Annotated in this window: 45 protein-coding genes and 3 pseudogenes; 26 read left to right on the top strand and 22 right to left on the bottom strand. The window is 68.3% G+C overall.

All coding sequences use genetic code 11. From position 1 onward, the window contains the following. Positions 1 to 17: 17 nt before the first annotated feature. The 9 genes from Ari01nite_RS45305 to Ari01nite_RS45265 all read right to left on the bottom strand — a co-directional run bounded on the left by Ari01nite_RS45305 (position 18) and on the right by Ari01nite_RS45265 (position 8,111). A complete protein-coding gene (locus Ari01nite_RS45305) occupies positions 18 to 314 on the bottom strand; it encodes a hypothetical protein (protein WP_203790444.1) in 297 nt (98 codons plus the stop codon). Between the two features lie 258 nt (positions 315 to 572). Then, the gene (locus Ari01nite_RS45300; RefSeq protein WP_203790442.1) at positions 573 to 1,484 is read right to left on the bottom strand and encodes an endonuclease/exonuclease/phosphatase family protein; all 912 of its coding nucleotides are present in this window, start codon (positions 1,482 to 1,484) and stop codon (positions 573 to 575) included. Positions 1,485 to 1,568: 84 nt separating this feature from the next. Next, positions 1,569 to 2,426 (bottom strand): hypothetical protein, encoded by an 858-nt coding sequence (locus Ari01nite_RS45295; protein ID WP_203790440.1) that lies wholly within the window; start codon positions 2,424 to 2,426, stop codon positions 1,569 to 1,571. Further along, complete coding sequence (locus Ari01nite_RS45290) at positions 2,423 to 3,646, bottom strand: pyridoxal-dependent decarboxylase (protein ID WP_203790438.1); 1,224 nt, start codon at positions 3,644 to 3,646, stop codon at positions 2,423 to 2,425. The genes Ari01nite_RS45295 and Ari01nite_RS45290 overlap by 4 nt, the downstream gene beginning before the upstream one ends. Further along, positions 3,643 to 4,653, bottom strand: a complete 1,011-nt coding sequence (locus Ari01nite_RS45285; RefSeq protein WP_203790436.1) for a hypothetical protein — start codon at positions 4,651 to 4,653, stop codon at positions 3,643 to 3,645. Before Ari01nite_RS45285 ends, Ari01nite_RS45290 begins: the two co-directional genes overlap by 4 nt. After that, positions 4,650 to 6,098 carry an amino acid permease gene (locus Ari01nite_RS45280; RefSeq protein WP_203790434.1) on the bottom strand — a complete coding sequence of 483 codons (1,449 nt, stop codon included), beginning with the start codon at positions 6,096 to 6,098 and terminating at the stop codon, positions 4,650 to 4,652. The genes Ari01nite_RS45285 and Ari01nite_RS45280 overlap by 4 nt, the downstream gene beginning before the upstream one ends. Beyond that, positions 6,095 to 6,445, bottom strand: a complete 351-nt coding sequence (locus Ari01nite_RS45275) for a hypothetical protein (RefSeq protein ID WP_203790432.1) — start codon at positions 6,443 to 6,445, stop codon at positions 6,095 to 6,097. The genes Ari01nite_RS45280 and Ari01nite_RS45275 overlap by 4 nt, the downstream gene beginning before the upstream one ends. 271 nt (positions 6,446 to 6,716) lie before the next feature. Next, positions 6,717 to 7,553, bottom strand: a complete 837-nt coding sequence (locus Ari01nite_RS45270) for an SAM-dependent methyltransferase (RefSeq protein WP_203790430.1) — start codon at positions 7,551 to 7,553, stop codon at positions 6,717 to 6,719. Between the two features lie 354 nt (positions 7,554 to 7,907). Then, entirely contained in the window at positions 7,908 to 8,111 is a 204-nt protein-coding gene (locus tag Ari01nite_RS45265; protein ID WP_203790429.1) for a hypothetical protein, read from the bottom strand. A gap of 1,139 nt (positions 8,112 to 9,250) precedes the next feature. Between Ari01nite_RS45265 and Ari01nite_RS45260 the strand changes: the two are divergent. From Ari01nite_RS45260 to Ari01nite_RS51825, 5 genes and pseudogenes are all read left to right on the top strand, one after another. Further along, a pseudogene (locus tag Ari01nite_RS45260) lies at positions 9,251 to 9,658 on the top strand (Scr1 family TA system antitoxin-like transcriptional regulator); the annotation flags it as partial. 36 nt (positions 9,659 to 9,694) lie between these two features. Beyond that, on the top strand, positions 9,695 to 9,889 hold the full coding sequence (locus tag Ari01nite_RS51170; RefSeq protein ID WP_203790460.1) for a DUF397 domain-containing protein: 195 nt from the start codon (positions 9,695 to 9,697) through the stop codon (positions 9,887 to 9,889). Positions 9,890 to 10,106: 217 nt separating this feature from the next. Then, positions 10,107 to 11,420, top strand: a complete 1,314-nt coding sequence (locus Ari01nite_RS45250) for an NsdA family TPR-like regulatory protein (RefSeq protein WP_203790427.1) — start codon at positions 10,107 to 10,109, stop codon at positions 11,418 to 11,420. After that, positions 11,417 to 12,310, top strand: a complete 894-nt coding sequence (locus tag Ari01nite_RS45245; RefSeq protein ID WP_203790426.1) for an LLM class F420-dependent oxidoreductase — start codon at positions 11,417 to 11,419, stop codon at positions 12,308 to 12,310. Before Ari01nite_RS45250 ends, Ari01nite_RS45245 begins: the two co-directional genes overlap by 4 nt. A 617-nt stretch (positions 12,311 to 12,927) precedes the next feature. Beyond that, a complete protein-coding gene (locus tag Ari01nite_RS51825) occupies positions 12,928 to 14,418 on the top strand; it encodes an NsdA family TPR-like regulatory protein (RefSeq protein ID WP_498371183.1) in 1,491 nt (496 codons plus the stop codon). A 13-nt stretch (positions 14,419 to 14,431) separates the two neighbouring features. On the opposite strand, the gene Ari01nite_RS45235 is transcribed toward Ari01nite_RS51825, so the two are convergent. After that, entirely contained in the window at positions 14,432 to 16,213 is a 1,782-nt protein-coding gene (locus Ari01nite_RS45235) for an alpha/beta hydrolase family protein (protein WP_203790424.1), read from the bottom strand. 638 nt (positions 16,214 to 16,851) lie between these two features. On the opposite strand from Ari01nite_RS45235, the gene fxlM reads away from it, so the two are divergent. The 6 genes from fxlM (at position 16,852) to Ari01nite_RS45205 (ending at position 24,811) form a co-directional block, all read left to right on the top strand. Then, a complete protein-coding gene (gene fxlM / locus Ari01nite_RS45230) occupies positions 16,852 to 18,135 on the top strand; it encodes a methyltransferase, FxLD system (RefSeq protein WP_239163566.1) in 1,284 nt (427 codons plus the stop codon). A gap of 76 nt (positions 18,136 to 18,211) precedes the next feature. Next, entirely contained in the window at positions 18,212 to 18,409 is a 198-nt protein-coding gene (locus Ari01nite_RS45225) for an FxLD family lanthipeptide (RefSeq protein WP_239163565.1), read from the top strand. Positions 18,410 to 18,495: 86 nt separating this feature from the next. Continuing rightward, positions 18,496 to 21,561: a lantibiotic dehydratase gene (locus Ari01nite_RS45220; RefSeq protein WP_203790420.1), complete on the top strand. Its 3,066-nt coding sequence runs from the start codon at positions 18,496 to 18,498 to the stop codon at positions 21,559 to 21,561. Beyond that, positions 21,558 to 22,715, top strand: a complete 1,158-nt coding sequence (locus Ari01nite_RS45215; RefSeq protein WP_203790418.1) for a lanthionine synthetase C family protein — start codon at positions 21,558 to 21,560, stop codon at positions 22,713 to 22,715. The genes Ari01nite_RS45220 and Ari01nite_RS45215 overlap by 4 nt, the downstream gene beginning before the upstream one ends. Next, the gene (locus Ari01nite_RS45210) at positions 22,697 to 23,650 is read left to right on the top strand and encodes a thiopeptide-type bacteriocin biosynthesis protein (RefSeq protein WP_203790416.1); all 954 of its coding nucleotides are present in this window, start codon (positions 22,697 to 22,699) and stop codon (positions 23,648 to 23,650) included. Before Ari01nite_RS45215 ends, Ari01nite_RS45210 begins: the two co-directional genes overlap by 19 nt. 3 nt (positions 23,651 to 23,653) lie before the next feature. Further along, entirely contained in the window at positions 23,654 to 24,811 is a 1,158-nt protein-coding gene (locus Ari01nite_RS45205; RefSeq protein ID WP_203790415.1) for a hypothetical protein, read from the top strand. Between the two features lie 361 nt (positions 24,812 to 25,172). On the opposite strand, the gene Ari01nite_RS50545 is transcribed toward Ari01nite_RS45205, so the two are convergent. From Ari01nite_RS50545 to Ari01nite_RS45195, 3 genes and pseudogenes are all read right to left on the bottom strand, one after another. Continuing rightward, on the bottom strand, positions 25,173 to 25,793 hold the full coding sequence (locus tag Ari01nite_RS50545) for a methyl-accepting chemotaxis protein (RefSeq protein ID WP_239163564.1): 621 nt from the start codon (positions 25,791 to 25,793) through the stop codon (positions 25,173 to 25,175). Between the two features lie 250 nt (positions 25,794 to 26,043). Continuing rightward, positions 26,044 to 26,172 (bottom strand): annotated as a pseudogene (locus Ari01nite_RS50540) (HAMP domain-containing protein); the annotation flags it as partial. A 530-nt stretch (positions 26,173 to 26,702) separates the two neighbouring features. Continuing rightward, on the bottom strand, positions 26,703 to 27,047 hold the full coding sequence (locus Ari01nite_RS45195) for a hypothetical protein (protein ID WP_203790414.1): 345 nt from the start codon (positions 27,045 to 27,047) through the stop codon (positions 26,703 to 26,705). 76 nt (positions 27,048 to 27,123) lie between these two features. On the opposite strand from Ari01nite_RS45195, the gene Ari01nite_RS45190 reads away from it, so the two are divergent. Continuing rightward, positions 27,124 to 31,527: an NACHT domain-containing protein gene (locus Ari01nite_RS45190; RefSeq protein WP_203790413.1), complete on the top strand. Its 4,404-nt coding sequence runs from the start codon at positions 27,124 to 27,126 to the stop codon at positions 31,525 to 31,527. Positions 31,528 to 31,603: 76 nt separating this feature from the next. Continuing rightward, positions 31,604 to 32,812, top strand: coding sequence for a cysteine--tRNA ligase (locus tag Ari01nite_RS45185; RefSeq protein ID WP_203790412.1), 1,209 nt, complete (start codon positions 31,604 to 31,606; stop codon positions 32,810 to 32,812). Positions 32,813 to 32,853: 41 nt separating this feature from the next. Here the strand turns inward: Ari01nite_RS45185 and Ari01nite_RS45180 are convergent, their stop codons facing one another. The 3 genes and pseudogenes from Ari01nite_RS45180 to metE all read right to left on the bottom strand — a co-directional run bounded on the left by Ari01nite_RS45180 (position 32,854) and on the right by metE (position 36,031). Next, positions 32,854 to 33,189 carry a hypothetical protein gene (locus tag Ari01nite_RS45180; RefSeq protein WP_203790456.1) on the bottom strand — a complete coding sequence of 112 codons (336 nt, stop codon included), beginning with the start codon at positions 33,187 to 33,189 and terminating at the stop codon, positions 32,854 to 32,856. A gap of 23 nt (positions 33,190 to 33,212) precedes the next feature. After that, a pseudogene (locus tag Ari01nite_RS45175) lies at positions 33,213 to 33,660 on the bottom strand (acyl-CoA thioesterase). A 127-nt stretch (positions 33,661 to 33,787) separates the two neighbouring features. Then, a complete protein-coding gene (gene metE, locus Ari01nite_RS45170) occupies positions 33,788 to 36,031 on the bottom strand; it encodes a 5-methyltetrahydropteroyltriglutamate--homocysteine S-methyltransferase (protein ID WP_203790411.1) in 2,244 nt (747 codons plus the stop codon). 919 nt (positions 36,032 to 36,950) lie between these two features. Between metE and eccB the strand changes: the two genes are divergently transcribed. Both eccB and Ari01nite_RS45160 read left to right on the top strand, forming a co-directional pair. Further along, the gene (gene eccB, locus Ari01nite_RS45165; protein WP_203790410.1) at positions 36,951 to 38,321 is read left to right on the top strand and encodes a type VII secretion protein EccB; all 1,371 of its coding nucleotides are present in this window, start codon (positions 36,951 to 36,953) and stop codon (positions 38,319 to 38,321) included. Positions 38,322 to 38,549: 228 nt separating this feature from the next. Continuing rightward, on the top strand, positions 38,550 to 39,809 hold the full coding sequence (locus tag Ari01nite_RS45160; protein ID WP_307837828.1) for a MucR family transcriptional regulator: 1,260 nt from the start codon (positions 38,550 to 38,552) through the stop codon (positions 39,807 to 39,809). Between the two features lie 372 nt (positions 39,810 to 40,181). Here the strand turns inward: Ari01nite_RS45160 and Ari01nite_RS45155 are convergent, their stop codons facing one another. Next, the gene (locus Ari01nite_RS45155; RefSeq protein WP_203790407.1) at positions 40,182 to 40,676 is read right to left on the bottom strand and encodes a DNA-directed RNA polymerase subunit beta family protein; all 495 of its coding nucleotides are present in this window, start codon (positions 40,674 to 40,676) and stop codon (positions 40,182 to 40,184) included. A gap of 508 nt (positions 40,677 to 41,184) precedes the next feature. Between Ari01nite_RS45155 and Ari01nite_RS45150 the strand changes: the two genes are divergently transcribed. Then, positions 41,185 to 41,781: a hypothetical protein gene (locus Ari01nite_RS45150; RefSeq protein ID WP_203790406.1), complete on the top strand. Its 597-nt coding sequence runs from the start codon at positions 41,185 to 41,187 to the stop codon at positions 41,779 to 41,781. A gap of 160 nt (positions 41,782 to 41,941) precedes the next feature. Here Ari01nite_RS45150 and Ari01nite_RS45145 read toward each other — a convergent pair whose 3' ends face one another. Further along, positions 41,942 to 43,660 carry an AfsR/SARP family transcriptional regulator gene (locus tag Ari01nite_RS45145; RefSeq protein WP_203790405.1) on the bottom strand — a complete coding sequence of 573 codons (1,719 nt, stop codon included), beginning with the start codon at positions 43,658 to 43,660 and terminating at the stop codon, positions 41,942 to 41,944. Between the two features lie 37 nt (positions 43,661 to 43,697). Continuing rightward, the gene (locus tag Ari01nite_RS45140; protein ID WP_203790404.1) at positions 43,698 to 45,539 is read right to left on the bottom strand and encodes an Hsp70 family protein; all 1,842 of its coding nucleotides are present in this window, start codon (positions 45,537 to 45,539) and stop codon (positions 43,698 to 43,700) included. 253 nt (positions 45,540 to 45,792) lie between these two features. Between Ari01nite_RS45140 and Ari01nite_RS45135 the strand changes: the two genes are divergently transcribed. Both Ari01nite_RS45135 and Ari01nite_RS45130 read left to right on the top strand, forming a co-directional pair. Continuing rightward, a complete protein-coding gene (locus Ari01nite_RS45135) occupies positions 45,793 to 48,483 on the top strand; it encodes an AfsR/SARP family transcriptional regulator (protein ID WP_203790403.1) in 2,691 nt (896 codons plus the stop codon). Between the two features lie 67 nt (positions 48,484 to 48,550). Continuing rightward, a complete protein-coding gene (locus tag Ari01nite_RS45130; protein ID WP_203790402.1) occupies positions 48,551 to 49,459 on the top strand; it encodes a DUF2637 domain-containing protein in 909 nt (302 codons plus the stop codon). 9 nt (positions 49,460 to 49,468) lie between these two features. Here the strand turns inward: Ari01nite_RS45130 and Ari01nite_RS45125 are convergent. Together Ari01nite_RS45125 and Ari01nite_RS45120 are read right to left on the bottom strand one after the other, a co-directional pair. Further along, positions 49,469 to 50,307, bottom strand: a protein-coding gene (locus tag Ari01nite_RS45125; protein ID WP_203790400.1) for an IS5 family transposase whose coding sequence is annotated in 2 segments (ribosomal slippage) — positions 49,469 to 50,187 and positions 50,187 to 50,307 — 840 coding nt in all. Because the reading frame shifts where the segments join, the coding sequence is not laid out codon by codon here. Between the two features lie 689 nt (positions 50,308 to 50,996). Beyond that, positions 50,997 to 51,203: a helix-turn-helix transcriptional regulator gene (locus Ari01nite_RS45120; RefSeq protein ID WP_203790399.1), complete on the bottom strand. Its 207-nt coding sequence runs from the start codon at positions 51,201 to 51,203 to the stop codon at positions 50,997 to 50,999. A 78-nt stretch (positions 51,204 to 51,281) separates the two neighbouring features. On the opposite strand from Ari01nite_RS45120, the gene Ari01nite_RS45115 reads away from it, so the two are divergent. From Ari01nite_RS45115 to Ari01nite_RS45090, 7 genes are all read left to right on the top strand, one after another. Further along, positions 51,282 to 51,551, top strand: coding sequence for a hypothetical protein (locus Ari01nite_RS45115; protein ID WP_203790398.1), 270 nt, complete (start codon positions 51,282 to 51,284; stop codon positions 51,549 to 51,551). A gap of 25 nt (positions 51,552 to 51,576) precedes the next feature. Beyond that, positions 51,577 to 51,705 (top strand): hypothetical protein, encoded by a 129-nt coding sequence (locus tag Ari01nite_RS51165; RefSeq protein WP_275410938.1) that lies wholly within the window; start codon positions 51,577 to 51,579, stop codon positions 51,703 to 51,705. Between the two features lie 357 nt (positions 51,706 to 52,062). After that, entirely contained in the window at positions 52,063 to 52,851 is a 789-nt protein-coding gene (locus tag Ari01nite_RS45110) for a YbaB/EbfC family nucleoid-associated protein (protein ID WP_203790397.1), read from the top strand. Positions 52,852 to 52,896: 45 nt separating this feature from the next. Next, entirely contained in the window at positions 52,897 to 53,214 is a 318-nt protein-coding gene (locus Ari01nite_RS45105; protein ID WP_203790396.1) for a hypothetical protein, read from the top strand. Further along, positions 53,201 to 53,941, top strand: a complete 741-nt coding sequence (locus Ari01nite_RS45100) for a WXG100 family type VII secretion target (protein ID WP_203790395.1) — start codon at positions 53,201 to 53,203, stop codon at positions 53,939 to 53,941. Before Ari01nite_RS45105 ends, Ari01nite_RS45100 begins: the two co-directional genes overlap by 14 nt. 3 nt (positions 53,942 to 53,944) lie before the next feature. Beyond that, positions 53,945 to 54,373, top strand: a complete 429-nt coding sequence (locus Ari01nite_RS45095) for a hypothetical protein (protein WP_203790393.1) — start codon at positions 53,945 to 53,947, stop codon at positions 54,371 to 54,373. 458 nt (positions 54,374 to 54,831) lie between these two features. Next, complete coding sequence (locus tag Ari01nite_RS45090) at positions 54,832 to 55,221, top strand: hypothetical protein (protein ID WP_203790392.1); 390 nt, start codon at positions 54,832 to 54,834, stop codon at positions 55,219 to 55,221. A 108-nt stretch (positions 55,222 to 55,329) separates the two neighbouring features. On the opposite strand, the gene Ari01nite_RS45085 is transcribed toward Ari01nite_RS45090, so the two are convergent. Beyond that, positions 55,330 to 55,536 (bottom strand): helix-turn-helix transcriptional regulator, encoded by a 207-nt coding sequence (locus Ari01nite_RS45085; RefSeq protein ID WP_239163563.1) that lies wholly within the window; start codon positions 55,534 to 55,536, stop codon positions 55,330 to 55,332. Between the two features lie 455 nt (positions 55,537 to 55,991). Between Ari01nite_RS45085 and Ari01nite_RS45080 the strand changes: the two genes are divergently transcribed. Further along, a partial coding sequence (locus Ari01nite_RS45080) for a DUF4062 domain-containing protein (protein ID WP_239163562.1) occupies positions 55,992 to 57,671 on the top strand: 1,680 nt, incomplete at its 3' end.

The raw sequence follows: 57,671 nt of genomic DNA, 5'->3' as shown, positions 1-57,671 counted from the left end.
GGCGGTGACCTGGCGGCCTACGGCTGGCTGTCTGGGTCGGTGAGCGGCTGTGGATGTGGCACTTTGGCGACCTGCACGATGGCGATGGCGGCCAGCAGCAGCGTTTCGGATTTCTCCTGCTGCACGTGCAGGCTGAGCCACACGTCAGCGACCGCTTCGAAGTCGCTGGCTCCGGCCGCGAGCTCGGCGCGGATCTTCACCACCGTTTCGTCAAGCTTGGGCCGTACGCGCTCGTACTCGGCCTGGGCCAGGGCAGTGACCCCGGCGAGAGGGAGGGGCCGGCGGCCGGTGGGTGTGGTGGGTGAGTCGGTCACGGGTGCTCCCTGCGGGCGGTTCGGTGGTGGGCGTGAATGGCTGTGTGTCGCGGGTGAAGGCCCGCGTCGGCTTCGCCGCGGGTGGCGTGTCCGGCCTGGTTGAGCGTCAGCTGGGGCGCGCTCGGGTGACGGCCGGTGACCGTCTGTCGGCCTGCCGGCTGGCGGCGCGTGCTGGCGACGGTGGCCGCCTGCCGGGTGGCGCTTCGGGTGGCGTGGCGCGCGGGTCGGGTGGCCTTGGCAGTCAGCCGGTCGTCGCGTCTAGGGCGGTGAGCCGTCCGCGTCGGCAGCGGGGTGAGGGGGTCGGATGCGCAGGGTGCAGCTGACGCGCCGGTGGTCGTTGGGCCAGTCGGTTGGTCCGGCTCCGGGAGGTAGGTGAACCTGGTAGGAGCCTTGAACGATGTCGGCGGTGGCCCGGAACGCGTTGTTGATCAGGATGTGGTCGTCCTGGAGGCCGATCGCGCCGGTCGGGGGTAGCGGGTTCGGGGCGTCGGGGTCGAGTTCAGTGACATCGTGGAAGCCGCCGCGGTTGATGCGTTGTTCGCAGTGGTGGTCGTAGGTGCCGACGAGCCGGTCGAGGGCGCGGGTGTCGGGTCCCCAGACGCCGTTGATGAGGCGTCCTTTGTAGTCGCGGGTTTCGATCGGGATGCGCTGCCAGTTGATGGTCGGTTGGGTGGGTCCTGAGTAGCTGGAGTTGGTGTCGCCTGCGATGAGGGTGGGGATTTCGCTGCGGCCGTAGCGGGCGAGGAGTCTGGCTCGGGCGAGGCGCTGGTCGCCGTCGTGGCAGGACCAGTGCTCGGTGAAGGCCCAGAATCGGTAGGACGGGTGCTCGCGCAGGCAGAAGCGGGCGAGGTTGCGTTTGTCGGGGAAGTCGGGTTCTTCGCCGGCGTCGAGGTGCAGGACCGTCGGCTCGTAGATGACGGCGGTGCCGAGCGGTCCGGTGAACAGTTCACCGACGTAGGCGCGGCCGGTCAGCGTGCTCAGCTCGCGCAGCGCGGTGCGGAACGGTTTCTGACCGCGTGCCTGCCAGAATTTGGCCTCGCACAGGTTGATCAGGTGTGGACTCGGCCCTTCGGTGAAGGCTTGTAGGAGGTTGTCGAAGTTGTAGGAGCCGTCGGCTTCCAGCCCGCCTCCTTCGATGTTGTAGGCGGACAGCTGCAGGTCAACACTCATCGGCGGGGTCCTTCCGGTGCTGCGTGCGGCTTGCATGGTCCGGTCGGGTATCAGCGGCCCAGGCCGCCGGCTTGCCCGGTGTGGTCATGACGCGGTCTCCTGGGCGGGCGTTGCGTCGAGGCGCTCGCGGTAGGCGGCCGCGGTGAGGCCGTGCGCGGCGTGCAGGTGCACGCCGAGGGCCGGCTGCCAGGTGGTGCAGAGCCGGCATTGCAGCGTGCCGCCGGGCCGGCGGGGCTGGACGCGGGCCGGTAGCTGGTCGAGGCCGTCGTGACCCCCGGCTGGAGGACGGTGGGGATCGGCGGGGTGCGGGTTGGGTGTGGCGTAGACGTTGCGCCAGTGCCTGGCCCATTGGCCGGTGCGGCCCAGCAGTGCGCTGACCGCGGGGCAGGGCAGGTGGGTGGTGGCCCGGATCAGGGTTTCCAGGTCGCGGTAGCCGGCGTCGCGCGCTTTCGCGTCCAAGTGTGCGCGGGCGGCCGCGCGGGCTCCGCTGCCGATCTGGTGGACGGTCCGCCAGTGTTTGACCATGTCGGTGCTGATGCCGAGCAGGTCACCGACGACACGGGCGGTCAGATGCGCGGTGGCGGTGAGCAGGGCGGGCAGGTCGGCGTGACCGGCGTCGCGGGCACGCGCGTCGAGAGCGGCCCGGGCGGCTGCGGCGCGGGCCTGGTTGTAGCCGGTGAGCCCGGCCCTTCCGGTGAGCTCAGCGTTTCCGGTGTGTCTTGGCCGGTTGTCGGTCCTGGTGGTGGGCGGGGTGGGGCCGGGTGCGCGCTCGGGATTGCGGGGCGGCGCGCACCCGGCGGTCGGGTCCGGGCTGGCGGTCCCGGCCCTGCCCGCGCCCGTGCGGAGGTCACGGGCGGCGGGTTGGTGGGTGATGGCGGTCGGTGCGGCCCCGGGCCGGTGGGTCACGGCCGTCACCGTGGTGCTCTGGGTTGCCGGGGTCATGACGGTGTCCCCGGTCCGCCGCGGCGGCGGGACCGTTGCCGGGGGATGACGGTGGTGCGGGCCCAGTGGCTGGTGGCGAGGTCGATGAGGAATTCGTCGATCCAGGCTTGTTGGATGCCGGGCATGGTGATGATGCGGCCGGTGCGGCGGTCACCGCCGAGGACCCAGGGCTGCGGCAGGGGCCGGGTGGGCTGTGCGAGGGTGATGGTGAACGCGGGCCACGTCCAGTGGCTGTTCCAGCCGAGGTGTTGCAGCCGGTCATGGGTGTAGGCGGCGAGTTCGCGGGCGGCGTCGGCGCGGCGGCGGTGCCCGTCGAGGCCCTGCCCGGCCAGTGACCAGTGCAGGACCAGCGGGGTGTGCCCGGAGCGGGATCCGGCGACGGTGGTGTCCGCGGCGCCGATGTAGGAGATCGGCCCGGCTGGTTGGTGCGGCGGGTGGGGGTAGAGGATCACCGCGCAGGGCATCAGGGTCGAGGGGAATTTGTGGCCGGACACGACCATGCTGGTGGCGCCGGCGTCGAAACCGAACGCCGGCCGGTCGTGGGCGGGGAGCAGGGCGAGGGGGATGCCGGCGAGGGCGGCGTCGACGTGGATACGCCGGTCGGTGATGTTCAGGTCGTCGCAGAGGCCGGCGATGCCGGCGACGTCGTCGATGCCTTCGTGTTCGGTGGTGCCTACGGTCGCGACGATCATCGCGGGCCGGTCCCGGAACTCGAACAGCCGGTCGCGTAGCTCGTCGAGCAGCATCCGGCCGCGGTCGTCGACGCGGATCATCACGTGTGGGGCGCGGACGAGGACGGCGGCTTTGGTGACCGAGTAGTGCGCGGCGGTGGACGAGTACACGACGACGCTGGGGTAGGTGGTGGCGGCTTCGTGGACCGCGTGGATGGTGCCTTCGGTGGCGCCGGAGGTGACGTAACCCCAGACCCGGGCGGGGTCGGCGCCGAACAACGCCCCGAGCCGGCGGACGACGTCGATCTCGTACGGCTTGGTGTGGTTACGGCCGTGCCCGGGGTCGAAGGGGTCACCGACGTTGTTGAGTAGCTGTCCGGTCAGGATCGCGGCGAGGTCGGGGTAGACCAGGTCGGTGGCGCCGGGGAACGCGAGATGGAATTTGTGGTCGGCGGCCAGCGCGGCGGTCAGGCCCGCGGCGTGGGCGCTGAGTTTCGGCGGGGTGTTGTCGTCGGCGGGGCCGAGCAGGTTCGGCACGGTCAGGGTCATGACGGCCCGCTCCGGCGGCGGGTGCGCGGGCCGTCGGCGGCTTGGTGGCGCAGGTCGTCGGCGTGCCGCAGGGCCTGGTCCAGGTGCCACATCTGAGGCAGGACGTGCCGGTACGGAGACTGATCGAGCAGCACCTTGATCGACGTCGGCGCGTACGGGAAATCGGAGTCCAGCGGATGGGTGGCCAGCGCTTCGTAGGTGTGGATCGCGATCGTGCCCACGCCGTTGGCTGCACCCCGGTCGGCCGTCAGGACCCGCAGGTCGTCCTCGGTGCCGGACGGGTTGGACAGGTAACAGAACCCGCCGGGGATGTCGAGTTCGGAGTTCGCGGCCCGGCAATGCTGATCGAAGGTGCCGGCGGGCGTGTCGAGGGTGGAGTAGCCGAGACCGGCGTAGAAGGCGTCGTCGGCCATGGCCGGGTCGCAGCGGTCGGCCAGCTCGGTGCGCAGGTCCCACACCGGCGGGGCCTTGCGGGCGCCGTGCAGCCTCGCCCGGCCTGGTTCCGCCGCCCGGTTTGGTTCGGTTGCAGCGCCGTCGCCGTCCGCCGGGTCGGGGACGAGGGCGTGCTGCCGGGTGACGGTGATGAACCGGTCGAATAGCGGCAGCGGATGCTGCGATTCGGGGCCGGCCAGCCAGGTCCGGGTCGCCGCCGTTATTCGTACTCCGCCGGTTGTCGGGTCGGCCTGCTGGAACAGGAACGCCAGGGCGTGCGGGCTCAGCGGCATGTGGTAGCGGTTGCGCCAGGCCATGGTGGCGTGATTGATGTTGACTTTGCGGAGCCGGTGGAAGATCGCCCATTGCCCCCGCGCGGAGGTCAGCAGCTCCGCCCGGCGTCGCGCTTCGAAGACCCCGATCGGTACGTCGTCGGGGTCACCGAGGCCGGGATCTGCGGTCGGCTGGCCAGCCGGGCCGGGAGCCGGGTCGGTCGCGTCCGACTGGTCGAAGGGGTCGCCGGTGTTCGGGTACGCGGCGGTCGGGATGTCGGCATGCCAGGTTCGTCGGGTCACAGTTCGACTCCGGCGAGCCGGTCGTCGCGGACGAGGATCGGATCGGGCACGCCGTAGCTGATGCCGTTGTAGATGTCGCGGTGGGTTCGTCGCAGCACCGCGCCGGTAAGTAGCCCGGTGCCGGCGAACGCGACGATGGGCACGGCGATCAGCCACGGCTTGGCCGAGCCCGGTGGGGTGTCGAGCAGGGTGCCGAGGTTGGAGGCCATGAACACGACCGCGACCGCGCCGACGATGGCGCCGGCGAACGGGGTCCGGCGCAGCCACTCGGGTTCGGCGCCGCCGAGTCCTTTCTCGAAGAACCGCAGCGCGGACCAGCTGGCCAGGGTCAGCAGCAGCAGGATGCACAACGCGCCGGTCGTCGACAGCCAGGTGAACATGGTCATCGGGTCGGCCCCGCCGGCCATGAACCCGGCGACCACCACCACACTGGTAGCGGCCTGGACCGCGGAGCCGCCCAACGGTGCCCCGCCCTGCGCGCCGCGGCTGAACGCGCCCCACCGGGCCGGCAGGACCCGCTCGCGGGCGAGGGCGAACACGTAGCGGGCGACGATGGCGTGGAACGCGACCTGCGCGGCCAGCACGCTGGTGAGCAGCAATCCGATGGCCAGCTTGGTGATCCCCGTGCCGAACATGGCCGACAGCAGCACCAGCGGCTGGCTGGCGTCCTCGGCGGCCTTGCCCACGTTGTCCAGGCCCAGCCAGGTGATGTACGCCCAGGCGGCCACCGCGTACAGCACCCCGCAGAACAGCACCGCCCAGCGGGCGGCGCGGGCCACCGCCTGATCGGAGGTGGCCTCCTCGGCGTACGCGAGCACGGACTCGACCCCGGCGAACGACGCCACCGCGAACACCAGCACACCGGCCACCGCACCCGCGACCATCAACGCCGACGGCGCGAACACCCGGGTGCTGACCTGCCCGCCGGCGGGTTGGGAGAACCCGGCCGCGGTGAACAGCACCATCACGCCGATCTCCAGCGCGAGCAGCAACCCGACGACCCGGGCGACCTTGCGGCCCGGGTACTGGCCGACCGCCAACACCAGCAGCCCGGCCACCAGCGCCCACACCCACCACCGGCCGTCGAGCAACTCGACCGCCTTGGTACCGATCAGCCCGAACAGGCTGATCTGCAGCGCGTTATAGCCGACGAACGCCACACCCGCCCCGGCCAGGCCCACCGCCGGGTTCAGCCCGCGCGCCAGCTGCGCGTAGAACGGGGCACCGTGCCTGACGTGCTTACCGACCGCCACATACCCGACCATGAACAGCCGCATCACCGCCATGACCAGCCCGAACGCCAGCGGTACACCGACCACGCCGAGCACCCCGAACATGGTCGTGATACCACCGACCAGCACGGTGAGCGGTGAACTGGCCGCCACCCCGGCACCGAACAATGCAGCCGTGCCCATCGTCCGGCGCGACAACGTCACCCCGCTCACGACGCCACCACACCCGCGGCAACCGGGCAGTCCGGCGCCATGCACCCGCGCCGATGCCGGGCATGCAACCAGAAATCGTGGCCGCTGATCGCCACCACCGACATCCGCGGCCGGCACGGGCAACGCCGCCACCGCAGCACCTGCCCCGACCACACCACCGCCGCGGCCGCCTCATCGCGCTGCAGGCCGATGAACTCGTGGGTGCCGTCGGGCCAGTCCCACCGCACCGCCCACAACCCCGGCGACCCACCCGCCTGATGGTCCGGATCGGTCGCGCATGTCGGCGGCGGCGGGTACGGGGCGACGATGCCGTACCAGCCGGCACGCAGGCCAGACAGAAGATTCATGGCGAGATCTCCAGGGAGAATCGGCTAAGGCTCGGACAGAAGGTGACCGGCGAGGCGCACACCGTGACGGGCCGGCCAACGCAGCAGAGCTATCCAGACGGCACGACAACTGGCGTCGATGCAGCTCGTCAGCCGGACGACGTCCATGGCCGTGCTGGCCACCGCCGGTTGAGGCGAACCGCCCGCAGGCCCGATGCAGATGTGCGGCGTGCGGCCAGCCGGGCGGATCGGTTCGCAGACGGGCGCCGCGAGCCAAAGACGCGGTGGCAGGTCACTGACGCGCCCCTCCGCCGGCCGGGCTGATACGGCCTACGCCCGCGTACATCCACCGGGAGTCGTCTTTGGGGGCCACCGGTGTGTGGGGTCGCCATCGCGGCGGCGACACCAGGCCTGGTTCGAGCAGGTCGAACCCGTCGAAGAAACGCCGGATCTGATGGAACGTGCGAGGTACGAGCGGGGTGGTGACCTTAAGCCGTTCGAATTCGGCGGCGAGCGCGACGGCAGCTTCGGGCCGGTGTTCGCTGGTGGTGTGCGTCAGGACCAGGTAGCTGCCAGGCGGGAGCGCCTCGCGGATACGCGCGACGATGGCCTCGGCCTCTCCATCGTCGGGGATCAGGTGCAGCATCGCTACGAGCAGCACCGCGACCGGCCGTTGCAGATCGAGCAGACCGCGCAGTTCCTTGTTGTGCAAGATGGTCTCCGGTTCCCGGACGTCGCCGGTGATCACCGTGGTTCGACCATCGGCGAGCAAAGCTCTGCCGTAGGCAAGGACCAGCGGGTCGTAATCTACGTAGACCGTGCGTGCGTGCGGGTTGGCCTGCTGCGCGACCTCGTGCACGTTGTGCCGGGTCGGCAGCCCCGAGCCGAGGTCGAGGAACTGGTCGATGTGAGCCTGCGTGGCGAGGTGGTGCACGGCGCGTTGCAGGAACGCGCGGTTCTCCCCGGCGACCATCCGGCCGTCGGGGGCACCGACTTCCAGGCACATTTTGTTGAGCTGCTCGGCAGCGTCCCGGTCAGCTTGGTAGTTGTCCTTGCCGCCGAGCTGGTAGTCCCAGATCCGGGCCACATTGGGTATGTCAGGGTTGATGGGATCAGGTTGGTCAGTCACCGGTGGCCTCCGCCCGGGTGCTCAGGGAGGGCAGGCTGCGCCGACCCGGCGGTGCGTGCGCCCGGCGGTAGCTGCAGCGCGTCAAGAACGCCGTGTGTGCCGCCGCCCGCGCGGCACATCGGACACGTTGCGTCCGGATAGGTCACCGTGGACTCCTCATACGGATGCGCCGGGCAATCCACCGGCTCGACCACCCACACCGCGTGGTGGCGGAAGCGGAACGGTGGTGCCGCCTGCCGTTCGGGTACACCTGGGCGATCACAGGGGCGCTCAGCTGGGGCAACGACCGCGCCTGAACGTCGGGACGGTTTGACCGGTGCACGACCACGGCCAGCGGATAGGCCCGCTTGCCGATCATGACGCCGCAACCGTTCCGCCCGCCGTGGAGACGGCGCGGACGATGCGGCGTACGGCTTCCTCCTGGCCGAACCGGCCCAGGTGATCATCCGGCGCACCGACGCGCCGCCGGTAGGTGTTCCAGCGGTCGCCGAGGCTGGCGTGGATGTATCCGACGTAGTCGCCTCGGTAGATCACGCTGTAGCCATTCGAGGTGGACACCGTCAGAGTGGCTCCGGCGATCTCGCAGGTCCTTTGCAAGGTCTGACGCTCAATCATGAGTTGCCTCGATCGGGACCATGGCCGCCGGTAGTCGCGGCTTGCACCGCTGGGCTCGGATCGGCTGGCAGCGACTGAACCCGGCCGCGGCAACGACCGCTGCAGCTACCGCGACCGGGAATACCAATAGTCGGACGGCTAATGCTCCGCCCTGCGTGACAGCGAAGCGGGACGCATACGATCCTGTTCATCCTCAACTCCTTCGCCGCTTCGCTGTCAGATATGCGCGCGAGCTCGGTCCCGGCTGCACCGTCTCCGTCGCGTGGCGTGTCACATGGCTTCCGGCGTCGATCAGTAGCGAATTGTGTTGCTGAGGGAGTTCGGGTTGACACAGTGGTGTGCATCAATTTCGGCGATTACAGTGTTTCGTTGAACCAGCCGTCCCGGGTTTTGCTCGCTCGGATCACAATCGCGGACAGCGCCCCAGCGGGGAACTACACCGTCGTGTGTACCGGGGGTTGCGTCCACGGTGGTGCACACGACGGTGCACATGTCCCTCGCATCCCGTCGTAGCCGGTGAAATGCACCTGGGCGCGAATCTGACATCCGCATCTGACAACTAGCGGGTTACGATGCCGGTGCCCGGCCTCGCGATCGGGCCGTGATGGCATGGCACGCCGGAGGTTGCTTGATCAGCCCCTTCGCCAGCCGGCATTGGCTGGCCATCGAACTTGCCGCCCTTTCGAAGGAGGCGGGATATACCAACGGCAGGCTTGCGCAGACTTCTGGGGTGGACCCGCGAAGATCAGCTACGCGTTGAAAGCGCAGCGGGTGACGGCCGTTGATGACATCCGGCGGACCGTAAGAGTCTTGCCTGCATCGGCCGAGCGGGCAGCGGCAATTCTCCACGCTGCGCGGACGGCGACGCACAGGGGAGCGATATCGCAACGAGATGGGGCCGTGTCAGGCAACCTACGCCGATCTGGACCGGCGCCTCGATCTCGGAGTTCTCGCAGGTCCCGCTCCCGGGACTGCTGCAAGCCCCGCGGTTCGCCGAAGCGAGAGCCGCGGCGCTGGAGAGCACTACCTCGAAGCGCTACGTCGCTCACCGTGCGGTTTAGGCCCGGGGGTTACGCCAGAGGGCCGTCGCGGAGTCGACCTCGGTGCAGTACCGGGCGCTTCTCGACGAATCCATCTTCCTGCGCGAGGTAGTCGCTGGTGATGTCATGTTCGATCAGACCATCTACTTGATCGACATCGCGCTGCACTGGCGAGGGGTCGAGATACGCGTGCTCCCGTTCGCGCGACCGGCAGGCCAGGCATTGCCCTCTACGTCCTTCTCCATCTATCGCTATCGCGAGCCAACAGACTTCGTGGTTGTCGCAGTAGAGACCGACGACACCGATCTAATCATCACGGAACCCACGAATACACACCCATATATCAATCGGTTCGAGACCCTCTCAGGGCAGGCATGGCCGGCGGCAGCTACCCTGGAGTTTCTCTTCCGGCAGATCGAAAGACCCGGCGGCGTCAGGAGGTCGGCATAATGGTCGTCTACGGCAGCAACGGCCGGATCTACCAGAATTTTTCTAAGATCGCGTCGCAGCCAACCGGACGCCAACTTTGTCGAGGTTGCTTACGCGGCAGACGGCGGCGCCGCAATGCGTGACTCGAAGGATCCGCAGGGACCGATTCTGGAGTTCTCGGGGACGCATTCGCTGAATTTCTGGCCGCAGTCAAGAGGTGAATTCGATCAATATCAGACTGCCCGAAGATAATTTAATGGTCAGCGAGTCGCCCTGCCGCGAGATCCACCACCGGTCGATATGAACACCCGAACATCGCCGCGGTCAGACTCCCGTGCTCGGGGCTCCACCGCCTGTAGCTGTCGGGCACCGCGGTCCTAGGGGGTTGACTTGTTGCGGTGTCGCTGAAGGTGCTGGGATGATGACCGATCTGGTCCATCACGCATAGTCGGTCCGGGGGCGCGTGGCGGTGACGAAGAAGGACTTCGAGCCCAACAGGCTGTTCTGGGACGCGCGCATGGCCTTGGGACTGTCTCGGCCGGCGGTGGCGGATATCGCCAACGGCCAACCGGTGATGAGTACGTGCGAGCACGAACCGATGAACGAGAACTACATCGGCAGGATCGAGCAGGGACGCATCGGCGGTGGCATGTGCGTCGAACGCCGGTCTGCTCTGTGCCTAACGCTGGAAGTCGACGACCCGGCGAAGATAGGGTTGATCGCCGAGCGTAGACGACCGACCCGCTCAGCGCCTTCGCGGCAACTCGGTCGCCGGCCGCCGATCGACGACGGCCGAAACGAAGGCACAGCGGAGAACGATCTGGTCGACTTCGCTTCCGTATTGGAGCAGCGCGGAATGAGCAACGCGGAGCTGACAGCCGTCGAACTAGCCTGCGAGCGAATCGATCAGGGTTTCGCGCGGATGCCACCGGACGAGCTTATGTCGAAGCTCCGAATACTGACGCAGCTTGTCTCACAGCACTTGCGCCAGCCGCAAACCCTTCGCCATCACGAACGGCTCGTCCGACTCGCGGCTCGTGTTGCCGGCTTGCGGGCGTGGGCATGTTTCGACATCAATGACCATCACACGGCAGATCGATGGTTTGAAGCGGCAGTGACTGTCGCGCAGGATGCCCAGGCGTGGGCCCTCGGAGCGTGGCTGCTTGGCGCCCAAAGCCTCATCCCCTGGCATCGCCGCGACATCCGCCGTGCCGCCGAGCTGATCGAACGGGGCGTCTATTTCGCCAGCCAAGGCTCCGAGGCGACGACGCGGGCGTGGTTGCTCGCGTTGCAAGCCCGTGCCTACGCTGGCAGGGGTGACATTGACGGCTTCGAGTCGTCCTATGCGCTGGCGGAAGAAGCAGCTGAGGTCTCCAATGAGCGCGACCGGCGCCACGGTATGGACTTCGCCCACGGCACGCTTGACCTTCGGTACTACGGCGGAACTGGCTGGCTCCTGCTACGGCAGCAGGAGCATGCTCGCACCGAACTGACCGGATCGCTGAACGCGTTGCCAGAGAGTCACTCCAAGGCGCGCGCGATGTTGACTCTCCTTCTCGCCGATGCCGCTGTGCAATCCGACGACCTAGCCGAGGCCGAAGCCCTCACTCTTTACGCATTGACGTCCACTATCCAACAACCCATTGTGCCGATTCTCCAACAGGGTCGACGGATCCAGCGGCTCGTTCATCAGCGGGATCCAGCTTCCACCGCAGCGTTGAACGAGGCAGTCCAACGGTTCAGTGCAGCCCTGACGACAGTAGCGACCAAGGCGAGATTGTGAATCTGACGGGCTTGGGAATTTGGACGGCCCAATTCGATTTTCAGCCGGCGGACATAGTGCGCGAGACGGCCCAAGAGCTCGAATCTCTCGGCTACACCTCGCTGTGGATTGGCGAGAATATCGGACGTGAGCCGATAAGCCAATCGACGATGCTGCTCGCCGCGACGCAGCGCATTACGGTTGCGACTGGCGTGATGAACCTCTGGGCCCGTGACCCATTGTCCATGTTCGCAGCACACCAGACTCTCACCGAGGCATACCCCGACCGCTTCATTCTCGGTCTGGGAGTCAGTCACGCGAAACTTGTCAACGACACCCGCGGGCTGCGATATGGCCAGCCATTACAAACCGCGCGGGACTACCTAGCGGCGATGGACTCCCACGCCCAACGCTACCGGGCAGTGCCAGCTGACAACGCCGTACGCATCCTCGCGGCTCTCGGCCCACGCATGCTCCAGCTCGCCGCGCAACACACCGGCGGCGCGCACACCTACCTGGTCCCACCCGAACACACCGAACGCGCCAGACTAATTCTCGGACCCGACAAGCTCCTCGTCTCAGAGCAGGCGGTCGTCCTTGCCAAGGACAAGGCCACAGCTCGCGACATCGCAAGACGACATCTACGCCGCTACCTTTCACTGCCCAACTACGTGAACAATCTTCGTCGACTCGGCTACACCGACGACGAACTCGATCGCAGCGGCAGCAACGCGCTAGTCGACGCCCTGATCGCGTGGGGCGACGAAGCAGCCATTTTGCGGCGCATCCACCAGCATCAGCATGCCGGCGCTGACCACGTCTGCATCCAAGTCCTTGTTGACGATTTCCGTGGGCTCCCCCTGTCCCAATGGCGGCGCCTCGCCGCGATTACGCCGTATGCGTCACGTTGAGCTGGCACTGGCTGATACAAGAGCTACTGACCAGTTGGCCCTCGGTGCCCAGGCGTCGGGCTCGGTAGTTCTTCGCTCGATTGCGTGGAACCCGAGGGGAGACTTGCTTCGTCCTGCCGGATGTCGGCGTACGGGTTGAGCCCGTGCACCCGACACCAGAGCCTGTCTCCTCGCCACAATGGCGGTATTGCGCGTTCCGCACCGGCTGCTTCAGAACGCACCGCCCTCGGCCACCACCTGCGGCTTTCCCCACTCAGCCTGCCAACGTTCCAACTCCGCGGTGGGGATCCGACTGGAGACGACCGTGCTCGCATCTGTGATGCTGAGGCCTCGGACGACACCGACCGCCGAAACTTGATCGACTGGTGTGACCTACTTGCGCCGATGCGGGATGCCTTTCGCAGCGTGCGCCGCGAGCAGGCCCTGCATAGCGGCTGCCACGTGGGAATCTTAATGGATCTTGGTCTTGCCATTCGAGGCGCCTCGGGTTGTGCGAAGGCGAGTGGAATTGCGACGATGAGTGATCGAGTCCCATCGGGGTTGAGTCGGCCGGAGGCGCGACGGTGGCGAAGAAGGACCCTGTCCCGAACAGGTCGTTCTGGGAGGCTCGGCAGCGTATGGGCCTCTCTCGGAGTCAGCTTGCCGACGACTCCAACCAAGAGTTGGTCATGGAAACGTGTGAGCATGTGCCGTTCAACGAGAACTACATCGGCAGGATCGAGCAGGGCCGCGTCGGTGGTGGCATGTGCGATGAACGGATTCAGGCGCTCTGTATCAGATTGGGAGTAGAGGACCCGGCAGACATTGGCTTGATCGCGGCACGCCGGTTACCGACCCGTTTAGCTCCGACGCGCCCTCGACGACCCCGATCACTGCTTACGACGCCAGCTGAGCGGCGCACGGCACCGTGTTCGGACTCGGGCGGATCAATGTCCCCGCTGGACGCGGCGGACGTGCCAGGTCACGTCCTTGCGCTTGCCGACGGTGCGAGGAGCCAGTTGGGGCTTTTGAGGAGCGGCGAGCCTGCGCTGCATCCGCAGAAGCGGAGCGCACCTCACTGCCCGACTCCGGTTACTACGTTCGGGAGGCCGGCAGCTTGGTACGTGCCGTTCCGCCCTGCTGTGCTTGAGGAGCCGGCGCAGCGATGGTTGCGGGGCGACTATCGGCCGGTGACCGCCGCGAATTCCGGGCGCCGTGCGGAATTCAACGACGTACATACTGCCGTCCGGGAACTGCAGGACCTCCGGAATCTAGATCATGAGCGTGGCGCCGGTGCGGTCCATCATCGGGTGGCTGAGTTCATCGAAGGTCCCGTTCGCGGGTTGCTGGGCGGGGACTGCGATGACGAAGTCATTCAAAGGGAAATCTGTCGTGTCTCGGTGGGGGCGAGGGAGCTAGCTGGCTACCAGGCAGTCGACTTGGGAGCCGATGGCGTAGCGCAGCGGCATTACCTTCATGCACTCTGGCTGACCGGGTGGGGAAGGGATCAGGCCTTGGGGGCTTACCTTCTCGGTGTCAGTCTTGGTCACTTGGCCCTGCACTGCGGTTACCCGAATCAAGGGCTTCGGATGGCGCAGGTCGCGCTGAGCGGATTGCCGGCAGATGCTCCAGAAGCGCTTCATGCCGGCCTTTGGGCTGTTGCTGCTCGCTGTCATGCTCGATTAGGTGATTCATTGAGCTCTGCTGTGGCCTTGCGTACTAGCGAAATGCACCTCTCCCGTCGTGACGAAAGCGATCAACCAGACTGGATTAGCTACTTCACTCCGGCCTATCTCGCTGACGAAGTGGCGCATTGCATGTTCGACCTCGGCGCTCACGACACCGCGCAGCGAGAGATCCGGCAGGCCGTGGACGGCGTGGGCAATGGTCGAGTGCGACGGCTGGCCATCGACACCGCTTTGCTGGCGTCGTCGCTGGCTGCGTCAGGCGATGTGGAGGAAGCGTGCGCGCGGGGACGCGACGCGGTCGACTTAGCGGCGGGAATCACGTCGGCGCGGGCTGTGCAAAGGGTGGCTCAACTTCGAGTAGATGTGATCCCGTACGAGGACAGCCGAAGCGTGATCGAGCTCGTCGACTACATCCGGGTTACGTTGCCGCTAGCTCTCTAGCGTCTTGTTGGTGTTACGGGGACATGTGGTGGCGGTAGAAGGCAAGCTCTGCCTGTAGGGCGCTCGCAGCGACTTGCTGGGCGGACAGATCGTGTCGGGCGTTAAGTATCATCAACTGGCAAGGCACTCCTCGGGTGGTCAGTTGGCGGGCGAGTTGCGCGACGTCGCCAATTGGCGCGACGTGATCGTCCGCGCCGTGTATCAGCAGGGTCGGCCGGTTGACTGCCTCGGCACGCACCGGCCCGGCGGGGCCTGACAGGGCGGCGGCGTGCGGCCGTTGCCAGCGTGGAGCGGTCGTCTGCCATTGGGTTGGATTCACGATCGCTGATCGGGCGACAGCGCCAGAGAATACAGAAGGTTTCGACACGGCGTGCAGAGCCGTGTATCCGCCAGCGCTCGCCCCGGTGATGAAGACTTGACCGGCTTGAGTCTTGCCAGCGGCAAGGAGATGTTCGGCAACTATGGCACAGTCCTGCACGTCGAACTCTCCCCAACGGCCGTAGAGGCTCTGGCGGAATGCTCGACCGTAGCCGGCGCTGCCGCGATAGTCGACGTCGGCAACGGCGAAGCCGTTGCTGGTCAGAAATTGTATGTGCCAGTCGAGCCGATTGTTGACGGCCGAGGTCGGCCCTGGATGTGCCCGGACTATCAGTGGTGCACACCAAGCCTCGGCGGCGTTCGCCGGAGGGTAAATCAGCGCGTTTATTTCCTCTGTGGAGCGTGTCGCAATCCGAAGGTGATCTGCCACTGCCAGGTTCCATGTCGGGCCGCTGGCTTTACGCCGGGGATACTGCCAAAGATCATCCGGTCGTTCCGGATCGAGCCGGAAGATGTGCGGAGTCAGCGTCGGGGACGCTGCGATTCCGAGTACTGACCGGCCCTGGGTGGCGAGATATGGTTTGAAAGAGGTGAATGGCGTCGCCAGCGGCGTTACAGTTTCGCCGCTGTAGATCTGTAGCCGATGCTGGAAACCGTTGTGTTCGATCACGATGGCGCCGTCATTTGGCAGCGGCACAAATGACCGGTATCCGGCTTCCCACTCCGGTGGCGCCAAATCCACTTCCGTCTGCACGATGGGCTGCATGTCTCTGCCATCGGTGCGGTAGAGGTTCCACCAGCCGTTCCGGTCCGAAAGGAACCACAAACGGCCATGGCTGTCCCAGCAAGGTTGCGTCACGGATTCATTCCGGCCGCCGCTGACTCGGCGCGGATTCACGACATCCGCATTCGGGTAGTCTGCAACTACGAGGTCGCTGCCGTCCCACGGCATGCGGTCGCTGTCCCAGCGTAGCCACGCCACCGTGCCGTCGCGGGGTCGCGGGGATCCGTAGAAGCCGTCGGTCGCGGCGACCACCTGTTGTGTTCCGTCTGGGAGTATGCGGAGCAGCTTGTCGCCGCTGTTCGTGCCGCGTACGCACCACAGGGCGCCTCGATCGACTGCCAGGTCGCCGTAGCACTCGTCGGGCTGCCGGGGTTCTGCTACGACACGAGCGTGGTCCCCTTTCGTGGAGAGCATGATGTTGCCGGTAGCGGCATCGACGTACCACGCTTGTCGACCGAGGACGGCGTACGCGCCGCCGCCGTATCCGTGCAGGTCGCTGCCCACGCTCGTCCCGGGCGCCGTCGCTTCGTGCACTGTCCCGTCATCAGTCATATATCGAAGTGCGACGCGGCCCTGCTCTTGAGGGGAGGTTTGCAGCCACCAGACGTGGTCCTCGGTCGCGCGGACCTCGTCGAACGTCACTGATTCGGCAGCGGCGGCAGCGGCCGACAGAGCTGGCAGAGGGCTGGTCATCGCCGCTGATCCTACGGGCGTTGCCGCGACGAATGAGGGCTCGGCAGATCGGTTCAGCGCAGCGACGCGCCTGGCTGACGATGCCGATCGTGCTCTTCGCAGGTGTCAGCTGCTGTTGCGTGTACATCGACCTGGGCGGGCTGCAACGAGAGCCGCCATGCACTCGGCAACGCGTGGACCGTGGCGAGGTGTGCACCGTCGTGTGCACCTCGGCGGATTTCTGTGCGGTGCACACGAGGGTGTAGTTCCGGGTGGCGGGGCTTTCGGCGAGTCTGGCGTCAGGGCATACGCCGTTCAACGATTTAGTAGATTGGTCTATTTGTCATTCACGAGCCTCGGTATGCGGGTCCTTCGCAACATTCTGTGGTCAGTTACGGTAAGGCGATCTTGGGCCAGCCGTCTGCGTCCAGTTGTCTGCGTGTGTGTCGCATTACTGCCGGATCGGCACTGTGGCACCACGGATCCGGCCAGCAACTACCGGACGCGTTGCGCGCGCTGACCGCGAACGTCGAGCCAGGTGAATCAGCCCGGCTCGCGCGAACCCAGCAGGGCGGAAGCCGTGCGGGTGAGTAGGGCATGGTGCCTGATGCCGGCCAGGTCCGTTGTCCACAGCATGCCACTGACGAAGGGAAGCACCCGTGTCTGAGCCCAGTGCCGCGCCCCGGCCGGTCGCCGCACCGATCGGTCGATCCACCGACACCGTGCCGAGTCCGGATCGCGCAGCGGAGTTCCGTGCCGCGCTCGTGAATAGCCTCCGCGCCGATGGGAAGATCACCACTCCGGCGGTCGAGGCCGCCTTCCTGACGGTGGCCCGCGAGCGATTCGTTCCGGACGACGTGCCGCTTGAACAGGCCTATGCGGTGGACGACGCGGTCGTGACCAAACGCGACCAGCGTGGGGTTGCACTCTCGTCGGTGTCCGCGGCCTATATCCAGGCGCGGATGCTGGAGCAGGCCGACCTTCGGCCGGGCATGACGGTCCTCGAGGTCGGCTCTGGCGGCCTGAACGCGGCCCTGATCGCGGAGATCGTCGGCGACCAGGGCCGCGTGGTCAGCGTCGACATTGACCCCGATGTCATCGACCGCGCCGCGAAACTCCTCGACGCGAGTGGATACGGCAGCCGGGTCCGGGTACTGGTCGCGGACGCCGAGCACGGCGTACCCGGCGAAGGCCCGTTCGACGCCATCATCGTGACCGTGGGCGCCTGGGACATCCCACCGGTCTGGCTGGAGCTGCTCGCCGACACCGGTGTGCTGGTGCTACCGCTGATCATGAACGGGGTCACCCGGACCATCGGGTTCCGCCGGGCTGGCGGCCACCTGGTCAGCACGTCGATCGAGGTGGCCGGGTTCGTGCCGATGCAGGGCGCCGGCCGCCACGAGGAGCGGGTGTTCCTGTTGACCGATCCGAACGGCAAACAGGTGAAGCTGCGGTTCGATTCCGCCGCACCCGAGGACATGAGCCCACTCGATGGGGTGCTCGCCACGGACCGGACCGAGGTGTGGTCCGGGGTGACGATCCCGCACCGGACCTCCTTCGCCGATCTGCACCTGTGGTTCGCCTGGCATCTGCCCGGCTTCTGCCTACTGACGGTCGACGACGGCACCGAGCTGGCCGACGAACGGGGCACCTGGTTCCCGTTCGGCGCTGTCCACGGTGCCGGGTTCGCCTACCTGGCGATTCGGCCCGCCCCGGAGGGCGTCGGGGTGGAGTTCGGTGCCCGCGCTTACGGCCGCGACGGTCAACTCGCCGCCACGACGGTCGTGGAGCAGATCCAGGCATGGGACCACGACGGCCGCCACACCGAGCCGGTCTTCGGGTACTGGCCGGCGGGCAGCGACGAAAACCAGATTCCCGCCGACGCCTCCGTCATGAACAAGGCGCGAGGCATCGTCACAATCTCCTGGCCGCCGCGGGCGTAAAGCCGCACACGGCTTCGCCCCGCATCGGCCAGGTGGCCAACAAATCCCTTCGCACCCCGTATGGAGAGTGATGTCGATGGCTCCGCAAGCTGCCGTCCTCGACGCCGCCACCACCGCTGACGCCGAGGCCGTCACGGACGACGACTTCGTGCTGGACATGCGCGTGGTCGAGGCAACGACGCCGCTGGAGGTTTTCATGTGCAACACCAACGACGGCTGCGGTTCGACGTGTAGCGGCAGCGCCTGCTCCACGTCCTCGTACGACCCGCGCTAACCGCGCAGCAAACCCTCCGACGCTGTCGGAGCCTGCCCCGCCTCGCGGGCTCCGACAGCCCCCTTTTGCTCGCATGGAGGAGCGGCATGCCGACCGTTGTCCACCCCTACCGGCCGGTCGGCCCCGTGCTGGTCCGCGCCAGCACCACCACCGGCGCCGTCGACACGCCTCCACCGGCCGGCACGGCGCTCGATGAACTCGCTTGGCTGGCCACCCACTGGTCACGACCGGAGCTGCGCGACGCGGTGAGCCTGGCCAGCCCCGACCTCGCCGCCCGGATGCACCAGCTCCTCACCGAAGGTGCCGCATCCGCACGGGCCGTGCACCGCGCCGTCACGGCGATCACCTCCTATCTGGCACGGTGGCAGCGGCGCGCCACCCCATTCGGTATGTTCGTCGGGGTCACCGCCGTCACGATCGGCCCCGCCGATGCGCGGATCGGCGACCGGCACACCGCTGTGGCTCGCGCCGACGCGGACTGGCTCACCAGGGTGGTCGATCAGTTGGAGCTGGATCGCGCTCTGCGCCGCACGCTGATGGTCGTGGCCAACAGCGGCGGCGTAGTCCGGGACGGCCGGTTCATCGTCGCTGCCCGTCCCGCACCCGGCCAGCGCTCACCCGGCCCGGTACGGGATCTCTCCACGCGCTGTACTCGGCCGGTGCGGCTCGCGCTCGCGTGCGCCGCTACGCCGGTGGGTTTCGACGACCTCGTCGCGCAGCTCGCGGCGCAGCTTGCGCCGACCGCACCGTCCACCATTGAGGCGATGGTGCACGGCCTGATCGACGGCCAGGTCTTGATCACGAATCTTCGTCCGCCCATGACCGCCGTGGACCCGTTAAGCCATGTTCTCGCCATCCTGCGCGACGCCGGCGAGCACCTGCCCGACCGTCGAGGGGTGATCGACCAGCTCGGTGAAATCGATGCACAGCTGCGACGCCACAACAAGGAGGCAGACCCCGGCCAGCAGGCGGCATTGCGGGCGGTGGCCGAGAAGCTGATGGTCGCGGTCGTGCCGCCAGCCGCGGAGCCGCCGCTCGCGGTGGATGTCCGGCTCGACGCGACCGTGAGTCTGCCGCAGCGGATTCTCGATGAGGCCGCGGCCGCGGCAGGGGTGCTGCTGCGAGTGACCACGCAACCGTTCGGGTCACATGCGTGGCTGGACTACCACGCACGCTTCCGCGCCCGCTACGGTCCCGGCGCCCTGGTCGGCGTCCGTGATCTCGTCGCCGATTCCGGCCTCGGCTACCCGCCCGGATACCTCGGCGCCCCGCGCGCCCGGCCGGCGTGGCGCATGCTCACCGAACGCGACGCCTACATGTTGGCCCTCATGCAGAAGGCCATGCGTGACGGCGCCGACGAAATCCTGCTGACCGACGCCGACATCGAGGCACTGACCGTGGGCGACCCGACCGCCGTCGTGCCGCCGGCCCGGCTGGAACTCGGGGTCTGCGTCCACGCGACGTCCACCGAGGCGATCAACCGCGGACACCTCGAGCTACGGATCACCGCAGCGCCCCGCACGCACACCAGCATGGCCGGCCGGTTCGCCTACCTGTTGGATGCCGCCGACCGCGACCGGTTGAACCAGACCTACGCGGCAGGCCAGAGCCGGGACGTGATCCTGGCGCAGGTGTCGTTCCCGCCCCGCCGGGTGCACAACGAAAACGTCACGCGCGTCGGCCGGCACACGGCGCGGGTGGTGTCGGTCGGCGAGCATCCGGATGGCGAGGTGATCAGCATCGACTACCTCGCGGTCACCGCCGACGCCGACCAGCTCTACCTCATCCACGCCCCGACCGGCCGCCGGGTCATCGCCTACGTGCCGAACGCCTTGGCCGCCGTGCAGATGCCGCCGCTGGCCCGGTTCCTCGCCGAAGTCGGCGACGCCCGCACCGCCGTGTTCGGCCCGCTCGACCTCGGCGCCGCCGCCCGCACTCTGCCGTATGCGCCTCGCATCCGATACCGGCACACGGTGCTGGCGCCGGCCCGCTGGTGGCTGACCACCGCGGACCTCACCGCAGCGAACCCAGCCGGTGACGCAGACACGTGGGACAAAGCCCTCGACCGGTGGCGGCGACATTGGCATGTCCCCGCCCGGGTCATCGTGTGCCACGGCGAGCTACGCCTGCCGATCAACGTGGACGAACCGGCCGATCGGCGGCAACTGGACACCCGGCTGCGCCGCGCCGGCCGGCTCGAACTGCGCGAAGACGCACCTATCGACCGTGGCGGCTGGATCGACCGCCCGGCCGAGTTCGTCATCCCGATGACGCTCACCACGCCCGTAGCCCGACCCCTGCCGGACACCGCCACGATCGGTTGGACGCACCGGCCCGGGGCGTCCGCCGTCATCCACGCCCGCCTGATCGGCAATCCCGCCCGGTTCGACGACCTGCTGACCGAACACCTACCGGCATTCGCGGACAGCCTGACCGACCTCGGAACACTGCGGTGGTGGGCCAACCGGCACCGGGACATGATTCGCCTCGACGCCGACCAGCACCTGTCCCTCTACTTCCGGCTCGCCGGGCCGGCCGCATACGGCGCGGTCGCCGCCCGTCTCGGGCAGTTCGCCGACGACCTGCACGCTCGAGGACTGCCCAACGAACTCGTCCTCGCCGCCTACCACGAGCAGCCCAGCCGCTACGGTCATTCGCCGACTGCGGCGGAGGGCGTCTTCGCCGCGGACACCACCGCGGCGATCGCCCAGCTGCGCCTCGCGGAGCAGACCGGCATCTCCGGCCAGGCGCTCGCCGCCGTGTCCCTGGCCGAGATCGCCGCTGGGCTGGCACCGGACCCGGCCGTCGGCTACCGGACGCTGCTGAAGGATCTCAAGGGGCACACCGAACCCGCCGACCGGGCGCTGAGCGACCTGGCCCGTGAGCTGGCCTGCCCGGCCGGCGAGTTTGCCCGGCTCCGCGCTTCGGCAGAGGGCGAGGCGGTCCTCGCCGCGTGGGAAGCGCGGCGGCAAGTGCTACGCGCCTACTCCGCAGTTCTGGGCGCCGAGGGCGCCCCGCCCGGTGTGCTACGAACCTTGCTGCGCGAGCATCACCACCGGGCACTCGGCGTCGATCCCGCCTTCGAACGCCAGACGAACCACCTCGCTCGCGCCGTCGCCCTGCGCTACCTGAGCCCGGCCGGGCACCGATGACCGCCGCCACGCCAATCACCCTCACCGAGGCCGAATCCGGTGCGCAGTCCCTGGCCTCCGGCATCATCGGCCATGCGCTGCTCGCGGTGGAACGGGCGGTCAACGGCGCCGGGGACTGGGCCAGCGCGCACCGCCTCATCCAGCAGGCGGCGGGCCGGGTCGACGCCGCCGCGCACGCCGGGCTCTACTACGGTGCGCCGGCCATCGCCTTCCTGCTGCACACCACGACCGCTGACGGCCGCGACCGCTACCCGGCGGCCCGGCAAGCCCTCGACCACCACATCCGCCGACTCACCCAGACTCGGCTTACCCACGCCGCCCAGCGGCTCTGCGCCAGCCGCCCGGCCACGTTCGGCGAGTACGACCTGTTCACCGGGTTGATCGGCTTCGGCGCTCTCCTGCTGTACCAGGCGCCCGGAAGCGACGAACTCGGCGAGGTGCTGTCCTATCTCGTCCGGCTCGCCGAACCCTGCTACCACGACGGCCTGCACGTCCCCGGATGGTGGGTCGAACACGACCCCGACCCGCTGTACCCGACGCCCGGCGGGCACGCCAACCTCGGCATGGCGCACGGCGCGGCCGGCCTCCTCGCACTCCTGGCCCATGCCGCCCGCCACGGCCACCACGTCACCGGGCAGACCGAGGCGATCAGCTGGCTCTGCGCCTGGTTCGACCAATGGCGGCAGGAATCCCCCCACGGCCCATGGTGGCCCCAATGGATCACCCGCCACGACCTGCGCACCGGTCATCTCCCGCACGACTGCCCGCCACGGCCGTCGTGGTGCTACGGCGCACCCGGCATCGCCCGCGCGCTGCAACTCGCGGCCATCACCACCGGCGACCGCGCCCGTAAGACCATCGCCGAACACGCCCTCGCCGCCTGCCTGACCAGCCCACAGCGTGACCGACTCACCGACCCAGGCATCTGCCACGGCCTCGCCGGGCTCTACCAGACCGCGCACCGGGCCGCCGCCGACACCACCAATCCCGTGATCGCCCGGCAGCTTCCCGCCCTCGCCGACCTCCTCACCCACACCGACGACGAAGACGCCGGCGGCTTCCTGACCGGCGCCACCGGCGTCCACCTGGTCAAGGAGACCGTCAACGCCCGCCACACCTGCACGAGGTGGGACGCATGCCTACTGATCGCCTGACCCCCACCACCGGACAACTCGCCGACCGCGTGGAAGCGGTGCTCGCCGGCACCGCCGTCGAACACTCCGCCATCGACGGCATCGACGGCATCGACCTGTCGGAGGCGGTGGAAACCTACCGAGCCGCCGGCCGGGCCGCCCTACACCGCAGACACGAACGAAACTGGTTTCAAGCGCACATCACCTGGCCAGAGTGGGCCGGCGCCGAACCAACATTCGCGGCCCACGTCGCGGGCCGCCTGGACGAACTCGACAACGCAGCGCCCTGGTGGTTTCTGCGCAAGTACCCGCACTGGCGGGTACGCGTCCGCACCACCGACCACCACGCCGTCGAGGCACTCTTCGATGGCCTCGTGGCGACCGGCACGATCACCGGCTGGCAGCGCGGCATCTACGAACCCGAGACCGCAGCCTTCGGCGGCGAGACCGCCATGCCCATCGTCCACGACCTGTTCTGCGCCGACAGCCGAGGCGTCCTCACCTACGCCCGGCAGCACAACCCGGCGCTCGGCCGCCGCGAACTATCCCTGCTACTCATCCGGGCCATGCTCCAGCACGCAGGGCTCGACTGGTTCGAGACCGGCGACGTCTTCGACCGCGTCGCCCACATGCGTCCCGCCCCCGCCGACCACAACACCGCCAACATCGACGCGCTCGCCGTCAAGGTCCGGTCCGTGCTCGCGATCGACATCACCACCGACCAGCCGCTGTTCACACCCAGCGGCGAACTCGCCTGCGCCGCGCCCTGGCTGGCCGCGTTCGTCGAAGCAGGAAAACTCCTCGGCGAAGCCGCCGCCGCGAACCGCCTCGACCGCGGCCTCCGGGCCACCATCGCCCAGATCGTGATCTTCCACTGGAACCGGCTCGGCCTGCCCGCAAAAGCCCAAGGCATCCTCGCCCACGCCGGGAAAGCCGCCACCCTACCCCGGAGCTGACTCATGCTTGCGTCGCCGCAGCTCACCGCCGCTGTCCGCCGGTTCCCGCTCCTCGGCCGCCCCCGGCCGGACTGCCCAGCACTGCCGGCACGCGTCCGAGAGATCGCCGAAGCCGTGGACACCGCCCGGCACAGAGCCGGCCACGGCATGGCCGACGCCGCCCACGCCCTCAACAAGGCCGCCCTGATCGCCAGCGACGCCGGCATGACCGACCTCGCCCGGCACCTGTGCTGGCAACACATCGACACCTACCGCAACGCCAGACGTCCCCTGACCATCCTCGAAGCCCGCTACCTGCTCGAACCGGTACTTAACCTCGCCCGCATCCAGATCCGCACCGACCAAGGCGCCGCCGCCCTCCGTTTGCTGGAATCGATGTACGACGCCATAACCCAGCGCTGCGACCTCGTCATCGCCGACCAGAGCCTTCCCCTGGCCAACCTCCTCGGCGAACCGGCCGACCGGCGTCAGCTACGGCAATGGGTCTGGCTCCAACTCATCGGCGAAGGGATCCGCGCCCTCGCCCACGCCGGCCGCTGGGACGACGCCGCCGACCACGCACGCCACCACAACGGCATCGGCGATCACCTGATGGAGGGCCGCCAAGCCGCGATCATCGCCCTCTGCCTGCGCGGCGACGGCCAGCAGGCACGCGCGCTGCTCGCTGAGAGCACCACCACCGAAGCCTGGGAGCAGGACGTGGCGGCGTGCCTTCAACTGATGTGCCTTCACGCCGGCGACAAACCGACCGCGGCAATCGGCGAGGTGCCTCTGGTGACGGCAGCCGTAGCCCGGTACGACGGCAGCACCGGCACCGCCAACTACGCCTCGTACCGCGCCCGACTCGGCCTCACCATCGCCACCCTCACCAACAACATCAGTACGAGCACAGCGAGTGTCCTGCTCACCCGGGTCGCAGAAGACGCGATCAACTCCGCCGATGGATACGCCGCCCGCGACGTGCTCGGTTTCCGTGACCCTGTCGAGGGAGTCACCGACGCCCAACGTCGCCGCCTCAGCCACCTAGCCGCGGAAGCGGGTCTCGGGACCGGGACGCTGCCCCAGTCGATCCTGCGGCGGCTGACTGCCGTCAGCGAAGAGGCATTGGCCATGCTGGATACCGCGCTCGCGGCAGGTTCCCGACATCGCCTGGACGTGTGAATGCTTGTAGCAGGCGCTCACCCCGCCGAGGTCAGTAAGCCGAGCCGTTCGCTTTGACGGCGCACATTTGCCTGCTGCTCAGCGGCGATGCGCTCTGACTCCTCACTCGGAGGGCAAGCGCCTGCGTCGAACGGGTGGGTCGTGCCGAATGCGACGGTGAACACGGCTGCTGCGGCAGCGGGTGCAGCCGGGCCTGCTCCGCGGCCAGTGCCTGGACCCGGCGGCGGGTCTCGCGGTCGGTTCGCTGGCTGACCTGCTCGGCGACGTCACGGCAGGCCGCCTCGAGCTCCGGTCGGCTGGGGCGACGGCGCCATTGACGGATCGGCAGACAGCCGGACGGCAGGTACCACTCTGCGTGTACCTACGTGCGATAGATAGCAACGGTTGTCTGTAATTCGGTGGCGGTGCGGGCGAGTTCGGCGGCGGTTTGCTGGGTGTCGGTGGCGCCGGAGGTGACTTGCTGGGCGGCCTGGGCTACGCCGGAGATGGTGCCGGCGATGCTGGACGAGCCGTCGGCGGCCTGGCTGACGCTGCGCGCGATCTCGGCGGTGGTAGCAGTCTGCTGCTCAACGGCGGCGGCGATGGTGGTGGCGTAGTCGTTGATGGTGCCGATGACCTGGGCGATCTGTTGGATCGCGGTGACCGCGTTGTCGGTCTCGGTCTGGATGGACGCGACGTGGGCGGTGATGTCCTGGGTCGCTCGGGCGGTTTCCTGGGCGAGGTCTTTGACTTCGGAGGCGACGACGGCGAACCCTTTGCCGGCTTCACCGGCGCGGGCGGCTTCGATGGTGGCGTTCAGCGCGAGCAGGTTGGTCTGTTCGGCGATCGAGGTGATCAGCGCGACGACGGTGCCGATCTGCCCGGATGCTTCGCCGAGCCGGGCGACGCTGGTGTTGGTGGACTCGGCGGTGCGGGTGGCGTCCGCGGCAACGCCGGCGGCTTCGTTGGCGCTGTTGGAGATCTCCCGGATGGAGGTGCCCATTTCGTCGACGCCGGCGGAAACTGCTTGGACCTTCGGAGACCCGGTCGGCGGAATGGGAGACGGTGCTGACCTGGGTGGCGGTCTGCTGGGCGGAGGAGGACAGCTCGGTGGAGACCGCGGACAGTTGTTCCGAGGCGGAGGCCAGCAGGTCGGAGCTGGCGTGTACCTGGCTGACGGTGCCGGCCATCGCGGCCGCGGTCTGGTTGAGGGTGCGCGCCATCTGGCCGACTTCGTCGGTGCTGTCCACCTGGACGCGGACGGTGAGGTCACCGGCACCGACCTTTTCCAGGGCGACGGCGCAGCGCGACAGGGGCCGGACGATCAGGCGGGTGATGCCGGTCGAGAGGATCAAGCCGATCAGGGTGCCGGCGGCGAGCATGACGATGACCCACCACTTGGTGTTCTGGTAGCGGCTCTCCGCGGTGGTGGCCTGCCCTGCGGCGGCCTGCACGGTGTGTTCGGCGAGGGTGGTCATGTCTTTGCGGACTGTTCTCCGATTTCGATCTGGTGCTCGGCGACGGTGACCGGACTCCACGCGTGCTCAGGCGATGTTGTGTGGGCCGCTTCGAAGAATCACGCAGTAGAGCTGTTGCGGGCACGGAACGGTTCGCCTCGGTGAACTACAGCCTTGTACTTCGTCCGCTGACCTTGTGATTGACCTGCGGCAACGTCAGTGTTGATCGTGTCGGGATGCCCGGCGGCCGGAAGCAATGGGCCGCTGAATCGTCATGTCCACCCGGCAGGCCGGGCTTCCCCAGCACTCCGTGGACCGTTGAACTGGGGCCTCAACGACCCTCTCGTGGCTTCCCGTGCCCTTTCGGTGAGCTTTTCTGATTGGAACATGACCAGCTCGTCCGGAACCTCACGATGGCTGGCATGGGGGTTTGCTGGCCGGCGCGGCATCGCAGTTTATGGACGCCTGTCCACACCGGTGTTGGCTTGCCCACCGTTCTCCGCCTGCGCGTTGCCGGTGCGGTTCGCGACCGAGCCCGAGTTCCCCGCGTCGATTACGCCGCTGTTCGCGTGGCTGTCTCGGCCAACAGCCGTTGCCGAGCCGGTCCGGACGGCGTGGCCTCTGCCGCCGACGGCCGGCAGGGCGGCCCACACGGCCACGCCGACGGCCGCCACACCGGCCAGGGCCGAGGCGACGGAGGCTACCCGGCTTGCAGTGTCCCACCGGGCGAGGGCGAAGAACGTGCCCAATGCCGCGACGACGAGACTGGTGACCAAGAGCACGATCCGCTTGGCAGTCATGTGTCGAGTGTGCCGCATCGCAGTGGTGAGAGCACAGTTGGTAACCTTATCGGCCAGTCCGGTGGGATGAGTGCCGATGAAACGACGATGGATCCGGCGGCGCGCGACGGTGGATCGCACCGGCGCCGCGACAGCGACCGCGGGCGGCGTGGCCGTCAGCGGGTATGTCGATGAACTGACCACCGTCCATGTTCACCCTCCGGCCGGTCACGTCACCGCCGTCCCGGACCTGGTGGAGGTCATCACCGGCGCGGGTCCGGATGCCGCGCTGCGCAGGGCGGCATCGGCATTGCGCCGCGAGGTGAGCCTGCAATGGGCCGAGGAGGCCGCCCTTCGGCAGGTGTTGCCGCTCCCGTTACGTGTGCGATGGTCGTCGACCGGGCGCCCGGTTGCGGCCAGCCGTGATGCTGTGCTGGGCACGGCGGAGGGGACCGATTGGCGGACACTGCCGCTGGCAGGCGACGTCGCGGAGATCGGGGAGGCCCTGCGTGATCTGCCGCAGCGGCAACTGGTCGTGCTCGGCGAACCGGGCGCGGGCAAAACCGTTCTGGCTATGTTGCTCACCGTCGAGCTTGCCGGGAATCCTCGACCTGACGAGCCGGTTCCCGTGCTGCTGCCGATCGCGTCGTGGGACCCCGGCACCGAAGGCATCGGGGAGTACGCCGCACGCCGGCTCGCCGAGGAGTATGGCTTCCTCGGCGAGCGCGACACGCTCGCTGAGAGGCTGCTCCGACATGGGCTGATCATGCCCGTCCTGGATGGACTCGACGAACTTCCGGCCGACCGGCTGACGCGGGCCATCGAGATCCTTGAACGCTACGCGGCGCCTGGTCGGCCTCTGGTGGTGACCTGCCGTAGCGGCGAGTATGAGCGGGCGGTGGCCCGGCACGGTACGGCACTGTCCCGTGCTGCCGTGGTCGAGCTGGAACCGGTGAACCTCGAAGACGCGATCGCGCTCCTCACCGGATCCGGCCCGATCCGGCCCGGCTGGACGATTGTGCTCGAAAGGCTTCGCGGCGGGCACGATCCCGTCCTCGTGCAGGCGTTGTCGACCCCGTTGATGGTCACCCTCGCGAGGAGCGCATTCCGGAGCCCGGAAACCGATCCGGGGATTCTGCTTGGCCATCCCCATCCGGCCAGCGTCAGCCGGATGCTCCTCGAGCTGTATTTGGACCGCGTGTATCGAGGCGACGTGACGGGCACCGGATATCGGCCGGAGCGGGCACTTCGTTGGCTCGGCACCCTCGCTTACCACCTTCATCGGGGGGGCGGCCGTGACCTGTGGTGGTGGGAGCTGTCGCCAACGCTGCTCGCCACGCGCCCGCTGTTGGTCAGATTTGTGCTGTGGCTGATGACGGTACTCACCCCGGCGGCGCTTGTCTGCGGCGGCGTCGCGCTGTTCGGCGACAGCCGCGACGTGGTGCGGATCGGCGTGGGCACGGTGGTGGCGACGATGATCAGCCGGCTCCGGGTGTTTCGCACCTTGTGGCCGGACGGCTATCCGCCGACACCCTTGAAGATTTTTCGTTCGAGGGACCGGCGTGCTCGCCGTCTGGTGGTGAGCCTGTCGTTCGGCGCCGGGTTCGGCCTGCTGAGCGGACTGCTCCACGGAAATGTGTGGGTGCCGGTTTCGGCTGGGTTGATCTGGGCGGTCGTCGTGGCCTGTCTGCCGGTGCCTTCGGCCGCGTCGCGGGTGCGGATCTGCGATCAACGCGACACCCTGCGGGCGACTCGCGTCAACGCGGTATCGGCGATGCTGGCTGCCGGAATTCCAGCTGGGTTGATCGCGGTCGCACTAGCGACCATTTTCCGTCTCCAAGACTTCTGGGGTGTCGCAGCCGTTACTGCTTGCGTGTTCGGCGCGGCCGCAGCGGCGAGCGCGGGAGGGTGGAATTGGGCACGTTTTCGCCTCTCCCACGCCGTCCTGGCCTTCCGCCGGGCGCTGCCATGGCGACTGCTGCACTTCGCTGACGACGCCAATCGTCGTGGAGTTCTGCGCCGGGCCGGCAGTTCGTGGCAGTTCCGGCACGCCTTACTGCAGGACCGGCTGGCCGACGGTGTGCGGGCGCAGCAGCTGCGGGAGGCTGCTGCCACCGGCAGTGATTACGCGGCTCGGCGTTTGGCCAGCGGGCTTGCCCGCCGAGGCGAACCTGACCTGGCGATCGAGGTGCTGACACCCCGGGCGCCGGTCGGTGACTACAGCTTGGTCGATCAATTGGCGGCTCTGCTCGAGGAACACGGGCGGGTCGAACAGTTGCGCTCACTGGCCGAGCAGTGCGGACGCTTCCGCAGCAGCATCACCCGGCGACTGGCACGGGTGTTGGCCCTCCAGGGCCGCGTCGACGAAGCGATAGCCGTACTTCGTCCGCTCACCGCCCCAAGCTACATCGATGGGGACGTGACCAGTCAGCTGGCGCGGCTGTTGTACACCCACGGCCGACTGGACTACCTGCGCTCGTGGGTCGACTCCGAGGGCCACGGAGGCAAACGGGAACTGGTTTACCTACTGTGGGAGCAGGGACGGATGGACGAGCTCAGGTCCCGAGCGGCGGGCGGTGATCAGATCGCGGTGGAATGCGTCGCCTACGCCTTCGTCGATCGGGGTGACATCGACGGCGCCATCCGCTATTTACAAGATCAGCCGCGGCTCAATCATTTCCATACCTCCTGGCTGGCGCGGCTGCTGGTCTACCGCGGCCGGTACCGCGCCGCGCTCGACGTTCTGCTCGCCGGGGGACGCCGGGTGTACGAAGACGACTTCGAGCTAGTGATCTATCTGCTCGGCAGGCTGGGAAGGGCCGACGAGATCTACACGGTGCCGAGGGGGCGGAACGACACCAATCCCGCGCGGCTCATCGAGGCGTCAGTAGAGCTCGGTCGCTTCGACGACCTCCGCATCCGCGCCGATGGCGGCGATGCCGACGCGCTCATGTGGCTGGCCTTGCTTGCCCCGGACAGCGTCGACACCCTAAGTCTGCTGCGCCGGCGTGCGCCCCAGCACTCACGAGCGGCCCGGTTGTTGGCCGACGTGCTGGCCGATCGGGGTGCCGCCGACGAGCTTCGCACCCTCGCACAGGCCGGGAACTCTTGGGCAGCCTGGCGGCTGGCGAACTGGTTAGCCGCCAACAATCAGCTCGATGAGTTACGTGCGCGGGCTGGGAATGGCGACCAGAACGCGAGGATGGTACATGTCCGCCTGTTGTTCGGCCGAGGCCAGACCGACGACGCGCTCGCGGTCCTGCGGCAGCATGCCGACAGCGGCGACGAGCACGCGCTGAGGTGGCTGTCGGACGCGCTCACTGCCCTGGGACGAACCGCCGATGCTCTGGCCCTGCCGCAACGCCGGACGGTCGGGACACGATCCCTGCATGGCGAGCGGCAGCACGTCGACCTGCTGGCCGACGCCGGCCGGTTCGACGACCTGCGCGCCCGGGCGGGGCAAGGTGACACGCACGCCGCGTGGCGGTGGGCCGAGGTACTCGCCTCACGGGGTGAGATCGCCGATGCAATTCGCGTGGCGCGCGGTTCCCGACGCGGCGATCAGCGGGTCGCGGAAACCGCGAAGCTCCTGCACGATCACGGCCACCTCGACGCCGCGCTGGCCCTGCTCAGATCCCGTACCGACAGCGGCGGCGGGAATGAAGAAGTCATGCAGGAGGCCCGGCTGCTTGTCCAGCGAGGCGATCTCGACGAGGCGATCGCAGTGCTACGCATACACGCAGACCTTGACTACAAGTTCACCTCCGAAGCACTGGTCGACTTGCTCGCCGACAACGACCGGACCGAGGAAATCCGAGCGCTGGCGGACGCTGAAGACTGGCATGCACGCAGCTGGCTGGCGGGGTGGCTGGCCGAGCGAGGGGAGATCGGCGAACTGGCAGCGCGGGCTCGTGCCGGCGACAGCCGCGCCCGCAACAAGCTTCTTGAGGGGCTTGCCGCGCGAGGCGACGTCGCGGAGCTGCGCATGCTCGGATTCACGGGGAATGCGCAGGCCATCGCCGAACTCGCGGCGATCGTCGCCGAGCGCGGCGACATCAAGACTGCAATCTACCGTCTGTGGACCGCCCCGGCGTTCGAGGTCGACCACGCCCGGATACTGGCCCGAATCCTGTATGCGCAGGGCAAGGCCAGGCATGCTCTTGCACTGTTGCGTCCGTGGCGGCACCCGGAAGTCTTGCAGCAGCACGCCCGTCTGCTGGCCGAGAGCGGCGCTCTGGAAAAGCTGCGCGTGCACGCCGAGACGTCCTTCGAGGCCGATCTGCTACTCGCTCACGAATTGGCGCGGCTCGGCCTCCTTGACGAGCTACGCCAACGCGCGGACGGCGCTTCGTGGTCGGGGCTATCGGCATCGGCAGTGCTGGCTCCGCTCCTTCGCGAGCGCGGCCTGATCGACGAACTGCGCGGGCGAGCCTTCACCGGTGACCAGCATGCGCTGCGAGAACTTGTCCGGTGTATGAGCACGACGCCGCCCCCGGCGTGAATCGGTCCGGGGGTCAGGGGTGCGTCGCGTCTGCGGCCGGGCGGCCGGCGACGTCGGAACGGTGTGCGTTCAGCAGTTGCCAGAGGGCAGGGGCGGCGACGGCGGCGGCGACCATGGGGTCGGTGTGGTGCAGGAAGGCGAGGTGGCGGCAGGCGTGCGCGCCGACGTCCTCGAGGCCGACGTATTCGGGAGGGGGTCAGCGGTCCGGCGCCGCGGGCCGGTTCGGTTGGTGGCGCGGGGGCTGCGTGGCGGCGGTAACGACCCGTGCCCGGACGACGGCGTGCGCGGTCTGGCGATGGTCCGCAACGCCGAGTGGCTGTTCTCGGGGCCGGGCAGCCCCACCTATGCGATGCGCTGGTGGACCGCCGGTGCGGTCACTCGGGCGCTGCAAGACCGGATGGTGCGGCGCCGCGGGCATACCGTGTTCGCCTCCGCTGCTGCGGCGACGCTGGGCCGCTGGACGGTTCCGGTGTACGAGATCTACAAGGCCGGCGAGCCGTCCCACTGGATCGAGGGGCTTGACGTGCTGCGTCATCTGGATCTGTGCGTGGCGGTGGTGCCGCACTACGACAACAAGGAGGGTGGCACCCACGACACCCGGTTCTGCTATCTGGGCGAGCGCCGCCTGCGGGTGATGGAGCAGCACCTGCCCGACGACGCCGCCGTGCTCGGTGTCGACGAGCACACCGCGGTCCACATCGACCCGGAGGCCGATTCCGTCGAGGTGGCCGGCCGGGGCGGGCTGACCGTGCGCCGCCGCGGGCACAGCACCGTGCTGCCGGCCGGCACCACGCTGACCCTGACCGACCTGCGCGGGCTCGCCCACCACGGCGCCGTCCTGCGGACCACGGTGCCGCGGCAGTCCGCGGTGGTCGCGGCTGCGGGGCCGACGGTGACCGAGCTGGCCGCCGACTGTGAACGCCGCTTCGACGAGGCTTTGGCCCGCGGTGACGCGCCGGCGATGACCAGGTCGATCCTCGATCTGGAGGCCGGCGTGCACGCCTGGAGCGCCGACACGGAGGAGGACGACGGCGCCGAGCAGGCCCGCGCCGTGCTGCGCACGCTGATCTTGCGACAGGCGCAGGTGGCACCGGATGGCCTGCGCGACCCCACCGAGCGTATGCGGCCGCTCGTGCGGCAGTTGCTCGCGGCGCGCGAAGACCTGCGCGCGCAGAAATACTTCGCCGGGGCCGACGCGGTGCGAGCGGCGCTGGCCACGGTCGGGGTGGAGGTGCACGACGGCCCGGTCGCGGCAGCTCCGCAACCCGGTCCAGCCAACGATTGACGGAGGGCGGGTGGTGGTGGCCGCCGGCCGGCTGCCCTGGGTCACTGCCCGGGCGGCGGGCTGATCACCGACAACTCGAGCGGGGCCGGCAGGTCGGCCACGCCGGGGCCGCCGGCGGGGACCCAGGCGACCAGGTCAGCCTCGACCGTGCTCTCCACCACCAGGCCGAACCAGACCGGCCGGGCCCCGGCCCGCCGCGCCCGCGGCGCCGGGTGCACGACGATCACGTTGGACTGGGTGCACACGTCCAGGCAGTTGCTCGTGCGCACCTGATGCTGCGGTGCGAGCGCGTCGCGCAGGAGGTCCAGCTGGGCGTCGTGATCGACATCGGGGTGTTTCACCCGGCTGCCGCAGCAGCAGTCGCGGCACACCGTCAGCCGGCAGCCGTCCAGGCTTGCCGTCATTCGAGGTTCGCCTGTTCGGCCAGGGCGCGGCGCAGGGCGAGGCGGTGCTCGCGGCGGATCTCGGCGCGGCGGAAGTCACGGTGGTCCTCGTCGGTCTCCGGCAGCAGCGCCGGCACCGTGCGCGGCTTGCCGTCGTCGTCGACCGCGACCATCACCAGGTGCGAGGTGGCCACCCTGGTCGGCGGGACGGCGCGGTCCCAGCGGTCGGCGGTCGCGGTGACGGCGACCTCCATCGAGCTGCGACCGGCCCACGTGATGCGGGCCTGCACGTGCACGACGTCGCCGACCCGCACCGCCTGCAGGAAAGCGGTCTCGTCCATCCGCGGCGGTCACCGCGGGGCCCTCAGAGTGCCGGGCGGCGACCACCCCGGCGACCGAATCGATCAGGTTGAGGATGCGGCCGCCGTGCACAGTGCCCATCAGGTTGGTGTGGTGCTGGTCCATGATCTGCGACAGGGTCAGCGCGGACGCCGAGGGCGGCCGACCGGGTGGAGTTGTCAATGCTCACTTCCATTCGTGTCGGTGTGCGCCGGGCGGGCTCCGGCAAGAGCCCGCCCGGCTGGGGGTGAGGTCAGTTGCCGCGGACCGCGGCGGCGGCCGCGATCAGGCGTTTCAGTGAGGCCTCGACCTCGGGGTAGCCGCGGGTCTTGAGGCCGCAGTCCGGGTTGACCCACAGGCGTCGGGCCGGGACGGCCGCGACCGCGCGCCGGAGCGCGTCGATGACCTCGTCGTGCGACGGCACGCGCGGGGAGTGGATGTCCCACACGCCGGGGCCGACGCCGCGGCGGTAACCGATGCCGGCCAGGTCGTCGAGGACCTCCATCTTGGATCGGGACGCCTCGATGCTGGTGACGTCGAGGGCGTCGAGGGCGTCGATGGCGGTGATGACCTCGCCGAACTCGGAGTAGCACAGGTGGGTGTGGATCTGGGTATCGTCGGCGACTCCGCTGGTGGCGAGCCGGAACGCGCCGACCGCCCAGTCCAGGTACGCCTTCTGGTCGGCCTTGCGCAGCGGCAGGGTTTCGCGCAGGGCCGGCTCGTCGACCTGGATCACCCGGATGCCGGCGGTCTGCAGGTCCTGGCATTCGTCGCGCAGGGCGAGCGCGACCTGGTCGGCGGTGTCGGCGCGGGGCTGGTCGGTGCGCACGAACGACCAGGCGAGGATGGTGACCGGGCCGGTCAGCATGCCCTTGACCGGCTTGCCGGTCAGCGACTGGGCATAGCTGGACCATGGCACGGTCATCGGGGCGGGCCGGGCGACGTCGCCGTAGACGATCGGCGGGCGGACACACCTTGAGCCGTACGACTGGACCCAGCCGAACTCGGTGGTGGCGAACCCGTTGAGCTGGTCGCCGAAGTACTGCACCATGTCGTTGCGTTCGGGTTCGCCGTGCACCAGCACGTCCAGGCCGAGCCGTTCCTGCAGGCGGATGACGTGTTCGACCTCGGCGCGCATCCGCGCCTCGCATCCGGCCTCGTCGAGGGTTCCGGCTCGTCGTTGCGCGCGGGCCCGGCGCAGCTCAGCGGTCTGCGGGAACGAGCCGATCGTGGTGGTGGGCAGCTCCGGCAGGTTCAGCCGGGCCTGCTGAGCCTCGGCCCGTGCGGGGTAGCTGCCGCGCTGCCGGTCGGCCGGGGTGAGCGCGGCGAGCCGGGCCCGGACGTCGTCGCGGCGCCACGCGGCCGGGGCCGGTGGTAGCGGTTCGGGCAGGCTAGCGGTGCCGTCGCGCAGGGCACGGCCGAGCAGCAGCACCACCTCGTCGACCTTCTGCCGGGCGAACGCCAGCCGGGCGGACAGCGCCGGGTCGAGCTTGGTCTCAGCCGACAGATCGACCGGCACGTGCAGCAATGAGCAGGAGGTGGACACCGCGACGTGGTCGGCCAGCGCGGTCACCGTCGCACCGGTCACGATGGCGGCGCGCAGGTCGGTACGCCAGATGTTGTGGCCGTCAATGAGACCGGCCACGATCGTCGTGCCGCCCAGCGGTCCGGCTGCGGCCAGCCGGGACAGGTTGCCCGGGCCGGCCACCAGGTCGAGGCCGAGCGCCTCGATCGGCGTATCCAGCAGGGCCGGCAGCGCGTCACCCAACTCGCCGAAATAGGTGGCCACGAAGATCCGCGGCCGGTGCTCGACCTCGCCGAGCGCCGTGTAAGCCCGGTGCAGGGCCTTGATCTCGTCGGGGGTGCGGTCGGCCACGTACGCTGGTTCGTCCAGCTGGACCCAGGCGACCCCGGCCTCGGCCAGCGCGGTCAGGATCCGTGCGTACGCGGCTACCAGGTCCTCGAGCCGGGCAAACGGGTCAGCACCCTTGGCCAGCAGCAGAAACGTCGCCGGTCCGACCAGCACCGGCCGAGTGGTGATGCCGAGTGTCTGTGCCTCGGCGTACTCGGAAATTGCATTTGCGGGGTTGGCGGTGAAGGTCGTGTCCGCGTCGATCTCCGGGACCAGGTAGTGGTAGTTCGTGTCGAACCATTTGGTCAGTTCGAGCGCGGGCTCGGCGTCCACGCCGCGTGCCATCGCGAAGTAGGTGTCCAACGGCGGCAGGCCGAGCCGGGCGAACCGCTGCGGGATGGCGCCGACCGCGACCGCGGTATCGAGCACGTGGTCGTAGTAGGAGAACGTGCTGGACGGGATCGCGTCGAGGCGGGCGTTACGCAGCGTCCGCCACACCTCGGCACGCAGCCCGGCGGCAGTGTTCTCCAGCGTGGCGGCGTCGATCTTGCCGGCCCAGTAGGACTCGACGGCCTTCTTCAGCTCGCGGTTGCCGCCGATGCGGGGATAACCGAGCACGGTGCTCTGCCCGAAGGTGGTGCTCACCAGGGGTTCCTTCCCTCGAAGTGCCCGGCGGGCGGGAAGGGGAAGGCAGGGTACGGCGGGTACCGGCTGCCGCCCTGGTCTTCCCGAGAGACCGCCGGATGCCCCGTCGAAGATGTGGCCGGACCACGCTTAAGTTGGAGTACAAATGTCGGCAGAAGCTGGCGCCGTTGCCAGTTCATTCGACCGGTTGGCTCTATCCCGTGGGGCTACCTAGAATCATCCGGGCGCGCAGGCCATCTGGTAACAGGTGTAGCGGGAACGTCGGGCGGGTATCCGAACCCGGAACGAGATGGCGGAATGACACCGATATCGGTTTGCTCATGCGGGTGGTGTCCGGCGGTGCCGCTGTCGTGAACCAAGACGAGTACGGAGAAGGCCGTGGCGACGGCCGCTACGGCCATCGCCAACGCCCGAACGACGACGTTCTGATCGATCATGATGCCGGAGCTCCTGCCACTGGCCCGTTGAAAGATGTTGTCCATTTCCCGCACTGCCGGCTACGCCTGGAGAGGCGGCCGTCGTCTGAGGGGCGGCCGTGCCACCTTTGGGTATCGCTGGCACTCGATACATGAGGCTCCGGCGAATCGCGTTCCGAGCATAAGGCACTAGGCGTGTCGGTCAATGCCATGCGGGGTGTATCCACGCGCTATTTAAGCACCTATTTAGAATAGCGCACTGCAAGGAGTTGCCGGATTTCGCGGCGTAGCATCCCGGCGTCCGGTTACCGCGCAATAACCAGACCTATGATCTGTTCGCTGTCATTGTGGCCCGGCAGAATCAAGTGCGCAGTTGCGTACCGTTGCTGGCCCGAAGTGCAATGAAGGCGGCGTCGTATTGGAAGTTCGGAACCGGGTGACCGACGGTTTCGGCCAGCATCCCAGGGCACACCTGGGCGGAGCCGGGCGGCTACAGTGACGCCGTGGCCACCCGTCAGGATCAGGTGCATTCTTACCAGTACGCGGTTCAGCGCGTCGTGTCCGCGCTGGTTGCGCACGACCCCGATCCTGCTCGCTCGCCCCTGCGTCGAGCCGGAACCACGGCACTGGTCGGTATGCTTGTCGCGGCGCTGGCCGTGGGCGGCGTCGCGATCTATGGCCTGCTTACTGGCAACAACGCTGTCAATCCCAGGGATCCTTCGGTGATCTTCCAGGAGAAAGGCACCGGGGCGCAGTACGTTTACCTGGCGGCGGACCAACGGCTGCACCCGGTCCTCAACTACACCTCAGCGTTGTTGCTGACCGACAATGCCGGTGCTCAGGTTCGGTCTGTCTCCGCGAAGCGGCTCTCCGGTGTCCCCTTGGGGCCTGTCCTCGGCATCCCTGGCGCCCCCGATTCCTTACCGGCTCGCGATCAGCTTAGGCGCAACGACTGGTCGGTGTGCACCAGGACTGCGGACAGCGGACCGCGGACCACCGTCGTGGTCGGCGCGTCGGTACCCGGCGGAACCAGTGTCACGACGGCAGGCCGAGCTCTGCTGGTCTCTGCTCCGTCAGGCGAGTCGTTCCTGGTGCACGGCAACCGTCGCTTCGCGATTCCCCGAGAGCAGGAATCGGCGACGCGACGTGCCCTGGGATGGGAAACGCGTGAGCCGTGGCCGGTCGGAACGGCATGGATCAACGCCATACCCACGGGACCGGAGCTTCGGGCACCCAGCGTGCCGCCTTCCGGACAGCCGTCAGGCATCGTCGACGGGCTGCGTACTGGCCAACTCGTGACCGACGCACAGCGCACGCAAACAGCCGTACTTCTCGATGACGGGATCGCCGCCATCACCGACGTGCAGTCCCGCTTGCTGCAGGCGCAGGAAGGCGCCTCGGCGCCGGAGCCTGTCGCGAACTTCCTGAGTCTGCCTCCATCCAAGACCCGGCTCGGCGGCGACCAAACCGGCCTTCCTGGCACCGTGCCGGCGCTGGCGCCGCCTATGCGGTCAGCTTGTGTCACCGTTGCCGGCCGCGAGCCGGACCGCCTGAACATCCAAGCAGACCCCACCGTGCCAGCAGGGACCCTGATCGCCGGCAACGACCGGACCGCTGACGAGGTGTACGTGCCTCGCGCCACCGGCGTGGTGGCCACACCCGTCGCTACGCCAGGCGTCCCGGCCACCACCGGAGTCGTCGTGATTGTTACCGACAACGGCGTCGCCTACCCCCTTGCCAGCAAGGAGCTGCTACCCCGCCTCGGGTACAACGGCGTCACCCCGACCGTGATACCCGCTCAGATGTTGACCTTGCTGGCTGCCGGCCCGTCGCTCGACCAGACTGCCGCCCGTCGTTCCGCCCAGGCCGGCTGATTTCCCAAGAGAAATCCACGTCGGCGTGGTTAGGCGGTCCGCTCACCCACGTGAGGTGCCGGGTGCGCGTCGATCTCGATTTGGGGCCTGTTGACGAGCCGGGATTTCTCGGGGGCGCTCCGGGCCTGACCTGATCGATCATGGATCTGGCGGCACGCCAGGTGATCCGCTTCCGATGCGGTTAACGCGCGCTCACCGGGTTTTTCTGTGGATTGCCGTGCATCACGCATGACCGGCGGTGGCGCGAAATACCTGCCCACGGAACCCTGGCGACGCCTCCCGGGACGATCGGCTCGTCCCATCCCCTCCAGGCAGCCCATCCAGTTCGCTCAGCAAGGCCTGAACGAGAAGTCTAGTACTTCTTGCATTGACCTTTGCGTTCAGTACATGATGCGCGCCAGCCTTCTGATGGCGGAGCAACTGCAACGACATCGATCAATGCCTGCGTGTCCTACCTGGAGGTCGACGCTGCATGTGGAACGGCCAGCACCGATTGAGTCAGCGCCGAGGGATTCCCTCAACGTGTCGGGTATCGTCGCCCCGGTCGCACGCCGAAAGCGGCCGTCGAGGGCGAAGCCAAAATCGCCAGACGCCTGTCCAGACCGACGCGGCGAGCAGACGTTGGCCAAAACGGTCTTCGCGGTCACCGCGCCGGCTGGGTCCGCCGCGGTGACCGCGACAACGTCCCTGCCGCCCCAGGTGGCGCACCCACAGCACGATGGACTCCTAGTCTGCATGGTTTGCGGCGGGCGGTACCGCTGTATTGGTCGGCACCTGAAGCCTGTGCACAACCTGTCCCCGGATCAATACCGGCGGAAGTTTGGGCTCGCGCCCGAGACGCCGCTTATCGTGGTCGGGAACCGCACCCGGGCCGATCAGACGCGCATCGACCGCCTTGGCGATGCCAATCGCCGCCGGGCGGCGACAGCGGTAGCCGAACTCCACGCGGTGGCGCGGCGACTGCATTACCGGGACTTGCGGCATTTGATCAGTGCGACCGCAGCGTGGCCGGCGGCCGACGTCGGCGCGCTGGTCGGGCGCGGCCGCCGATGGGTGTGGTACTGGCGGAACAAGCTCGGGGTATCTGCGCAGCTGCGGCAGGTCCGCAGCGTGCGCAGCATCGAGCAATGTCGTGCCGGGCTGGCGGATGTGCCCGTCGGTTCGCAGCCGGTCGCGGCCGACGGGCGGTTGCGTTGCCTCGAGTGCGGGGTGTGGCGGCATCTACTGGATCGCCACCTCAGACGTCAACATCAGTGGACTGTGGCGCAGTATCGAGCAAGGTTCGGGTTGGCGTGCACGGTCATTCTGGTCGACCAAGACGTCTGGCGCCGCCGTGATGCCGGGGGATGGCAGCGACGTTATCGCGATCGCGCCCTTCGGCGCGGATATCCGGGTTTACGGGACGTTTTGGATCGCTGCAGCGATGCGGAGGCCGCCGACGTGCTCGGCGTGACAGCCGGCACAGTGCGGAAATTGCGCATCACATAAGATCCGGTGAGGTCCGCAAGTCAGCCAATCGTCCGGGGGGGGGGTAGCGTATTCGCCTGCTGTATCGCTCCGGCTAAACAGAGTTCCTCGGTCGCGTCCCCTTGGTGTTGATTGTATGAGCGATTCGGGCGACGTATTCTCTCCCGCCGACCCGTCCCATCCCGGACTGGGCTGGCCGCGTCGGCGCAGGTTACCGGCGACATTCGGCATCGACAGCCGGCGAAGGAAACCGCTCGAACATCCACTGCCGATCAGAGTTGCTGCGACTATCGACCGATGTAAATGACGGTGATGCGGACCCCCCAGCGAGGTGGCCGCCACCCCGCAATGGGGTGACGGCCACTGTTGGTGGGACTCAGCGACTCCCGCCGGTCAGGGGCGGAACTGCTGCAAAGAGTCGTAGATGTTGCAAGGCCGTAGGAGAAGGTTTCCTGCGGCGCCGGCCGGGTTGCGGAAGGTCATGCAGACGTGGGACCCGCGATGAAGTGCTGCGCCGAGATTCTTGAGCGCCATACGGCGGCCCGATGCGGTGTTGACGTAGAACACCTCCCACTTTTCGTAATTCGAGTTGGCGCTGCACGTGACCATCAGTGGAGCGGAGTCGATGCACTTCCCGGTGCTGGCGTTCTTGAAGGCCCAGAGTTGGTGGCCGTTGTACGTGCCCTTGTTGACAAAGGTCCAGTTCCGCGCGCTTGTCGGCGCGGTGCTGCACGACCGGAGGTCCGGGTAGTTGCTGATCTGTCGGACACACCATCCGTTGGTGACTTGCACGAGAGTGCGTACGGCCGCCTGAGCGGGCGCCGCGAAAGTCGTCGCCGCGACGACCGCGGCCACCAGTGCGGCGATCGCCGTCACTGCTCTGCGCATGGAAAGAACCCTTTCTTTTTGGAGGATGCTCCGGCGAGAGAACCGGAAATTCGAGACGAGCATAGAGTGCATCGGTCCGCAGTTGATACTCGTTGATCTCGCCCGGACGATCTTTTAAAGAAGACCTAAAGTGTTGCGCCGAAACGCTGTCGGCGCGTTTCTCCACGTAGCATCTAAGGCGGCGTAATCACGTGCAATAACCGAGTCCAGGCGAAGCGTGCGGCTGGTTTTGGCTGTCTTAAGCGGTGAAATTGGTGCGCAACTGCGTACCCATTCCACCGTTGATGCCGGTGATCCAGCCTCACCACATGTGAGGCTGAAGAGCGTGGGTTGACGGGGCCGGTCTAGCCGACCCAAGCGCCGCGCAGTGCGTGTCTTATGGAAGCTTTGGCCGGGGAAACTAGGGCCCCTGCCCCTGCGGCGCTCAGTTGGCCGATGCTGACACTCATCCGAGTCCGACCCCCGTGACCGTCAGCCTCAGATCAGCAGGATCGAATATATTGCTCTGATGCCTTGGCCGCGCAGTGTCCCTGACCTGCCCCGGGGTTACGAGGTACCCGCGGCGGCGACGTTCGCCGCTGCCGCTGTGGCCGTGATCGTCCTGCTGCCCAGTTGGCTAGCGGCCCTGTCGGTGGCGATCACTGGATGGCTCCTCTGGACTGCCGTAGCCCGGGTACGGTTCTGGCGTGCCGAACGACAGCTCGGCCGGGCGATGCTGGACTTTGTTCAATGCGTGTTGTCGATGCGGCAGGCCCCGGCCTGGGTGTACCGAAACGATCCCGCCGCCACGACATTCGTCTACGTGCGCACGCGGCCGACCTGGTGGATCGGGGTCAATCAGCACACCGTCTACCAGCTGAATGATCAGACCGCCACGGCACGCGACGTCATGCGGTTCGAGGATCTATTGCTGACCGCGACGGTCTACCGATTCGCCGGCCGCAGCCCGGTCTGGTCCGGGACGATGGCCGGCCGGCTCCCCGCACATCCCTCGGACGGCCGTTGGGCCGAGCCACCCATGTCTTTCACCACGTACGCCACCGAGCCGGAGCTGGTCGTTGTGACGGCCCTACTGCGCGGCAGCACACCCCAGAGATCGAACTGACTCCGCCTGACCCGTCAGCCTTGCCCGCTTGGGGTCGGATGGGTTAGGTCTCGTGGGGTGTGCCGTTGATCAGGCGGTTCAGGTTGGCGCGGATGCCTTTGGTGCCGGTGCCGGTGCGCTCAGCATTCGAGTCTGGGGTTCCGCCGATTGGACGGAGGCTCTAGCGAACACGTTCGTCGATAAGAGCTGCAGCGTCCTGGACGTCGCGGCGCAGCGCTTCACGGGCGGGATCAATCCAGGGCCAATGGTGTCCGGCGGCGAGTTCACCGTGGCAGAGGTTGATGAGGGTTCGGCAGGCTTCTCTTCGGGCTCGGGGGTCGATGCTGTGCGCGGCGGTGTTGGCGGTGGTGCGCCAGCGGTGCAGGTCGGTGCTGATCGTCTGGGTGTTCAGGTGGTAGTGGTGGCCGTCGTGGTGGATCGGGTCGGCGCCGAGCAGTGGTTGGAGTTGGCGGCGTAGGTCGGTGAGGGTGGTGTGCAGGCGTTGGGTGATGGTGGCCGGTGGGGTGCCGGGCCAGCAGGCGCGGATGAGGTCGGTTCTGGTGGCTCCGTCGGCATGGACGGCGAGGTAGGCGAGGATTTGCAGGCCGGCGCGGCGGCGTAGGCGCACCGGGCTGCCGCCGACAGTCAGTTCGCAGCCGCCGATCAATTGCAGACGGCCGGTCGTGGTGGTGGACTGCGGGAGTGGGGCGGGTGCGGGATGGTTGGTCGGAGGATGCGGCTCGGTTGCTGTGTCCCGGGGGTTCTGGTGGGCCTGGTGGACGAGCGTGAGTAGGTCGGTGGTGTTCTGTGCGGTGAGGACGCAGAACCTCTGCGGGTTGGCGGTGCCGGCTTCGGTGCCGTCGGCGGCGATGTGCCAGGTGACGGTGGCGTTTGGATCGGCGGTCAGCCGGATGCGGGTGGTGTGCGAGGTGGCCGGTTCGGCCGGCGGGATGTGACGGCCGCCGTCGTCTGCGTGGCCCGACGGTGGTGGAGCCGCAGGTTTCGGCGTGTCACTGATTTGGATGCCGACGGCGGTGAGAGCGGCGACGTCGGTTTCTGGCAGGAGTCGGGTGAGGTCGCTGCGGTCGATGCAGACCGTTGTGGTGGGCGTTTTCCCGCTGAGCGTGGAGAGTGCGGCGGCGACGATCAGGCCACGAGCGGCAGCTGCGGCGCCGGGTCCGATGATGCTGATAGCGCCGGCGGGTAACTGGTCGAGCAAGGCCGGCGGGTGGTCTGCCTGGTAAAGCGCGCCCGGCCTCGCCGCGGTAATGGCTTCGGCTGTCTCGGGCAGCCGATGCAGGTCGCGGTCGCGTAGTTGCTCGCGGTGGGGGCTGGGGGGTGCCGGCTGGAAGGCGCGGCGGCGGCGCTGCCAGATCAGTGCGGCGGTCGCGGCGACGGCTGCGGCCATGCCGGTGGAGATCCACCCCCCGCTGGGCAGGTCGAGTCCGGCCTGGCCGATCGTGATGGTCTGCTCGGCGGGGCCGTTGCTGTTGGGTTCGGCACCTGGCAGCTGCTGCTCGGGTGCGGCGACGGGTGTTGTCGCGGGCAGGATGTCGCCGGCGGTGGCGGCGGGCATGGTGAGGGCGGCGATTCCGGCCATGGAGGATGCGGTCATCTGCGCAGGTGGTGGTAGTGGGACGTCGCGCAGGTGGTGCCACCAGGCGCGCAGGAGCTGGCCGGCGCGCTTGGCCAGGTAGCAGAGCAGGGTCAGCCAGCCGAGGACGACGACGGTAACGCAGGCAGCGATGATGGTGGTAGCGGTGACCGGCTGCTGCAACCAGGCCTGTGTTTGGGCTCGGGTAGGCCACCGCCACGGGTGACTGGTCAGCCACAGGACGGCCAGCAGCGGGGGACCCGCGACGACGGCCAGCACCATCATGGTGGCGGCGAGGCGGTTCATCCAGCGCATGATCAGTTCGCCATACCGGAGTGCGGGTTCAGGCGGTCGGCGGTGCCGTGCGGGCGATGGCCCACAGGCGTTGGGCGCTCCAGCCGAACACCGCTACCGCGTAGATGATGGCGGGGATGTTGAGCCCGGACCGGGTGATGATCACGATGAAGAAGCCCACGAGCACGGTGAGCGCGAGTCGGGCGGCGAGCCGGCGGACCAGGGCGCAGGCGATGGCTACGGTGAATAGCAGGCCGCCGATGACGCTGACCAGGTCGCCCCAGCCGCCGGCCCACCAGGGCAGCCCGACGTGCCACCACAGCGTGACCGCCAGGGTGCCCGCCGCGGCGGCGATGGTGGAGCTCAGCGGAACAGTCAGTACCGCGTCCCATCCTGCAGCGGGTCTGACCGGACGGCGCCAGGCGACGGCGGCGAGGGCCAGCGCGCATCCGGCGGTGGGCAGCACGGGCAACAGCGACCAGCGCAGCAGGTCGCTGACCGGGTAGGCGAAGTACACCGCGGCGGTCAACCCGTACAAAGCGGCGACGGCGGTACCGATCGCGGCGGCCAGAGCGATACCTGGCGCGATGCGGCTATCGGCGCCCGCAGGTGCACCGGTGCGGGGGTTGTGATGATCCAATGACGCCGCGATCAGGCCGGCACCCTGCAGGCAAGTGATCATGGCGAGGATCGCGGCCACGGTGAGTTCGCCCCAGGCGGCGGTCACGTAGTAGTGCGGCGTGCGCGAGTAGGGTTTGCCGCCGTTGAAGATGACGGTGAACGTGAAGTGCGCGAACAGAAACAGGGAGAACAGGCCGGGCAGACCCATGCTCACCGCGCGTCGCAGCGGCGGCAGCCGCAAAGGTTCACCATCGTCGGCGCGGTTGATCGTCTGGTCTGCGCCAGCCGCACCGAGCACGCTGGCCACGCCCGCCTGAGGCGGTACCTGAACGGTGGCGCCGAGTTTCGCGCCGATCATGTCCGCCGCCTCAGCGGTGGCGGCGCCGCCGATCAGGTGTACGGTGCCGAGCGCTTGCAGGGTCTGGTCGGCGTTGGTCAGGACCCCGGTGGCCAGCTCTGCGACCCGCTCATACACCGGGTGGCCGCTGGCGGCGAGTACCGTGCCGTTGACGATCATCGGCGGTTGCCCGCCGGGCACCGGCACCGTGACCGCAACCTGCTGCGCCAACGCATGCTTGGCGGTGCGGACGTCGGCGAGCGTTGCCCATCGGGTGCCGGTGGGTAGATCGTCCGGGTCGGTGCCGGTGATCGCGGCGGTCAGGGCGGCGTCGATGCGGTCGCCTCCGGCGTCCGGGTCGGCCATGGTGGCTACCACCTCGAACCCGCCGGCCCTGGGCTGCAGCACGGTAACCTCGCAGCCCGCCCCGAGGTCGACGACCAGCAGCGGTCGGTCCGCGTCGCCGGGTGCGGCCGGCAGGCCGGGGGCGGCGGCGACCGGAGCCTCCACCAGGCGGATTGGCCGCAAGCCGGCCTCGTGCGCGGCATGCCGCAGCCAGGTCCGGCGCTGCGGCCCCCACCCGGCCGGCACCACCAGGTGCACCTCGGACACCGGCTCACCGGCCATGGCCGCGGCGTGCTGCGCGACGTGGCGCAGGGTCGCCGCTGCCAGATCGGCCACCTCCACCGAGGCTCCGTTCACGATCACCTGTTGCCGGCCGGCGCGTACCGGGGACAGGACGAACCCGTCCGGTTCGGCGGCGGCCCGCCGCCACGCCTGCGCACCCACCGCGATGCCGGCGGCGCTGACATGCACAGCACTGGACAGCACATGGCTGTCGTCGAAGGTCACCAGCCGCCGGGCGCCGCCGGGCGACACGAGCACCGCGCGGGTGTGCGCGGCACCGTAGTCGATCGCCAGCCATGAATGCATGCGGGCCAGTGAAGCAGAAGATCACAGCCTGGTCACGCAGAAATCACTGCCAGCTATTCCACTGTTGTTTCGTCTGCCCGCTGACCTGGGCTTGTGAGCGGGTGTGAGTGGTGGTGAGTGGCTGTTAGCGGCACGCTGCCGAACGCGCCGCCTACCGTCGGTGCGGCGGCGACGACACATGCCGTGCCGCAGCGTACGCAGACCAGCTCTGCCCGGGCAGGAGGCGACAAGGGTGATCCGAATGATGGGCGCAGTGCGCGCCTTTGTCCTCACGACCGCGGTAGTCGCCGGTGCTCCCGTGCTGCTGATAGCAGTCGGCGGTAATCCGCTGCCCGAGCAGCCGCCGACGGTGCAGCAGATGCAAGCCTGGCTGCGCATGCCTTTCGACCCGCGCTACGCGGCCGCGACCGCCATCATCTTCTGCTGGCTCATGTGGGCAGCCATCACCGTCGCTGTCGGGGCCGCGGTGGCTGCCCGGATCCGCCGCCGGCGGTGGGTGCGGCTGCTCGCCTGTCTCCCGGGACCGGTGCAGGGACTGACCGCCACGCTGATCGGCGCGGCCACCGTCACCGTCGCCGGTCCCGGGCTATCCGCGACCGCGGCCTCAGCACACACCACCAGCGGCCACGACCAGCCAGCCGCAAACACGGACCGATCCGGCGAGGACGACCGGCAACGGCTGAAGGTCGCCGCTATGCAGGTCACCGCGGCCGGGCGCGGCACCGTCACGGTGAAGCACGGTGACACCCTTTCCTCGATCGCCGAGCACCGGCTCGGTGACGCCGACCGCTGGCCGGCGATCTTCCAGGTCAACCGCGGTCGAACGTTTCCCGACGTCGGCGGACGACTCACCAACCCGGACCTCATCTATCCCGGCTGGCGGCTGACGCTGCCCGCAGCGGCATCACCCGGCCCGGGCCAGCCGGAGCGGCGCGACGACAGCGGCACGCCTCGGCCAGCAGCCACCACACCTCAGCCGGACACCACACCCGCGACCCCGGAAGCGTCGACGCCGGCCGGGGAGGTCACGCCCTCGACGGCCCCGGCCACTACCGGACAGCCGGTCAGCGCGGCGCCGAATCTGCCTGGCGGCAGCGCACCAACGGTCCCGGGTCCGGCGCTGGGCGCCCCCCAGTACGACGACCGTCCGGGAGTGCCACTTCCCGGCGGTTGGCTACCTCTGCCCCTGGCCGGTGCGATCGCCGCGGCCGGCACCCTGGTCTGGCTGCGCCGCCGGCACCGCTATGCGCCGCACACTCGCACCGCCCACTCCGCTGACCCTGATCTGCTCCCGCTGCCCCCGGTCATGACCACAATCAACCGTCACGCACGACGCCATTCCCCCGAACCGGCTCCACCGCCGCCCACGGTCACCGTATACCTGCGCCACCCGCCCGCCGAGCGGCCCGAGCTAGCCCCACCGGGACCTGACGGCCCGCAGCTGACCGGACTCAGTGCCCACCCCGACGGCTGCGGACTGCGCGGCCCCGGTGCCGCCGCGGCCGCCCGAGCCCTGCTGGTAGCCACCTTGTCCGCAGGCATCCCGCAGGACCCCGACGCCGAAGGCGTGGCCGTCATACCCGCGGGCACGCTGACCGCGTTGCTCGGCGATCCGCCCTGGCCATCCAGCTCACGCCTGCACATCCACGCCGACCTTCCGGCCGCACTCGATCACCTCGACGACATGCTGCTCGAACGCAACCGGATCCTGCACGAGTACGACGTCACCGACCTTGCCGCACTGCGAGCCGCCGACGCCTGCCACCCGCCCATGCCACCGGTCCTGCTGCTCACCCACACCCCGCCCGAAGACCTACACCCGCGCCTGGACAACCTGATCCTGCTCGGCCGTCACGTCCAGATCACCGCGATCCTGCTCGGTAACACACCTACCGGCACCATCGATATACAAACAGACGGCCGTACCCCTGACGGCAGGCTTGCCGTTCTCGACGCCGCGACCGCACGCCAACTGCTGACCGTGCTGCACGAAGCCCACACCGGTGACCCCGTTGACGTCCCACCCGCAGCCCCAGAACCAGACGAGCGCGTCAACACCGTACCGACCGAAACGCCCCGCCTTGACCCCGACCGCGTCAGCCACAACGAATCAAGCCACGCCGCCTCTACCAGCCGGCACGACGCTAAACCTGCAGCGGTCCGGTCCCCGGAACACGGCGGTAGCTCCCGACGGCAGGCGCCCACACCTCGCGTACCCATCCGGCTGCTCGGCCCGCCGACCATCAAGGACCGGGACGGCAAACCGATCACCGGAATACGGCACCACGCCCGCGAACTGCTCATCTACCTCGCCGTACACCGCAACGGCGCCAATCTCGCCGACATCATGGAAGCGTTCTGGCCCACAGCCACCATGCGCCGCGCCGCGCAACGGCTCTCCACCGAGACCGCGAACCTGCGCCGCTTGATCAGGCAAGCCGCCGCGGACCCGAGCATCCAACCGGTCGTGAACACCGGCGGCCGCTACCACCTCGACCCGGGCCTGCTCCAGATCGACCTGTGGGACTTCGACGACACCCTGCTCCACGCCGCCACCGCCGACCCGCCACACCGTGCCGAACTCCTGCGACACGCCATTGATCTGCACACGGGCGCCCTCGCCGACGGCTACCACTACGACTGGATCACCTCCGCCCGCGAACACGTCCGCCGGCACGGCATCCGGGCCCGCCTCGAGGTGGCCGAGCTGCTCCACCCCACCGACCCCGCCGAGGCCGCCGCGCTCATCGACGACGCCGCGACACTCGATCCGATCAACGAGGACGTCGCCCGACGGGCCCTGAATGCCCTGGCCGCGGCCGGTAACACCGCCGCCGCGCAGGCTGTCCTGCACCGCCTTCGCGACGCCCTGCACGACATCGAGGAAGAACCTTCCCCGGAAACCCTCGCCCTCGCCGCGCGTCTACAACCCCCCGCCGCCTGACCGCACCAGCCACCGGCGCTTCGCCGGCCGCCGTGTCCCATCCAGCTCAACTGAAAGGACAACCCAGATGACCGCCGAGCGGCTCATCCGTCTGCGGTGGGCGGTCCGCGCCGTGCTCACCCTCGGCGTCACCGCGTCAGTAGCCGCGAACGTCCTGCACGCACCCACCCACCCCATCAGCCAAGCCATCGCGGCATGGCCACCCATCGCACTGCTGCTGACCGTCGAACTCATCTCCCGCATCCCCGTCCACCAACGCCTCCTCGCCGCGATCCGCATCATCGCCACCACCACCATCGCCGGCATCACCGCCTGGATCTCCTACTGGCACATGACCGGCGTGGCCGCCCGCTACGGCGAAACCGGCGCATCGGTCTACCTACTGCCGCTCTCGGTCGACGGACTGATCGTCGTCGCCAGCATCAGCCTCGTCGAAATCAGCGCACGCCTCACCACCGTCACACCCACAACCACGACGCCCGCCGTCGCCGCGTGCGCCGCGGACACCGAGCGCGCCATCGCAATGCCGGCAGCCACGCCACCCTCCCATCCAGCCGCGTCCGCCGTGGCTGCGCACAACGAGACACCCACGGCGGACGGCAGCAGGCCGCCCAAGCCCGACTACACACCTGCACCTCTGCGAACGCGCCCCGACGACCCGAACCAGACGCCGGCTCCCCGCCGACCGGCTAAGGATGCAGCCGCCCGCGCGGCCTCGTCGCTCTATCAACCGACCAACGCTGAGGACGCCGCCATGTACCAAGCCTGGCTAGCCGGCATGGAGCAGGGACACGAACCGTCAGGTGCCGACCTCGCCCGCGCCACCGGCCGCGCGGACGACGCCACTGGCACAGGCCGCCGGGCAGCACGCCGCTACCGCCAAGCGCACGCCACACGCCCCACGACCAACGCCGCCACGGCGGCAGGCCACACGGCCCGAACCGCACGTGTGCCGGCCACGGCTACAAGCAGCTAAGTGAGTGTTTTAGAGCGGTGCTGTTCGGGCTTGTCGTCGTTGCTGACGGCGGGCTGGTTCACCTCGGGTGAGGCGGCGCAGCATCTGGTTGATCGCAGCCCAGCGGATCATTTCTTCGGACACTGCCGGGTCACGCTCGTAGTCGCGGGCCAGGCGGCGGTGAGCGGTCAACCACGCGAGGGTTCGCTCGACGACCCAGCGTTTGGGGTGGACCTGAAAGCCGCGCTGCCATTCCGGTTTGCGGACGATGTCGATCACCATGCTCAGCGTGCGTGCGGCCCAGTCGACGAGCCGGCCGGCGAAGCCCTGATCGGCGAATATGTATCGGATAGGGGTGGACAGGTAGACGCCCAGCAGCGCGGTCTTGGCGCCATCGCGGTCCTGCCACGACGCGGCAAGCACAGTGACGCTGACCAGCAGACCGAGGGTGTCAGTGACGATGAAACGCTTACGCCCGTTGACTTTCTTGCCCGCGTCGTAGCCTCGGGAGTCCTTGCCGACGGTGTCGGCCGCCTTGACCGACTGGGAATCGATCACGCCCGCGGACGGCTCGGCGTCACGGCCTTGCGCGAGCCGGATCTGCTCGCGTAACTCATCAAGGATCCGCTCGGTGACCCCGCGGGCCTTCCACTGCCGGAACCAGCCATAGACGGTCTGCCAGGGCGGGAAGTCCACCGGCAGCTGCCACCAGGAACACCCGGACCGATCGATGTACAAGATCGCATCACGATGTCGCGGAACGGATGTTTCGGAATCCTGCCCGGCTCCTTGATCAAAGGGAGCATCGGCTCGATGATCTCCCACTGCTCATCGGTCAGATCCGAGGGGTAAGCACGCTGACGACCCACACCGACACCTTGCCGCGACCGCAGAGATCACCGCGGACACGCCGTCCGACACCCCTCTGAAACACCCACTAAGACCGCATGCCGCATGTCTTTGCATCACTGCATGGTTAGCAGTGGCTACGCGGCTGCAGCGGCGGTTTCGAGACCAGGCTGGAGTCTCAACATCGGTCATGCGGGGATTCGGATCTTGCGCCAGGCCCCGACGACGCAGGTCAATTCGGTCTGCCGTGCGGCGAGGCTGGCGTGAGCGAGATCGTACTTGCCGAGCAGTTCGGCGAGTTGATCATGGGTTCCCGAGTCGTTCCCCCCCTTTGGACCTGCCTTCGGTCGAACGCGCGGCTGCGCGGGACTGTGACGCTACGCGATCCTTCGCGGGCGCCGCGGCTGCGACACGGTGGACCGGGTCGGCGGTACGATCTGTCCCGCGGGCCTTGCATCAGCCGGAGGGGCTGACACCGCGGCCAACCACTTTATCCACAAGCTGTGGATATCAATCCTGGGCGGTGGGGGCTGCAACGGCATTTCCGGGCTGAGCAAATGTGAGGTCTGGAGCCGACGATGACCCGAGCTAACCCGATTACGTTGCAGATTGTCTAGCAGCTCCGTCGACGCCGCCCGCTGACGGCGGCCATGAACCTCTCAGCGAGTACCGCCGCAGAAGCAGGAAGCGAAGGACGGCGCGGGGCTGGTTACTCAGTGTCGGTCAGCTGCGGCCTCTTGGCCGTGATCCAGGCTTCGACATCTCCGGCCAACCAGACCTTGCCTTGAACGAGATCGGCCGCCGGTGCGGGGAAGTCGGCACGGCTGGTGATCTGGTAGACCCGCTGCCGGCTGATCCCACCCAGGCGGACTCGGATCTCGTGTGCGCCCATAAGGCGCAGCGATCGAGTACTCATGCATGCGACTATAGCGCCATGACTATCACCGTGCGTGCGCGGCTTTGATCCGGCCGGGCGGTCACCCAAAGTGGCAACGTGGCGGGGCGGCGGCTTCCGGTCATTGCAGAGGCCATCATCATCGGTGGCGTCGTCGGGCCGGTGCACGCACCGACCGCGTTGCTTCTCGGCCGTCGTGACGAGCGAGGTCGGCTCCGGTATTTCGGGCGCACCAGCCCGCTCACGGCGCCGCAGCGCCGGGGGATCGCGGCGGCGGCCACGCCCGTCGGCTCCGAAGGGTCGGCATTTGTGGCCGTTGGCCGCTACCGGCAGGCTGGTCCGGCCAGTTCGAGCACGTCTACCGAGTGACTATCACCCGGTAGAGCCGCACTTGGTGGCTGAGGTGATCGCCGACCAGGCGTACGAGGCCGGCCGCTGGCGACATACCGTACGCCATCTACGGCTGCGCGTGGACCTGTCACCGGACGAGGTTGAGCGGTGGCGGTTCTCGTTGCCTCGGTGAGCTGGTGGGGCTGATGCTCGCCTGCGCAGCCGTTCGCCGGGGCTAGGTACGACGACGGGTGACCGATACGACGGGATTACTGCGGTGCTGTGATTCGACCGGCGTAGGGATGCCAGTCGTCAGACGTAGTTCGCTGCCACGCGACCACCGCTCATGGCCGCAGCGCCACGCCCAAGGTGGATGCCCAACCACCAGTCACCGAACTCGGATGCCTTCTCCTCGATTATTGGCTGCCGGAAGTGGTCGTTACGCCATGTTGCGGAAGGGTTGCGCTATGCATCGATGATTGGGAAGGTGCCGGGGGTGTCGTATCGATGCTTTCGGGGAGCCGGCCAGGACGCCGAGCGGGGATGACGCATGTCGGATGACCGGGTGGATGCCTGGGGCCGCCTCGTTGAGGACGGTGAGGCGCTGGTGCATGGTGCGCGGTGTTCTGCGCGGGTGTCGGCTGCGCCCGGGTCGGATGCCAACGGTTCGGTGCGGGTGGCGTTGGACGCGCAGGGGATGGTCAGCTCGGTCGCGATGATGGGCAGCTGGCGGCGTCTCGACGCTGAGAAACTGGCCGGGGCTGTCATCGAGGCGGCGCGCGACGCCGCGATACGTCGGCTCGCCGTGTGGGGTGAGGCGTACGCCGCCGGCGGAGGGTCAGGTTCCCCGGCTGCGGCATCGGGCGACGGTCCATCGCGTGGCGCTGGCGTCGCGGATCGGGTGGAGTTCGACCGGGAGGGTTTCCACCGGCGGCTCCACGCAGCGGCGACTGGGGCGATGTCCGCGGAGGACCGCCGGGCGGCGCTGTTGGAGTTACTCGCCCTTGCCGAGGCGGTGGAGCAGGGCATCGACGAGGTCTCGGCCCGGCTGGCGGCGACGGTGAACGCGACACACACCGGGCACAGCCCCAACCGGCAGGTCACGGTGACCGTGACCGGCGGCGGCGAGGTCACCGCTGTACGTATCCACGGGTCCTGGTTGCGTGGCGCCCATGAGACCAACGTGGGGCGGCAGGTGACGGCGGCGTTCCGCGCGGCGTACGAGAACGCGGCCGCGCACGGGGTGCGACGCCTGATCGCCGACAGCCCGCTCGGACAGGTGCAGCGTGCAACACAGGATCCGCTCGATCTAGCCCGCCGCCTGCGCCTGACCGACTGACCGTTATCAGCCCATGACAGCGAACTGTTTTTCGGGAGGGATGCGATGAGTGTTACCGCCGCTATCGATGCGCTGCGCCACGACGCCGCCGTGTGGGACCAGGTGTCGCAGGTGACCCGACGGGCCGGTCAGGAGGCTGGTGCGCTGTCGCTGCACGAGTCGCTGTTGTCGTGGGCGAGCGTGCCGACCGGGCTGCTGGCCACCTACGCGCAGATCCAACAGAAGACGGTCACGCTGCTCGACGAGGCCACCGCGGTGTACCGCGAGGTGAGCACCGCGCTCGACAAGGTTGCCCATGCCTACGAACTCAGCGACACCAACGCCGCGAGCCAGCTCAAAGGAGTCTGGGATGTCCGCGAATAATACTGCCGCAGGCTCGGCCAGTGAAGCAGCCCTGATCGAGAAGATCAGTTCGGTGATGGGCCGGATCCAGACCAAGACGACCGAACTGCAGGGATCCATCAACGCCAAGCTGCCCCTGCTGCCCGACTCGCTGCAGGGCCGAATCTTCGCCGGCTGGAACACGTTCTGCGACTTTCTGGGACGGGTCTGGAACAACCTCGCCGAGGTCTGCTCCAACATGGGATCCCCGTCGCAGCTGTGGTCGACCGCTGACGCGTGGAGCGACACGGTGGGCGCACCGGTCAGCGCTCAGGTGCAATCAGCCGACGCCGGCCTGCTCCAGGTCGACACCGCCTGGGACGGTGACGCCGCCGACGCCTACCGGCAAACCCTGCCGCTACAGAAGACGGCATTGGAAAAGGTTCAATCGGTGCTGACCAGCGGTATCTCCACGGCGTTGAACGACGTGGCCAAAGCCATCATCGTCTTCTGGGGCGCGCTACTCGGCGCGCTCGTGGCCCTCGCGGCCGGCATCATCGGTGCGCTGTCGTCAGCAGCGACGATCTTCGGCCTTCCTGCCGCGCCGGTCATCGCCGCCGGAGCGGGCCTGACCGCGTCCGCGGCGCTCATCGTCGGAGCGGAAGCCCTTAAATCGGCGTGCGCGTCCGCTAACAACCTGCTGCGGCAGAAACTCGCCGACAACGCAGGCTTCCACCAAGGGCACTGGCCGCCGGCAGCGAAGGCGTGATTCATGACCGCCCCCCGCACTGACCGCCGGGGCAGCCCCCTGTTGGCTGTGCTGAGCGCGATCCTGCTGCTGGCCGACGCCGGACTGGCCGCGCTCGGCATGCTCGTCTTCAACAGCCACCAGCGCGGCAACCTCACCGACGACGAAGCCGCAACCTTTCTGCTGCTCGGCGTGTCCGCGGCCGCCGGCACCGTCATATTTTTTCTGACTGCGGTCGCTTTCGCGCTGCCGCGAGGTCGCCGGGTCGCGCGCATCGCCGCCGTCCTGGCCTGGTTGCGGACAGCCGGCGTGCTCATCGCGGTCGCCGCGACCGTGACCAGCTTCGGCGCCTCTGCGATCATCGGCGCCTTCGAAACAGTCGGGTTGATCCTCACCGCCGCCGACACCCTCGCGGCGCTCATCGTCACCGGCATCGCCGTCCGCCGGACCTGACATCGAAACACTACCGAAGGCGGAGGCCTGCCAAACCAGGCAGGTGAGCTGGCCCGTGGCGTCACCCGCGCACGGCCGTGTGCCAGAACCGGAACCGCTCCCGAACAGGGCCAGGCCGCTCCAGTTGTCGTCGGTGCGCTGGACCTCGAAGATGTCGGCCAGGTTAGGGCCGTCGCCGGATCGGTCGGCAGGTGGCGCTTGGCGTTCGCCACGTTTTGTACCTGGTCGTGTGCTGCTTGTGCGCGGGATCTGGCGGCGTGGGGATGGCATGGGCATGGGGCCGGATAGGTTGGGACGGCGTTGGCGGGCGCGTCCCGCAATGCCCGCCAACGCACCTCACGGCGACTGCCCTCTCCACCTGCGAAAGCTGGCGCCGAAATGCCGCTCTGCTGATGAAATGGTGCGGCGCGCGGCGAGGTCACCTGCATAAACGCGGTCGGCGACCGTATCGTGGGACGATGATCAATCCCGGGACGGTGCCGATCGAGGGCGCGCGCGAGGATCTCGCTGAGGCCAACCTTACGGTGTTCCTCGAGGCGGTCCAGGTGCGCGCGGCGGAGCTGGACGAAGTGCCGATCCGGCATCGCGTGACCGGGTTGGCCGGTGACCCTGTGCGGGACCCGGCGGCTGACCGGGATGGCCGTTTCGGCTGGGATCTGCCCTGCTCCGACGGCCGGATTGTGCGGTTGCTTATGCCGGGCGTCGACGTCGCGTTGCTGCGTGACGACATCACCGCGGCCGCGCCGTGTCTGTATGTCAACGGCAATGCCTGGTGGTGGGACGCCGCCGTGGGATCGGTCGCCTCCGAGGGAATCACCCTCAAGCCGCAACATCCGTCCGATCCCTGACCGCATACCGGACGGCCGCGCCCCATCGACGCCGCCCGCTGGCGGCGGCCATTAACCTCTCGGCGAATACCGCCGCAGAAGCAGGAAGCGAAGGACGCGCGGGTCTGGTTACTCGGTGTAAGTCAGCTGCGGCCTCTTGGCCGTGATCCAGGCTTCGACATCTCCGGCCAGCCAGACCTTGCCTTGAACGAGATCGGCCGCCGGTGCGGGGAAGTCAGCGCGCGTGGTGATCTGGTAGACCCTTTGCCGGCTGATCCCACCCAGGCGAACTCGGATCTCGTGTGCGCCCATAAGGCGCAGCGACCATGTACTCATGCATGCGACTATAGCGCCATGACTACCACCGTACATGCGCGGCTCTGATCCCGGGCCGGGCGGTCACCCAAAGTAGCAACGCGGCGGGTGGCGGCTTCCGGATTTGCCGAGAACAGTGCGCTATCAGAATGCACTAACCCGGAACGGGGTGGTTGACCGAAAGGCTTCAGGTGGGGCCGAAGAAATTTCTTGTTCATTTATCGCACGTAATTCGTTGGCGGTGTTGTTTTCATGATTCGTCGGAATCCGCCGGCTACATTTTGATCTTGTGGGTATTGCGCTGAGGGGTTCCGCTGCCGTTAGGCTGAGCGGTTGCCGGGCGGTTTGTCGTGATCTTGACGGGATGGGTCGGCTGCCGTGGCGGGTAGGGGATGGGCGGCTCGGTGTCTGATGGTTGGCGGGTGTTTGTGTCTCATACGTCTGAGTTGCGACGGTTTCCGGCCAGCGGGTCTTATGTGGCGGCGGCAGAGCGGGCGGTGACGGCGGCGGGTCATGCGGTGGTCGACATGGCGGATTTCCCGTCCGTGGATTTGCCGCCGGCGGAGTTGTGTGTGGAGCGAGTTCGTTCGTGTGACGTGTATGTGGGTGTGTTAGGGGTGCGGTACGGGTCGCTGGTGCGGAGCCGGCCGGAGGTGTCGTACACGGAGTTGGAGTTCGATACGGCGACGGCGGCGGGTCTGGACCGGTTGATCTTCCTACTGGACATCGAGGCGGACCATCCTGGCGTGCCGGTGTGGGCGTTGACCGACAACGAATTCGGGGCACGTCAGGTCGCGTTCCGGAAGCGGGTTGGTGACGCCGGGGTGACCGCGCAGCAGTTCGGCAGTCCGGCGCATTTAGGGCAGCTTGTCGAGCGGTCGCTGCGGGAGTTGGCTGACCGGCGCGGCGGCGTGGCGGTAGTTCCGGTTGATGGGGTGGACAACCTGCCAATGGGTTCGGCGGTGTTCGAAGGTCGTGACCTGGCCCGGTTGGCCGGTTTGTTGGACGGTGCGGGTGGTGCGGTGGTGGGTCAGGCCGCGGTTTACGGGTTAGGAGGTATCGGTAAGACCGAGCTTGCCATTCACTACGCGCGTAACTACCGGGACCGGTATGGGCTGGTCTGGTGGGTCACCGCGGACACTGCGGAGAACGTGGCGTTGGGGCTCGCGGCGTTGGCCGGGCGTTTACGTCCGGCGGACACGTTGGCTGATGCGCAGGCGTGGGCGTTGAGTTGGTTGCAGACTCATCGGGGCTGGTTGTTGGTGCTGGACAACGTGGAAGACCTCGCCGATATCGAGCCGTTGCTGGGGCAGGTGGCCGGTCGGGGTCACGTGGTGGTGACCACCCGCCGCGAGCTCGGGACGGCGCGTTGGGCGCGGCTCGGGCTGGCCCCGCTGCGGCTGGAGGTGTTGGATCGGGCGGCGAGTGTGCAGCTGTTGCACCGGCTGACCGGGTTGGACGACGCCGGGGGTGCGGGCCGGTTGGCGGCGGCGCTGGGAGATCTGCCGCTGGCGTTGGAACAGGCCGCAGCGTATGTCAGCCAGCACGACGGCTTAAGTTTCGGCGACTACCTGCAGTTGTTGGCCGACCGGTTCGGCCTGGTTGCGGCGGCCCTGGGTGAAGGAAGCTCGGCGCAACGCACGGTCGCGACGATCTGGCAGGCCAGTATGGACGCGGTCGCCGCCCGGTCCGCGCTGGCGGTGCGGGTGTTGCAGGTGCTGGCCTGGCTCGGCCCGGACGCGCTGCCGGAGGACGCGCTGTTGCCGTTGGCGGATGATCCGGTCGCGGTCGGTGAGGCGCTTGCGGTGCTGGCGTCGTTCAGCTTGGTGAATCGCGGCGGCGGACAGGCCAGTGTGCATCGGCTGGTGCAGGCCGTGGTCCGGCAGAACCATCCCCAATCAGCCGGCGAAGACGTCACCACCACAGCCACCGGGGTGCAGGCGGCGGTGGCGGTGATCCGCACGGCGATACCGGACGATCCCAGAGCGAATGTTGTTGGCTGGCAACGATGGAACCAGTTGCTGCCGCACATCGACGCGCTCACCGAACACGCCGGCCCGCAGCACACCTCCACCGACCTGATGTTCGTCAACGACAGGGCGGCAACCTACCGGCAGTTCCAGGGCCAACTCTCGGCCGCGGTCGGCCTGTTCGAG

The organism is Paractinoplanes rishiriensis (genome assembly GCF_016862375.1).
GTDB lineage: Bacteria > Actinomycetota > Actinomycetes > Mycobacteriales > Micromonosporaceae > Actinoplanes > Actinoplanes rishiriensis.
This window is presented reverse-complemented; position numbering and strand designations above follow the sequence as displayed.

Excerpts from the sequence above, each read along its gene's own strand:
- Ari01nite_RS45120 (WP_203790399.1), bottom strand. The coding sequence starts at position 51,203 with ATGAGTACTCGATCGCTGCGCCTTATGGGCGCACACGAGATCCGAGTC.
- Ari01nite_RS51825 (WP_498371183.1), top strand. The coding sequence starts at position 12,928 with ATGGGCCTCTCTCGGAGTCAGCTTGCCGACGACTCCAACCAAGAGTTG.
- Ari01nite_RS45220 (WP_203790420.1), top strand. The coding sequence starts at position 18,496 with ATGCCGACCGTTGTCCACCCCTACCGGCCGGTCGGCCCCGTGCTGGTC.
- Ari01nite_RS45095 (WP_203790393.1), top strand. The coding sequence starts at position 53,945 with ATGACCGCCCCCCGCACTGACCGCCGGGGCAGCCCCCTGTTGGCTGTG.
- Ari01nite_RS45105 (WP_203790396.1), top strand. The coding sequence starts at position 52,897 with ATGAGTGTTACCGCCGCTATCGATGCGCTGCGCCACGACGCCGCCGTG.
- Ari01nite_RS45225 (WP_239163565.1), top strand. The coding sequence starts at position 18,212 with ATGGCTCCGCAAGCTGCCGTCCTCGACGCCGCCACCACCGCTGACGCC.
- Ari01nite_RS45210 (WP_203790416.1), top strand. The coding sequence starts at position 22,697 with ATGCCTACTGATCGCCTGACCCCCACCACCGGACAACTCGCCGACCGC.
- Ari01nite_RS45085 (WP_239163563.1), bottom strand. The coding sequence starts at position 55,536 with ATGAGTACATGGTCGCTGCGCCTTATGGGCGCACACGAGATCCGAGTT.
- Ari01nite_RS45100 (WP_203790395.1), top strand. The coding sequence starts at position 53,201 with ATGTCCGCGAATAATACTGCCGCAGGCTCGGCCAGTGAAGCAGCCCTG.
- Ari01nite_RS45130 (WP_203790402.1), top strand. The coding sequence starts at position 48,551 with ATGACCGCCGAGCGGCTCATCCGTCTGCGGTGGGCGGTCCGCGCCGTG.
- Ari01nite_RS45190 (WP_203790413.1), top strand. The coding sequence starts at position 27,124 with ATGAAACGACGATGGATCCGGCGGCGCGCGACGGTGGATCGCACCGGC.
- Ari01nite_RS45160 (WP_307837828.1), top strand. The coding sequence starts at position 38,550 with ATGACCGGCGGTGGCGCGAAATACCTGCCCACGGAACCCTGGCGACGC.
- Ari01nite_RS50545 (WP_239163564.1), bottom strand. The coding sequence starts at position 25,793 with ATGGGCACCTCCATCCGGGAGATCTCCAACAGCGCCAACGAAGCCGCC.
- Ari01nite_RS45110 (WP_203790397.1), top strand. The coding sequence starts at position 52,063 with ATGTCGGATGACCGGGTGGATGCCTGGGGCCGCCTCGTTGAGGACGGT.
- Ari01nite_RS45235 (WP_203790424.1), bottom strand. The coding sequence starts at position 16,213 with ATGACCAGCCCTCTGCCAGCTCTGTCGGCCGCTGCCGCCGCTGCCGAA.
- Ari01nite_RS45140 (WP_203790404.1), bottom strand. The coding sequence starts at position 45,539 with ATGCATTCATGGCTGGCGATCGACTACGGTGCCGCGCACACCCGCGCG.
- Ari01nite_RS45150 (WP_203790406.1), top strand. The coding sequence starts at position 41,185 with ATGCCTTGGCCGCGCAGTGTCCCTGACCTGCCCCGGGGTTACGAGGTA.
- Ari01nite_RS45295 (WP_203790440.1), bottom strand. The coding sequence starts at position 2,426 with ATGACCCCGGCAACCCAGAGCACCACGGTGACGGCCGTGACCCACCGG.
- Ari01nite_RS45195 (WP_203790414.1), bottom strand. The coding sequence starts at position 27,047 with ATGACTGCCAAGCGGATCGTGCTCTTGGTCACCAGTCTCGTCGTCGCG.
- Ari01nite_RS45205 (WP_203790415.1), top strand. The coding sequence starts at position 23,654 with ATGCTTGCGTCGCCGCAGCTCACCGCCGCTGTCCGCCGGTTCCCGCTC.
- Ari01nite_RS45215 (WP_203790418.1), top strand. The coding sequence starts at position 21,558 with ATGACCGCCGCCACGCCAATCACCCTCACCGAGGCCGAATCCGGTGCG.
- Ari01nite_RS45275 (WP_203790432.1), bottom strand. The coding sequence starts at position 6,445 with ATGAATCTTCTGTCTGGCCTGCGTGCCGGCTGGTACGGCATCGTCGCC.
- Ari01nite_RS45145 (WP_203790405.1), bottom strand. The coding sequence starts at position 43,660 with ATGAACCGCCTCGCCGCCACCATGATGGTGCTGGCCGTCGTCGCGGGT.
- Ari01nite_RS45155 (WP_203790407.1), bottom strand. The coding sequence starts at position 40,676 with ATGCGCAGAGCAGTGACGGCGATCGCCGCACTGGTGGCCGCGGTCGTC.
- Ari01nite_RS45090 (WP_203790392.1), top strand. The coding sequence starts at position 54,832 with ATGATCAATCCCGGGACGGTGCCGATCGAGGGCGCGCGCGAGGATCTC.
- Ari01nite_RS45300 (WP_203790442.1), bottom strand. The coding sequence starts at position 1,484 with ATGAGTGTTGACCTGCAGCTGTCCGCCTACAACATCGAAGGAGGCGGG.
- Ari01nite_RS45290 (WP_203790438.1), bottom strand. The coding sequence starts at position 3,646 with ATGACCCTGACCGTGCCGAACCTGCTCGGCCCCGCCGACGACAACACC.